Annotated in this window: 51 protein-coding genes, 3 tRNA genes and 1 pseudogene (1 of these 55 running past the window's edge); 26 read left to right on the top strand and 29 right to left on the bottom strand. The window is 54.4% G+C overall.

What is annotated here, in order from left to right; all coding sequences use genetic code 11:
- From ACMV5H_RS18445 to ACMV5H_RS18430, 4 genes are all read right to left on the bottom strand, one after another.
- A protein-coding gene (locus ACMV5H_RS18445) for an aromatic amino acid transaminase (protein ID WP_021805759.1) crosses the window boundary here: on the bottom strand, nt 1-585 show its beginning. Its footprint begins 600 nt before the window's first position; 585 of the gene's 1,185 nt are visible here — the first part of the coding sequence; its start codon is at nt 583-585; its stop codon lies beyond the left edge, outside the window.
- Nucleotides 586-647: 62 nt separating this feature from the next.
- Nucleotides 648-1,019: a RidA family protein gene (locus tag ACMV5H_RS18440; protein WP_021805760.1), complete on the bottom strand. Its 372-nt coding sequence runs from the start codon at nt 1,017-1,019 to the stop codon at nt 648-650.
- Nucleotides 1,003-1,818, bottom strand: a complete 816-nt coding sequence (locus tag ACMV5H_RS18435) for an alpha/beta hydrolase (RefSeq protein ID WP_021805761.1) — start codon at nt 1,816-1,818, stop codon at nt 1,003-1,005. The genes ACMV5H_RS18440 and ACMV5H_RS18435 overlap by 17 nt, the downstream gene beginning before the upstream one ends.
- A gap of 224 nt (nt 1,819-2,042) precedes the next feature.
- Nucleotides 2,043-2,948, bottom strand: coding sequence for a LysR family transcriptional regulator (locus ACMV5H_RS18430; RefSeq protein WP_115158108.1), 906 nt, complete (start codon nt 2,946-2,948; stop codon nt 2,043-2,045).
- Between the two features lie 101 nt (nt 2,949-3,049).
- Between ACMV5H_RS18430 and ACMV5H_RS18425 the strand changes: the two genes are divergently transcribed.
- The 9 genes from ACMV5H_RS18425 to ACMV5H_RS18385 all read left to right on the top strand — a co-directional run bounded on the left by ACMV5H_RS18425 (nt 3,050) and on the right by ACMV5H_RS18385 (nt 10,847).
- Nucleotides 3,050-3,676 (top strand): glutathione S-transferase family protein, encoded by a 627-nt coding sequence (locus tag ACMV5H_RS18425; protein ID WP_059201142.1) that lies wholly within the window; start codon nt 3,050-3,052, stop codon nt 3,674-3,676.
- 1 nt (nt 3,677) lies between these two features.
- Entirely contained in the window at nt 3,678-4,601 is a 924-nt protein-coding gene (locus ACMV5H_RS18420; protein ID WP_115158109.1) for a pyridoxamine 5'-phosphate oxidase family protein, read from the top strand.
- A gap of 172 nt (nt 4,602-4,773) precedes the next feature.
- Entirely contained in the window at nt 4,774-4,998 is a 225-nt protein-coding gene (locus ACMV5H_RS18415; protein ID WP_021180872.1) for a YdcH family protein, read from the top strand.
- A 318-nt stretch (nt 4,999-5,316) separates the two neighbouring features.
- Nucleotides 5,317-6,105 carry a DgsA anti-repressor MtfA gene (gene mtfA, locus ACMV5H_RS18410; RefSeq protein WP_021805763.1) on the top strand — a complete coding sequence of 263 codons (789 nt, stop codon included), beginning with the start codon at nt 5,317-5,319 and terminating at the stop codon, nt 6,103-6,105.
- A 93-nt stretch (nt 6,106-6,198) separates the two neighbouring features.
- Nucleotides 6,199-6,274, top strand: a tRNA-Asn gene (locus tag ACMV5H_RS18405).
- A gap of 131 nt (nt 6,275-6,405) precedes the next feature.
- The gene (locus tag ACMV5H_RS18400; protein WP_414822260.1) at nt 6,406-7,386 is read left to right on the top strand and encodes a GlxA family transcriptional regulator; all 981 of its coding nucleotides are present in this window, start codon (nt 6,406-6,408) and stop codon (nt 7,384-7,386) included.
- A gap of 77 nt (nt 7,387-7,463) precedes the next feature.
- Entirely contained in the window at nt 7,464-8,474 is a 1,011-nt protein-coding gene (gene gap / locus ACMV5H_RS18395; RefSeq protein ID WP_115158110.1) for a type I glyceraldehyde-3-phosphate dehydrogenase, read from the top strand.
- A 219-nt stretch (nt 8,475-8,693) separates the two neighbouring features.
- Entirely contained in the window at nt 8,694-9,263 is a 570-nt protein-coding gene (gene pagP, locus ACMV5H_RS18390) for a lipid IV(A) palmitoyltransferase PagP (protein WP_021805766.1), read from the top strand.
- 126 nt (nt 9,264-9,389) lie between these two features.
- The gene (locus tag ACMV5H_RS18385; protein ID WP_021805767.1) at nt 9,390-10,847 is read left to right on the top strand and encodes an AMP nucleosidase; all 1,458 of its coding nucleotides are present in this window, start codon (nt 9,390-9,392) and stop codon (nt 10,845-10,847) included.
- 30 nt (nt 10,848-10,877) lie between these two features.
- Here the strand turns inward: ACMV5H_RS18385 and nac are convergent, their stop codons facing one another.
- The 3 genes from nac to ACMV5H_RS18370 form a co-directional block, all read right to left on the bottom strand.
- Nucleotides 10,878-11,801: a nitrogen assimilation transcriptional regulator NAC gene (gene nac, locus ACMV5H_RS18380; RefSeq protein ID WP_414822259.1), complete on the bottom strand. Its 924-nt coding sequence runs from the start codon at nt 11,799-11,801 to the stop codon at nt 10,878-10,880.
- A gap of 244 nt (nt 11,802-12,045) precedes the next feature.
- Entirely contained in the window at nt 12,046-16,416 is a 4,371-nt protein-coding gene (locus tag ACMV5H_RS18375) for an FKBP-type peptidyl-prolyl cis-trans isomerase N-terminal domain-containing protein (protein ID WP_414822258.1), read from the bottom strand.
- Complete coding sequence (locus ACMV5H_RS18370) at nt 16,413-16,853, bottom strand: hypothetical protein (protein ID WP_021805770.1); 441 nt, start codon at nt 16,851-16,853, stop codon at nt 16,413-16,415. The genes ACMV5H_RS18375 and ACMV5H_RS18370 overlap by 4 nt, the downstream gene beginning before the upstream one ends.
- 1,032 nt (nt 16,854-17,885) lie before the next feature.
- Here ACMV5H_RS18370 and ACMV5H_RS18365 point away from each other — a divergent pair.
- Nucleotides 17,886-17,961: transfer RNA gene (locus ACMV5H_RS18365), tRNA-Asn, on the top strand.
- Nucleotides 17,962-18,022: 61 nt separating this feature from the next.
- Here ACMV5H_RS18365 and ACMV5H_RS18360 read toward each other — a convergent pair.
- The 6 genes from ACMV5H_RS18360 to ACMV5H_RS18335 are packed head-to-tail and all read right to left on the bottom strand — an operon-like array spanning nt 18,023 to nt 25,270.
- A complete protein-coding gene (locus tag ACMV5H_RS18360) occupies nt 18,023-19,123 on the bottom strand; it encodes an alkylhydroperoxidase domain protein (RefSeq protein ID WP_115158113.1) in 1,101 nt (366 codons plus the stop codon).
- The gene (locus tag ACMV5H_RS18355) at nt 19,120-20,166 is read right to left on the bottom strand and encodes a putative FMN-dependent luciferase-like monooxygenase (RefSeq protein ID WP_059201148.1); all 1,047 of its coding nucleotides are present in this window, start codon (nt 20,164-20,166) and stop codon (nt 19,120-19,122) included. Before ACMV5H_RS18355 ends, ACMV5H_RS18360 begins: the two co-directional genes overlap by 4 nt.
- A complete protein-coding gene (locus tag ACMV5H_RS18350) occupies nt 20,163-21,794 on the bottom strand; it encodes a dipeptide ABC transporter ATP-binding protein (RefSeq protein WP_166732914.1) in 1,632 nt (543 codons plus the stop codon). The genes ACMV5H_RS18355 and ACMV5H_RS18350 overlap by 4 nt, the downstream gene beginning before the upstream one ends.
- Entirely contained in the window at nt 21,791-22,681 is an 891-nt protein-coding gene (locus tag ACMV5H_RS18345; protein ID WP_414822257.1) for an ABC transporter permease, read from the bottom strand. The genes ACMV5H_RS18350 and ACMV5H_RS18345 overlap by 4 nt, the downstream gene beginning before the upstream one ends.
- On the bottom strand, nt 22,678-23,622 hold the full coding sequence (locus ACMV5H_RS18340) for an ABC transporter permease (RefSeq protein ID WP_071680954.1): 945 nt from the start codon (nt 23,620-23,622) through the stop codon (nt 22,678-22,680). The genes ACMV5H_RS18345 and ACMV5H_RS18340 overlap by 4 nt, the downstream gene beginning before the upstream one ends.
- A 22-nt stretch (nt 23,623-23,644) precedes the next feature.
- Nucleotides 23,645-25,270, bottom strand: a complete 1,626-nt coding sequence (locus ACMV5H_RS18335) for a TIGR04028 family ABC transporter substrate-binding protein (RefSeq protein WP_414822256.1) — start codon at nt 25,268-25,270, stop codon at nt 23,645-23,647.
- Nucleotides 25,271-25,444: 174 nt separating this feature from the next.
- Between ACMV5H_RS18335 and ACMV5H_RS18330 the strand changes: the two genes are divergently transcribed.
- Complete coding sequence (locus tag ACMV5H_RS18330; RefSeq protein WP_414822255.1) at nt 25,445-25,693, top strand: hypothetical protein; 249 nt, start codon at nt 25,445-25,447, stop codon at nt 25,691-25,693.
- A gap of 15 nt (nt 25,694-25,708) precedes the next feature.
- On the opposite strand, the gene ACMV5H_RS18325 is transcribed toward ACMV5H_RS18330, so the two are convergent.
- A complete protein-coding gene (locus tag ACMV5H_RS18325; RefSeq protein ID WP_414822254.1) occupies nt 25,709-26,338 on the bottom strand; it encodes an alanyl-tRNA editing protein in 630 nt (209 codons plus the stop codon).
- Nucleotides 26,339-26,422: 84 nt separating this feature from the next.
- Between ACMV5H_RS18325 and ACMV5H_RS18320 the strand changes: the two genes are divergently transcribed.
- Nucleotides 26,423-27,379, top strand: coding sequence for a LysR family transcriptional regulator (locus tag ACMV5H_RS18320; protein ID WP_021805779.1), 957 nt, complete (start codon nt 26,423-26,425; stop codon nt 27,377-27,379).
- Here the strand turns inward: ACMV5H_RS18320 and alkB are convergent.
- On the bottom strand, nt 27,341-27,988 hold the full coding sequence (gene alkB / locus ACMV5H_RS18315) for a DNA oxidative demethylase AlkB (RefSeq protein WP_021180310.1): 648 nt from the start codon (nt 27,986-27,988) through the stop codon (nt 27,341-27,343). The genes ACMV5H_RS18320 and alkB overlap by 39 nt on opposite strands.
- A gap of 138 nt (nt 27,989-28,126) precedes the next feature.
- Here alkB and rarD point away from each other — a divergent pair, with 138 nt between their 5' ends.
- Complete coding sequence (rarD, locus tag ACMV5H_RS18310; RefSeq protein ID WP_115158118.1) at nt 28,127-29,008, top strand: EamA family transporter RarD; 882 nt, start codon at nt 28,127-28,129, stop codon at nt 29,006-29,008.
- Nucleotides 29,009-29,018: 10 nt separating this feature from the next.
- On the opposite strand, the gene ACMV5H_RS18305 is transcribed toward rarD, so the two are convergent.
- The 9 genes from ACMV5H_RS18305 to citC form a co-directional block, all read right to left on the bottom strand.
- Nucleotides 29,019-29,714: a 4'-phosphopantetheinyl transferase family protein gene (locus ACMV5H_RS18305; RefSeq protein ID WP_115158119.1), complete on the bottom strand. Its 696-nt coding sequence runs from the start codon at nt 29,712-29,714 to the stop codon at nt 29,019-29,021.
- 83 nt (nt 29,715-29,797) lie between these two features.
- Nucleotides 29,798-31,030: a bifunctional glucose-1-phosphatase/inositol phosphatase gene (gene agp, locus ACMV5H_RS18300; RefSeq protein WP_115158120.1), complete on the bottom strand. Its 1,233-nt coding sequence runs from the start codon at nt 31,028-31,030 to the stop codon at nt 29,798-29,800.
- Nucleotides 31,031-31,174: 144 nt separating this feature from the next.
- Nucleotides 31,175-32,638: an anion permease gene (locus ACMV5H_RS18295; RefSeq protein WP_021180306.1), complete on the bottom strand. Its 1,464-nt coding sequence runs from the start codon at nt 32,636-32,638 to the stop codon at nt 31,175-31,177.
- A 31-nt stretch (nt 32,639-32,669) separates the two neighbouring features.
- The gene (gene citG, locus ACMV5H_RS18290) at nt 32,670-33,563 is read right to left on the bottom strand and encodes a triphosphoribosyl-dephospho-CoA synthase CitG (protein WP_373994973.1); all 894 of its coding nucleotides are present in this window, start codon (nt 33,561-33,563) and stop codon (nt 32,670-32,672) included.
- The gene (gene citX, locus ACMV5H_RS18285; RefSeq protein WP_094982591.1) at nt 33,544-34,092 is read right to left on the bottom strand and encodes a citrate lyase holo-[acyl-carrier protein] synthase; all 549 of its coding nucleotides are present in this window, start codon (nt 34,090-34,092) and stop codon (nt 33,544-33,546) included. The genes citG and citX overlap by 20 nt, the downstream gene beginning before the upstream one ends.
- A gap of 4 nt (nt 34,093-34,096) precedes the next feature.
- On the bottom strand, nt 34,097-35,602 hold the full coding sequence (gene citF / locus ACMV5H_RS18280; RefSeq protein WP_021180303.1) for a citrate lyase subunit alpha: 1,506 nt from the start codon (nt 35,600-35,602) through the stop codon (nt 34,097-34,099).
- Nucleotides 35,602-36,495, bottom strand: coding sequence for a citrate (pro-3S)-lyase subunit beta (gene citE, locus ACMV5H_RS18275; protein WP_059202058.1), 894 nt, complete (start codon nt 36,493-36,495; stop codon nt 35,602-35,604). Before citE ends, citF begins: the two co-directional genes overlap by 1 nt.
- A 7-nt stretch (nt 36,496-36,502) precedes the next feature.
- On the bottom strand, nt 36,503-36,811 hold the full coding sequence (gene citD, locus ACMV5H_RS18270) for a citrate lyase acyl carrier protein (protein ID WP_021180301.1): 309 nt from the start codon (nt 36,809-36,811) through the stop codon (nt 36,503-36,505).
- Entirely contained in the window at nt 36,808-37,881 is a 1,074-nt protein-coding gene (gene citC / locus ACMV5H_RS18265) for a [citrate (pro-3S)-lyase] ligase (RefSeq protein WP_414822253.1), read from the bottom strand. The genes citD and citC overlap by 4 nt, the downstream gene beginning before the upstream one ends.
- Before the next feature lie 323 nt (nt 37,882-38,204).
- Between citC and dpiA the strand changes: the two genes are divergently transcribed.
- The gene (gene dpiA / locus ACMV5H_RS18260; protein ID WP_094982588.1) at nt 38,205-38,891 is read left to right on the top strand and encodes a two-component response regulator DpiA; all 687 of its coding nucleotides are present in this window, start codon (nt 38,205-38,207) and stop codon (nt 38,889-38,891) included.
- 75 nt (nt 38,892-38,966) lie between these two features.
- On the opposite strand, the gene ACMV5H_RS18255 is transcribed toward dpiA, so the two are convergent.
- The 4 genes from ACMV5H_RS18255 to ACMV5H_RS18240 all read right to left on the bottom strand — a co-directional run bounded on the left by ACMV5H_RS18255 (nt 38,967) and on the right by ACMV5H_RS18240 (nt 43,459).
- Nucleotides 38,967-39,950, bottom strand: coding sequence for an ABC transporter permease (locus tag ACMV5H_RS18255; protein ID WP_414822252.1), 984 nt, complete (start codon nt 39,948-39,950; stop codon nt 38,967-38,969).
- Nucleotides 39,951-39,952: 2 nt separating this feature from the next.
- Complete coding sequence (locus tag ACMV5H_RS18250; RefSeq protein WP_037375581.1) at nt 39,953-40,891, bottom strand: ABC transporter permease; 939 nt, start codon at nt 40,889-40,891, stop codon at nt 39,953-39,955.
- Nucleotides 40,892-40,967: 76 nt separating this feature from the next.
- Nucleotides 40,968-42,449 (bottom strand): sugar ABC transporter ATP-binding protein, encoded by a 1,482-nt coding sequence (locus tag ACMV5H_RS18245; protein ID WP_059201160.1) that lies wholly within the window; start codon nt 42,447-42,449, stop codon nt 40,968-40,970.
- 74 nt (nt 42,450-42,523) lie between these two features.
- Nucleotides 42,524-43,459, bottom strand: coding sequence for an autoinducer 2 ABC transporter substrate-binding protein (locus ACMV5H_RS18240; RefSeq protein ID WP_258557350.1), 936 nt, complete (start codon nt 43,457-43,459; stop codon nt 42,524-42,526).
- Nucleotides 43,460-43,696: 237 nt separating this feature from the next.
- Here ACMV5H_RS18240 and ACMV5H_RS18235 point away from each other — a divergent pair, with 237 nt between their 5' ends.
- The 9 genes and pseudogenes from ACMV5H_RS18235 to ACMV5H_RS18195 all read left to right on the top strand — a co-directional run.
- Nucleotides 43,697-43,948 (top strand): hypothetical protein, encoded by a 252-nt coding sequence (locus ACMV5H_RS18235; protein ID WP_046808356.1) that lies wholly within the window; start codon nt 43,697-43,699, stop codon nt 43,946-43,948.
- On the top strand, nt 43,945-44,574 hold the full coding sequence (locus tag ACMV5H_RS18230; protein ID WP_021805795.1) for a response regulator transcription factor: 630 nt from the start codon (nt 43,945-43,947) through the stop codon (nt 44,572-44,574). Before ACMV5H_RS18235 ends, ACMV5H_RS18230 begins: the two co-directional genes overlap by 4 nt.
- A gap of 12 nt (nt 44,575-44,586) precedes the next feature.
- Nucleotides 44,587-46,119, top strand: coding sequence for an MASE1 domain-containing protein (locus ACMV5H_RS18225; RefSeq protein ID WP_037375421.1), 1,533 nt, complete (start codon nt 44,587-44,589; stop codon nt 46,117-46,119).
- A gap of 88 nt (nt 46,120-46,207) precedes the next feature.
- On the top strand, nt 46,208-47,500 hold the full coding sequence (gene uhpC / locus ACMV5H_RS18220; protein WP_059201163.1) for an MFS transporter family glucose-6-phosphate receptor UhpC: 1,293 nt from the start codon (nt 46,208-46,210) through the stop codon (nt 47,498-47,500).
- Nucleotides 47,501-47,644: 144 nt separating this feature from the next.
- A complete protein-coding gene (locus ACMV5H_RS18215; protein ID WP_021180290.1) occupies nt 47,645-48,676 on the top strand; it encodes an ABC transporter substrate-binding protein in 1,032 nt (343 codons plus the stop codon).
- A 67-nt stretch (nt 48,677-48,743) separates the two neighbouring features.
- Nucleotides 48,744-50,822, top strand: a complete 2,079-nt coding sequence (locus tag ACMV5H_RS18210; protein WP_414822251.1) for an ABC transporter permease — start codon at nt 48,744-48,746, stop codon at nt 50,820-50,822.
- A gap of 25 nt (nt 50,823-50,847) precedes the next feature.
- Complete coding sequence (gene fbpC / locus ACMV5H_RS18205) at nt 50,848-51,906, top strand: ferric ABC transporter ATP-binding protein (protein ID WP_039995816.1); 1,059 nt, start codon at nt 50,848-50,850, stop codon at nt 51,904-51,906.
- Nucleotides 51,907-52,190: 284 nt separating this feature from the next.
- A tRNA-Asn gene (locus tag ACMV5H_RS18200) sits at nt 52,191-52,266 on the top strand.
- Between the two features lie 107 nt (nt 52,267-52,373).
- Nucleotides 52,374-52,649: pseudogene (locus tag ACMV5H_RS18195) on the top strand (IS3 family transposase); the annotation flags it as partial.
- 385 nt (nt 52,650-53,034) lie between these two features.
- Here ACMV5H_RS18195 and ACMV5H_RS18190 read toward each other — a convergent pair.
- Nucleotides 53,035-53,667 (bottom strand): TetR/AcrR family transcriptional regulator, encoded by a 633-nt coding sequence (locus ACMV5H_RS18190; RefSeq protein WP_059201165.1) that lies wholly within the window; start codon nt 53,665-53,667, stop codon nt 53,035-53,037.
- A gap of 295 nt (nt 53,668-53,962) precedes the next feature.
- Between ACMV5H_RS18190 and ACMV5H_RS18185 the strand changes: the two genes are divergently transcribed.
- Genes ACMV5H_RS18185 through ACMV5H_RS18175 form a run of 3 tightly spaced genes read left to right on the top strand, consistent with a single transcriptional unit; the run spans nt 53,963 to nt 57,526 of the window.
- Nucleotides 53,963-55,015, top strand: coding sequence for an oxygenase (locus tag ACMV5H_RS18185; protein WP_179253283.1), 1,053 nt, complete (start codon nt 53,963-53,965; stop codon nt 55,013-55,015).
- Between the two features lie 9 nt (nt 55,016-55,024).
- Nucleotides 55,025-56,149 carry an ATP-grasp domain-containing protein gene (locus tag ACMV5H_RS18180; RefSeq protein WP_115158127.1) on the top strand — a complete coding sequence of 375 codons (1,125 nt, stop codon included), beginning with the start codon at nt 55,025-55,027 and terminating at the stop codon, nt 56,147-56,149.
- A gap of 3 nt (nt 56,150-56,152) precedes the next feature.
- On the top strand, nt 56,153-57,526 hold the full coding sequence (locus ACMV5H_RS18175; protein ID WP_414822250.1) for an MFS transporter: 1,374 nt from the start codon (nt 56,153-56,155) through the stop codon (nt 57,524-57,526).
- Nucleotides 57,527-57,671 lie beyond the last annotated feature (145 nt).

The following is a 57,671-nucleotide window of genomic DNA, read 5'->3' as shown; positions in this document are numbered from 1 at the left end:
CACATCGATCACCCTTTGCCATTGCGCCGGGCTGAGATCGGTGCCGGTGGGGTTATGGCAGCACGGATGCAGCAATACCACTGCCCCCTCCGGCAAAGTGGAAAGCATGTCGAGCATGGCTTCCAAACGCAGTTGGCCAGACGCATCGTCAAAATACGGGTAGGTATTCACCTTCAAGCCAGCCCCTTCGAAGATCGCCCAGTGGTTGGCCCAGGTAGGATCGGAAACCCAGATTTCGCGGCGCGCCAGATAGTGATAAATAAAATCGGCACCCAGTTTCAGTGCGCCAGAGCCACCCACACTTTGTACCGTAGCAATACGGTCCGCCGGCTCACCAAACAGCAGCGTCTGGATCTGGCGGGCAAACAGTGCAGAACCTTCGATTGGTGGGTAAGTATGTGGCCGCTGTTGTTCCAGTAAACGCTGTTCGGCAATATGTACGGCCTGCATCAGGGGAATATTACCCTGATGATCGTAATACAGACCGATACCCAAATTAACCTTTTGCGGATTAGCATCCTGCATATAGGCTTCCATCAGTGACATAATAGGATCGGGCGTTGACGGGGTAATATGTGCGAACATAGATTATCCTTAACTCATTATGTAATGAATCAGCAGGTGAATATTATTTTATGAAGATTTAATTACGCTGTGGCGCTAACGGTGATTTCTATTTTCATTCCTGGCACCACCAATTTATCAACAATCACCGTTGAGCGGTTGGGATACGGATAATTAAAATACTGTTGATAGATTTTATCGAGCAGTTTAACGTCATTAACATCGGTAAGATAAACAATAACCTGTAATACATTATCGCTATGGCTATTGGCGGCCTTCAGCGTGGTGGCTAAATTATCAAACGTCAGCGTAATTTGTTTTTCCGGATCGCCGGTTTCAATAGTGCCATCCTGGCGGACCGGGCCATGGGCGGTGAATAACATCCCGCCGCCTTTGGTCGCCCAGGAAAAAGGTTGCCCGATCTCCGGCAGGCCGGTTTCAATGACTGTGCGCATCAAGATACTCTCCATCGGTAAGCAGGAAACGGTGCAGAGCGCCATCGGCGGCAAAGACCGCATCCAGCACGCTGTAATGATTAGCACCGGGGAGCGCATAACGGCTAACCGGCAGCCCCTGCGCCCGCAATGCGGAATAATAATAAAGCGATTGCCCAATCAGCTCCGGCAGTTCCGCCGCGCCGTAAAACAGCACCATGGGCTTCAAAGATAGCGGTATATTACGCGCCGGGCTCAAGGCCTCTATCTGCTGGGTGGTCAGCTTTAGCTGCTGGTTTACGTAGCTCGCCAGCAGCGGCTGTAACTCAAAAATGCCGCTGATGGGAAACACCGCCTGCACCCGCGGATGGTGTTGCCAATACGCTGCCAAATGTCCACCGGCAGAATGACCTGTGAGATAAACCGGTTTATCGCCACGCGGCTTCAGCCGCCGCTCGATGGCATCCAGCGCGCCCCCAATTTGCTGACAAATATCGGCCAAGTTAGCCGCTGGCGCCAGGGTATATTCCACCAGTACCACATCAAAGCCTAATGACAATGGCGTGCTGGCAATAAAAGCAAAATCCTGCTTATCACAAAACTGCCAATAGCCGCCGTGAATAAATATTATCGTGCCTTTATATTCTTCAGTTGAATAAAACCAGTCAAAAACTTCACGCGGCGCATCCCCATAAGCCATATTCAACTCATGGCGTTGCTGTTGGTAAACTCGCTGACTGCGTGATTGAAATGAGAGCAGGATCTCGTTTTCATCAGCCACCGTCGTTGCGTTATCGTAACTGCCCGCTAAAAGTTTCATATATTAAACTTTGTTTATTATTTAAGATGTGAGTTAACCATTAGCAACATGTTAAAATATTGTCAAGACAGCGAATGCGGCAATGCGTGTTCGGCGAGATAAATTTATTTTTTCCGGCAATAAGTTTCACTGGTTAAACATTTAGAGGTTATTTTAAAGTTTCATCCATGAAACTCGAAAATAAATTGAGGATAAAAGATAAGTGTGCGCAGCATGCGTCACCCCTACGGGCGAGCCGGTTGTATTTGCGCGATTTGGCTGAGGTGCTGATAAGCGTAATCCCAAAAGGTACGCACCTTCAGCGGCATGTATTGCACATTATTCGCCACCAGTTGCACCGGTATTGGCAGGGGCTCGTAGGCGGCCAGCAGCCGCACCAGCGTGCCATTGGCCAGATCGTCCGCCACCTGATAAGACAGCAGCCGGGCAATCCCCTTGCCTGCCCGCACTGCCAACAGTTGAGTTTCCACCTCGTTCAACAACAAGCGTGGCGTCAAACGTACTCGCTCACCGTTTTCGTCAGGCCCAAAGCGCCATTCACCTGACGTCGGACGTAAAGTGCCGACAATAGTGTCATGATCGCTCAACTGCGCCGGTTCCAGCGGCTCCCCTCGTTGCGCCAGATAGGCTGGGCTAGCCACGGTGATGCGTGTCACCTCTCCAAGCTTACGCGCCACCTTGGAGGAATCCTGCAAATGCCCGATGCGCACCGCCACATCCAGCCCTTCATCGATCAGCTCCAGATTGCGGTCATTTAACTGCATGTCGATGTGGATTTGCGGGTAACGTTCGAGAAAAGCCATCACCATCGGTGCCACATGCTTGCGCCCAAACTGTACCGGCGAAGTAATACGCAGCAGTCCGCTCAGTTGAGCCTCTGCGGTATCCATTACCGCACCTTGATAGTCATGCAACAGAGCACGCGCGCGTTCGGCTAAACGCAAACCGGCCTCCGTAGGTGCCAGACGCCGGGTAGTGCGTTCCACCAGCCGCGCCCCCAACCGCTGCTCCAAAGCAGCGATAGCTCGGGTTACCGCCGGAGCGGAACGGCGCAGCTTGCGGGCCGCACCGGCCAAACTCCCCTGCTGGATCACCGCCACAAAAATCGCCAACTCGTCCAAACGATCCATAGATTATTCCGCCAAGTGAAATTATCAATTGCCATCTTCCCGGATACCCATCATCTGGCGCAAGAGTATTCTGGTCAGCAAGGCCATAAAGGAGACTCACCATGCAAACGTTGAAACTATACGGCACTCCGGCCTCTGGCCATTGCCACCGCGTCGAGTTGCTATTGCGGATGCTAGATCTGCCTTATGAGTATTGCGAAGCCCCGGCCACGGTGCGCCGCAGCGAGGCGTTCCTGAGGCTTAATCCCGTTGGACAAATCCCGGTATTGCTGGCCGATGAGCAGGTATTGAGCGACAGCAACGCCATCATGGTGTACCTGGTCAAACGCTATGCGCCGGATAGCCACTGGTTGCCAGAAGATCCGTTGGCAGCAGCCCAAGTTCAAGCCTGGCTTTCCAAAGCGGCCGGAGAGGTGCGCTATGGCCCCGCATCTTGTCGGATGGTGGTGCAATTTTCTGCGCCAGAGAACTACCCGTCTGCACAAGCCATCGGCGCACGCTTTCTACCCCAGTTAGAGCAACATTTGGCAGAACGCGAGTTTTTGGCAACGTCTTTGCCAACGATTGCCGATCTGGCCTGTTACAGCTACGTGGCGGCCGCCCCAGAAGGTGGACTTTCCCTCAAGTCCTTCCCGGCAATCCAGCGTTGGCTAGATCGTATTGCCGCGCTACCCGGGTTCTTCCCCATGCCTGCGTTACCCCTGCCTGACCAGGCTGTAGGCCAATAACATGTCTCCCTCCATGTTTCATCCCGATGAGCAGTTGGCGCAGGATCTGGCCGGTTTTGATGCGGTGAGCGGGAATATCTATACCGCCATGCCCGATCAACATCGCGAGTTCTTCGCTCACCTGCCCTACCTGTTTGTTGCCACACTGGATGAGCGGCAGTGGCCGGTTGCTACGGTGTTCAGTGGGCCTGCCGGCTTTTTGCGCTCGCCAGATGAAACACATTTGCGGATCGTTTCGCCACGCCGGGCGGACGATCCCGCTCAGGCATCGCTCTATCCCGGGCAGCCTGTCGGCGCATTAGGGTTAGATTTCAGTAACCGCAGGCGCAACCGGGTCAACGGCATCATTAACCGCACGGATAAAAACCGCTTGGAGATTGTGGTGCAACAAAGCTTTGGCAACTGTCCGCAGTACATTCAACGGCGAGAGCTGTTCGCCGAGCCGAGCGTTGCCGCCCCCATTGAGCAGTTGAGTTCGTTAGACGATCAGGCCCGACAACTGATCCAACAGGCGGATACCTGCTTTGTGGCCAGCTATGCCCACGGTGATTCAGCGCAAGGTGGCGTAGATATCTCGCATCGCGGCGGTAAACCGGGGTTCATCCATCTGGCTGGAGAAACCCTGTGGATACCGGATTTTCGCGGTAACCGTTATATGAATACGCTAGGAAACCTGCTGGCACAGCCGAGGACGGCGCTGTTGTTTATCGATTTTGCACACGGGGACATTCTACATTTGCAAGGGGAAACCCAGATCTTATGGCAGGCGGAAAACGAGGCCGTCGAAGGAGCCGAGCGCTACTGGCGATTTGATATCACCAGTGCATGGCGTTTTCGCCAGGCACTGGGCTGGCGCGGCAGAAACGTTGAGTTCTCTCCGGCAACGTTACGCACGGGTATTTGGCAAAATCACGCAGAAAGCTAAACGGTCGCGCATGCTCGCCCTATCCCCATTCAGCGACATTGCCACGCTGTCATCAATCTGCACAGCAGGATCTATTTTTGCTAGCTAGCGCCATTTTAAATAAATCCACGCTGGGTTACAGTGAAAGTGGAGAAGCCCTCCAGTGTACAGTTTGACTCAAAGGAGCTTGAGTATGTTTCCAGAATACCGTGAGTTAATATCGCACCTGAAATCAAGCCATCCCCGCTTCCAGTCATTGTTTGATAAGCACAACCAACTCGACCACCAAATCTCCAGGTTAGAAGGGCCTGCAGGCAACGGCTACTCTGACGAGGTGGTTCGCTTGAAAAAAGAGAAGCTACATATCAAGGATGAGTTACACAAAATACTAAAGGCAGAGGAAGCCGCGGCCAAGTAGCGCATGCCGATCCCCGCGCTACTGCGGGGATCACCGCTTGAGCGCCATTAAACCCATTGGTATAAAATTGCTTATTTATCGTTTCCATTCCATTCTTCGGGACGTTGGTCACAGACAAAGTTAAGCGTAAGTGATTGAATAGTAGCGCAGAGCAAGGTTTTAATCCGCATAGCGGGTAGCCTTGAGACGGTTTGCAAGGCCGTCGCGTTCAGCCACTCCGGCAGCTCTGCGTGAAACGCTTGCTATAGTGCCCCCTTTTGCGGCATGTTGACATTATCAGCCCCAGCCGAATGTTCCAGTGACCCTTAGAGCAACGCAATGATTAAATGGCCGTGGAAAGCAAATCAAGCGCAGGCGGAAACGTTTGCCGACTGGCAGGAAGCCCTGTCCATTCCCCTGCTCTCACCTTTGGATGAGCAAGAGCAGCGGCGTTTGGTGGCGGTTGCCAGCCAGATTTTGCAAAATAAACGCATCGTGCCTTTACAAGGGTTGGAAGTGACATCCCTGATGCAGGCGCGTATTGCCCTGCTGTTTGCGTTGCCGGTGATGGAACTGGGGGCAGAATGCCTGGACGGTTTTAACGAAGTCCTGCTCTACCCAACCCCGTTCGTGGTGGAAGATGAATGGCAGGATGATATTGGTCTGGTGCATTCCGGGCCGGTGGTACAAGCGGGCCAAAGCTGGGAACAGGGGCCTATCGTACTCAACTGGCTAGACGTGCAAGACTCCTTCGACCTTTCCGGCTTCAACCTGGTGATCCATGAAGCGGTGCACAAACTGGATATGCGTAATGGCGGCACCGCTACCGGCGTGCCCCCAATCCCGCTGCGCGATATCGCCGCCTGGGAATACGATTTACACGCCGCGATGGAAAACCTGCAGGATGAAATCGATATGGTGGGTGAAGAAGCAGCCAGCATGGATGCCTACGCCGCCAGCGATCCGGCAGAGTGCTTTGCCGTGCTGTCCGAGTACTTCTTCAGTGCCCCTGAACTGCTGGCCAACCGCTTTCCTGAGTTGTACGAGCATTTCTGCCGCTTCTACAAACAAAACCCACTGGCACGTTTGCAGCGTTGGTATGCGGACAGCGAGCCACAACGGGACTGAGTTTGCTCAGATGATGAGCTGTCGCACCCCCAGAATCAATTTTGCGTTGACACGATCTGCACGGCTGGATATGATGCGCCCCGTTCACACAATTCCTCTGTAGTTCAGTCGGTAGAACGGCGGACTGTTAATCCGTATGTCACTGGTTCGAGTCCAGTCAGAGGAGCCATATTTAGAAAAGCCCGCTTAGGCAACTAAGCGGGCTTTTTGCTTTTTCATTGGCCCCAAGAGCCCCCGCTACCGATCAATCTAGTCAGCCCCCTCACTTGACTTATTTTGTCTAATTTGTATTTTAAGGACATGCATACCTTTTTGATTATCGTCCCCGAAGGGGGCATGTTATTCGAGCCTACGGGCATTGCCGATATCCTGATGCAAGCCAACCGCTTGAGGCCGACGGATGCCGCGCATCCACCTTATCAGGTGTCGATTGCCACGACCCAGGCGCACCGCGTGATCCATGGGGGGGCGGGGCTAAATCTGCTGGCCGATCACCGTCTGACTGACCTTGATCCCACCCTGCCGCGTGACACCATTATAATCACCGGCAAAGGTATGAGCGTTGAGGAAAGCGATATCGTCGTCAATTGGCTGCGTCAGGCTGCGCCGTATGCACGGCGGATCGTATCGATTTGCGGCGGTGCGTGGCTATTGGCTCAGGCCGGTCTGCTTGATGGCCGCCGTGCCACCACGCACTGGCGGCTCCTGGAAGCGATGCAAGCTCAATTCCCCAGTGTCCACGTTGAGAAAGGCCCGATTTATCTTCAAGACGGCAATATCTGGACCTCCGCTGGCGTCAGTTCGGGCTTCGACCTCACGCTGGCTTTAGTGGAAGACGATCACAGCTTCACGTTAGCGCGCGATGTCGCCCAAGACTTGGTGATGTTCCTGCGCCGCCCCGGAGGACAGTCTCAGTTCAGCCGTTTTCTGCTCAGCCAAGCCAGCTCGCCTGGCCCAATTCGTGACCTGCAAACGTGGATACTGCAAAATCTGTCCGGCGATTTATCTGTTGAAAGGTTGGCGGAACACGTGGCCATGAGCCCAAGGAATTTTACCCGCGTTTTCACCCGTGAAACCGGGATCAGCCCCGCCAAGTATGTGGAAGAAGTCCGCCTCGACGTAGCACGGCAACACCTGGAACAAAGCTCGGATAAGCTTGAACAAATCGCCACCGCCACGGGTTTTGGCAACAGCCTCAACCTGCGTCGCGTGTTTGAAAGAAATTTACAACTCACACCCTCAGATTATCGAGAGCGTTTTCACGCTCGCACTATGTCCTAAATTGATTGTTATTTGTCATTTACGCCAAATGATCCACGCACTATTTTGGAACCAGATAACTCACCGAGGAGCACATCATGGTCAAAGTAGGCATTAATGGGTTTGGTCGCATTGGCAGAAACGTACTGCGCGCCGCGCTGGGTCGCAATGACTTTCAGGTGGTGGCAATCAATGACCTGACCGACAGCAAAACCCTGGCTCATCTTCTGAAATACGACTCGCTGCAGGGCACCTTGGCCGCCAGTGTTGAAGCCTCTGAAGGGCAGTTATTGGTGGATGGTAAAACCATTCACGTCTTCTCCGAACGCGATCCGGGCGCAATTGCGTGGAGCAGCGTGGGGGTTGATTTGGTTATCGAAGCCACCGGATTCTTCACCGACAAAGCCAAAGCCGAAGTACATATCACCAAGGGCGGCGCAAAGCGGGTGATTTTATCTGCGCCCGGTAAAGACGATGACATCACGGTCGTGATGGGCGTCAATCATGAGAAATACGATCCCGCCTTGCATAAAGTGGTCAGCAACGGCAGTTGTACAACTAACGGTTTAGCACCAGCAGCGCTGGTTCTGCACCAAAGCTTCGGTATTGAACATGGTTTGATGAACACCACCCATGCCTATACCAACAGCCAGGCCCTGCACGATCAACCGGAAAAAGATCTGCGCGGAGCCCGTGCCGCTGCGCTTTCTATCGTGCCTTATTCTAGCGGTGCGGCTAAAGCGCTCGGTAAAGTGATCCCGGAGTTGGACGGACGCCTGACCGGCTATTCACTGCGCGTACCAGTGCCCGTGGTGTCTATTGTTGATCTGACCGTCACGCTCAAACGTGATGTGACGGTAGAAGAAGTGAACGCGGCATTTCGCAAAGCGGCAACCTCAGGCCCCTTACAAGATATCTTGGGCTACAGCGATGAGCCTTTGGTATCGAGCGATTATCAGGGTGACCCACGTTCATCAATTATCGACGGACTGTCTACGCTGGTCATCGGCGGCAATCTGGTGAAGATCCTCGCATGGTACGACAACGAATGGGCTTTCTCTAATCGTCTGGTTGATCTGGCTGTTTTGATGGACCAACGCGGTTTGTAATTTCGCTAAGCGGGCGCTCTGTGCAGCGCCCCTCATCGCCTCCCTTCTCTTCATCCCCTCCACAAACCAGCCAATGAATTTTCGCGATTACCAGAAAAGCGCCAGCCATCGGCTAGACTTTAACTTGTCAGTGCAGTACTGCTAGATCGATACCTATAAAGAGAAAAATTGCGTCGTAAACAGAATAATATGGGTCATTACCCATCACAGGAGCACGCTATGCGGATGTTTCTTGCAGTGGTCTGGACAGGGCTGTTATTGCTAACCACGCCAACTCATGCAGCAGAACCGGAACCCAGCACCGGGCGGGTCTCGGGCTGGTGGAACTCTTTAACCAGCGGTGTCGCACAAACCTGGGAGGACCCGCAATACCACGATCTTTATCTGCCGTTTATCAGTTGGCACGCCCGTTTTATGTACGACGAGACGGATCATTACAATGAGATGCCGTGGGGCGGCGGCTTTGGGATATCGCGCTATAACGAAGAAGGTGACTGGAGTGCCCTGTACGCGATGATGTTTAAAGACTCCCACAATGAGTGGCAGCCGATTGTCGGCTATGGCTGGGAAAAGGGCTGGTATCTGGATCAGAATCAAGATTTTCGCCTTGGGTTTGGTGTGACGGCGGGGATCACCGCACGTGAAGATTTCGGCAACTACATTCCATTGCCGATCGTGCTGCCGCTGTTTTCCGCTGGCTACAAGCAGGCAACCGTTCAGTTCACCTATATCCCCGGTACCTACAACAACGGCAACGTGCTGTTTGCCTGGTTACGCTTTAGTTTTTAGTTCGGAGTCATCATATGAGCGGGCGCACATGATGCGCCCCTACTCCACGCAAGTGCAGCAGCAGATAGATTCATTCGGCCAACGCTTTACGCTATGCTGAGGTATCGCAAGAACCGAGGAAAAACAATGAATACCCCTGAAAAAAAGTCGCTGACTGCCCTGCAAGCCCTCGACCAACTCGAAGTACTGTATGACGCATCGGTCAACGCGTTGCGCGCGGCCATCAAACAATTTATCGCGGATGGCACCCTGCCAGAATCGCAGGCCCGTGCCTCGGGGCTGTTTTCCTACCCGGAGCTGCGAGTACGCTGGGATGGTGAACATCCCGACCATCCAAGAACTCGGGCCTATGGCCGTTTTACCCGGCCTGGCAGCTACACCACCACCATCACCCGGCCGCAGCTGTTCCGCCCTTATCTTGCCGAACAGTTGGCAATGCTGACCAGTGAGTATGCCGCCGTGATCGAAGTGGTTCCTTCTCAACAGGAGATCCCCTTCCCTTATGTGATCGACGGCTCCGATCTGGCCTTGGACAGAACCATGAGTGCCGGGCTTACCAAGCATTTCCCCACTACCGAGCTGGCGCAGATTGGCGATGAAAATGCAGACGGCCTGTCCCCTTTTGCCAACCATTTTCCACTCTCCCATTTTGACGCGCTGCGGACCGATTTCTCACTGGCCCGTCTGCGGCACTACACCGGCACGCCGGTGGAACATTTTCAGCACTTTGTGTTGTTTACCAACTACACGCGCTATGTCGATGAGTTTATCCGCTGGGCGTGTAGCCAGATCGCCGATCCGGCCAGCCCCTATATCGCGCTTTCTTGCGCCGGTGGCCACTTTGTTACGCCAGAAACGCCAAATCCAGAGCAGACGGTGTCCGATCTAGCCTGGAAGAACCACCAAATGCCCGCCTATCACCTGATCGCCAACGATGGCCAGGGGATCACGCTGGTCAATATTGGTGTCGGCCCTTCCAATGCCAAAACCATCTGCGATCACCTGGCCGTGCTGCGTCCCCATGCATGGCTGATGATTGGCCACTGCGGCGGCCTGCGGGAAAGCCAGTCAATTGGCGACTACGTGTTGGCCCACGCCTACCTGCGTGACGATCATGTATTAGACTCGGTGCTGCCACCGGATATCCCAATTCCAAGCATCGCGGAAGTTCAGCGTGCGCTGTATGACGCCACCAAAACGGTAAGCGGTATGCCTGGGGAAGCGGTAAAACAGCGGTTACGTACCGGGACAGTGGTCACCACCGACGATCGTAACTGGGAGCTGCGCTATTCGGCTTCCGCACTGCGCTTTAACCTCAGCCGCGCCGTCGCCGTCGATATGGAAAGCGCCACCATCGCGGCGCAGGGTTATCGCTTCCGGGTGCCTTATGGCACACTGCTGTGCGTGTCTGATAAACCGCTGCATGGCGAGATTAAACTACCGGGCCAAGCCAACCGTTTCTACGAGGGTGCGATTTCGGAGCACTTGCAGATCGGGATTTGTGCCATCGACCTGTTGCGGGCTGAAGGTGAACATCTGCATTCACGCAAACTGCGCACCTTCAACGAGCCGCCGTTCCGCTAACCCAAAGGCTGGGCGCCGCACGCGGCGCCCCTACAGCGCCAAAGCCAGCATTCGCGTCGGCTGATGATGGCTGGCGGTAATTTCCAGCAGGATCTCCTTCACCGCTCCCGCCACCGCAGTGAGCGGCTTTTGGCCGCAAACCACTAACGCCAGCGGTACCGAAAGCGCCGGAGCATTGAGGCGGATCATCCAGGCCTTGGCCGGGCCGATCGTCGCCCTGGCAATCGATTCTGGCAGGATCGTCGCCCCCATTCCGCTAGCGATAGCGGCGCAAAGCATGCTGTGTGATTCGATCTCACCAATCACATTCGGCGTGAGTTGGCGCAGCGCCAGAGCCTCATCGACCAGGTCACGCACCAAATCCCCCTCACGTGGCAAGAACAGATTAAACCTGCTCACCGCCGATAAATCGATGCTGTTGCCCGGATGAGGGATACTTCTTGCCGCGACCAGATACAAATCCTCTTTCGCCAACGCCGTAACGTTCAGGTTCGGTGGCATGTTCTGCCCGTACATCACCGCCATATCCAGAGCCTGCGTCGCCACCTGCTGGCTCAACGCGTTGCCGATATTCTCATTCAGGCTCAGCAAAATCCCAGGATGCCGATCGCGTACCGCTTGCAACAGCGGCAGCGCCAACTGCGAGGCCGCACTGCCTTGCACCAGGCCGACCGCCACCTGTCCAACCAGCGTTTCCCCACTGCCGATCACAGCTTGCTGGGCCTGCTCGCACTGCTGAAGGATGGTTTGCGCATGCGCATAAAGAATATTGCCGGCCTCCGTGGGCATCACTCCGCGCTTGGTACGGATCAGCAATTGCTGTTTCAGTTCCCCTTCCAGAGTGGCAACTTGCTGGCTCAGCGCAGGCTGCGCAATATGCAACACTTCTGCCGCCTGAGTCAGGCTGCCGATATCGACGATCTTTACGAAATACTTCAGGCGTCTGAAATTCATCGTGGCTCCTAGCTGCGGTTAACTGCATTCAATATCAACGACTGCAACTACAGCAAAAAACGGGCCAGGCAGAACAAGCAGTGCATTATCAGCCTAAGTGATTAAAAAATAATGAAAGGTAACGATATGGCGGGATTGGGTGAAAAGGTAAAGCCGGGTTCTGCACCACACTGGGGCATTGCCAGTCCCCAGCGTGGTTCAGCTAAAAAAAACCCGCCAATCGTCTGGCGGGTTAGTTATAGGGTTACGGAGCTTTTTGCTCGGAGGCCGGTATCACATCCAGGATGCGTACGTTATAGACCATGGTCGCGCCCGGTGGGATATCCGGTGCCATGCCTTTCTCGCCATAGGCCAGTTCAGGTGGCACCACCAGCGTCATGTTACCGTGGTTCTTCAACTTACCTAGCGCTTCGCGGAACAGCGGTGGATACGCGCTCAGCGGCTGCGAAATTGAAGTGCCAGCCAGATCCATATCCTTGATCACTTTACCGTCGGTCAAGCTCTCTTTAACCACCACGGCAACGGTATCACCCTCACCAATCACGCTATCGCCAACATAATCGATGCGGTAATAGAAGCCTTGCTTAGACTGTACGACGCGTGGCTGCTTCTTGAACTTATCGATGTAGCTGCTGCCTTGTTTTTCGTTCTGCTGTTTGATCTTTTTATGCTGATTGCTCAGCTCCAACTCGCTTTCATACAAGGCTTTGGCAATCTGTTCTTTGGCCAGTTTGGTCTGGCCATTGATGACATCAGTGACACCTGCCAGCGCCAGTTGGCGGTTCACGTCTACACCCTGGGTCTTTTTGCTGTTGAGCAAATCCAGGATGTCATTACCCAACGCGGTACCGATCGCATAATCGCGTTTTTCCACCTGCGTTTTCGGCTCCGTGACCACGGACGTGCCAGCCGTTTGCTTTTTCTCGGCTGCAGTCAGCTTTTGCTGTAGCTGGGCAAGTTCCTGCACCTTCTGCTCATTGTCTTTGGTTTGTGCCGCCAACTGCTCTTGCAGCTTGGCACTCTCCTGCTGACTCGCCTGCTGCAACTCGGCGATCTGCTTCGCTTTCTGCTCGCTGTCTTTGGTCTGAGCCGCTAACTGCTCCCGCAACTTGGCGCTCTCCTGCTGACTCGCCTGCTGCAACTGGGCGATCTGCTGCGCTTTCTGCTCGCTGTCTTTAGTCTGAGCCGCTAATTGCTCTTGCAGCTTGGCACTCTCTTGCTGACCCGCCTGCTGCAACTTGGCGATTTGCTGCGCTTTCTGCTCGATGTCTTTAGCCTGAGATGCTAATTGCTCTTGCAGCTTGACACTCTCCTGCTGACTCGCCTTCTGCAACTGAGCGATCTGCTGCGCTTTCTGCTCGCTGTCTTTAGTCTGAGCGGCCAACTGTTCCTGCAGCTTGACACTCTCCTGCTGACTCGCCTTCTGCAACTGGGCGATCTGCTGCGCTTTCTGCTCGCTGTCTTTAGTCTGAGCGGCCAACTGTTCCTGCAGCTTCGCACTCTCCTGCTGACTCGCCTTCTGCAACTGGGCGATCTGCTGCGCTTTCTGCTCGCTGTCTTTAGTTTGTGCGGCCAACTGCTCTTGCAGCTTGGTGTTCGACTGCTGACTGGCCTGCTGCAACTGGGCAATCTGCTGCGCTTTCTGCTCACTGTCCTTGGTCTGAGCGGCTAACTGCTCCTGCAACTTCGCCAATTCCTGCTGGCTTTGCTGGAGTTGTTTAACCTGCTGAGCCTTCTGATCGTTGTCTTTGCCATACACCGTCAACTGTTCTTGCAGCTGCTTTATCTGCTGCGCCTTCTGTTCACTGTCTTTGGTCTGCACGGTCAGTTGATCTTGCAGTTTCGCCATCGTCAGCAGCTCTTGCTGCAATTTCTTCATTTGCTGAGCTTGTTGCACGAAATCTTTGTTATTAAGCGCCAATTGCTCCTGCAACTGCTTGGCCTGTAGCGCTTTTTGTTCGCTATCCTTGGCCTGGGCAGCCAGTTGAGTCTGCAACTTGGCCAACTCTTGCTGGCCTTGCTGGAGTTGCTTCACCTGCTGGGCTTTCTGCTCATTATCCTTACTGGAAGCCGCCAACTGTTCCTGCAGCTGTTTGACCTGCTGCACTTTCTGCTCGCTGTCCTTGGCTTGAGTAGCTAACTGAGCCTGCAGCTTGGCCAGCTCTTGCTGGTTTTGCTGCAGCTGTTTCAGCTGTTGCGCTTTCTCATCATTGGCTTTGGTTTGTGCAGCTAGTTGCTCTTGCAGCTTGCTACTGGTCTGTTGCAACTGTTTCACCTGCTCGGCTTTTTGCTCGCTGTCTTTGGTCTGGATGGCTAGCTGTGCCTGCAACTCTGCGACGGTTTGCTTATTTTGTTGCAGCTGCATCACTTGCTGCGCTTTCTGCTCATTATCTTTAGTTTGCGCGGTCAACTGCTCCTGCAACTTGGCGCTCGCCTGTTGCAACTGCTTCACCTGCTCAGCTTTCTGCTCGCTGTCTTTGGTCTGAGCGGCCAGCTGTTCTTGCAGTTTTGCCAACGACTGTTGGTTTTGCTGCAGTTGTTTCAACTGCTGGTTTTTTTCATCAAGGCCTTGGGTTTGCGCGGTCAGTTGCTCCTGCAACTTGGCACTAGCCTGTTGCAGCTGCTTCACCTGTTCGGCTTTCTGCTCGCTGTCTTTGGTCTGTGCGGCCAGTTGATCTTGCAGCTTAGCCATCGCTTGCTGGGTCTTCTGCTCATTCTCTTTGCTGCGCGCCGCCAACTGATCTTGCAACTGTGTTACCTGCAGGGCCTTTTGCTCACGCTCTTTGGTCTGGGCAGCCAACTGTTCCTGCAGCTTCGCCAACGCCTGCTGGTTTTGCTGTAGCTGTGTAGCCAGTTGGGCTTTTTCAGCGTTGACTTTGGCTTGTGCCGTCAACTGCTCCTGCAGCTTGGCGCTCGCCTGTTGCAGCTGCTTCACCTGTTCGTCTTTCTGCTCGCTGTCTTTGGTCTGTGCGGCCAGTTGATCTTGCAGCTTCGCCATCGCTTGCTGGGTCTTCTGCTCATTCTCTTTGCTGCGCGCCGCCAGTTGATCTTGCAGTTGTGTTACCTGCAGCGCCTTTTGCTCACGCTCTTTGGTCTGGGCAGCCAACTGTTCCTGCAGCTTCACCAACGCCTGCTGGTTTTGCTGCAGTTGTGCAGCCAACTGCGCTTTTTCATCGGTAGTTTTGGTTTGAGCCGCGATCTGTTGCTCTTGCAGCTTGGCGCTGGCCTGCTGCAACTGCTTAATTTGTTCGGCTTTCTGCTCACTGTCTTTGGTTTGAGCAGCCAACTGTTCTTGCAGCTTCGCCATCGCCTGTTGGGTCTTCTGCTCATTCTCTTTGCTGCGTGTCGTCAGCTGTTCTTGCAGCTGTTTGACCAGTTGGGCTTTGTATTCACTGTCTTTGGTCTGGGTGGCTAACTGCTCTTGGAGCTTCGCCAACGCCTGCTGGTTTTGCTGCAGCTGCTTGGTCTGCTGGGCTTTTTCATCGTTAGTTTTAGCATACGCCGTTAGCTGCTCTTGCAGCTTGACGCTCGCCTGTTGCAGCTGCTTCACCTGTTCGGCTTTCTGCTCGCTGTCTTTGGTCTGTGCGGCCAGTTGATCTTGCAGCTTCGCCATTGCTTGCTGGGTCTTCTGCTCATTCTCTTTGCTGCGCGCCGCCAGTTGTTCTCGCAGCTGTGTTACCTGCAAGGCTTTTTGTTCACTGTCTTTGGCCTGGGCAGCCAACTGTGCTTGCAGTTTCGCCACCTCCTGCTGATTTTGTTGCAGTTGCTTGGCCTGCTGGGCTTTTTCATCGTTAGTTTTAGCATACGCCGTTAGCTGCTCTTGCAACTTGGCACCAGCCTGTTGCAGCTGTTTCACCTGCTCGGCTTTCTGCTGGCTGTCTTTGGTTTGCGCAGCCAGTTGCTCCTGCAGCTTCGCCATTGCCTGCTGGGACTTCTGTTCATTCTCTTTGCTACGCGCTGACAGCTGATCCTGCAATTGGGCTATGGCCTGCTGGTTTTGCTGTAACGTTTGCTGCAGTTGTTTGATCTGTTGCGCTTTTTGTTCGTTATCTTTGGTTTGCGCTGCCAACTGTTGCTGCAATTGCGCACTGTTACGTTGTTCCTGCTGTTGCAGCTTCATTTGCTGCATCTGCCGCTCGCTTTCCTTGGCCTGTGCAGCAAGCTGCTGCTGCAGCCGCGCATTTTCCCGCTGGCTTTGCTCAATGGCCTGTTGCAGACGCGCCAACTCTGCAGAAGAGCCCGCTGACTGAGATTGCGTTATACGCACCTGCTCGAGAGCCGCTTCCTGGCTGGTGACTTTGGCTTTCAGCTGATTGATGGTTGCCTGCAGCGTCTTCATTTCGCGAATACGCTCACTACCCCTCTCATCCGCCGACTTTGCAAGTGCGTTAGGTTTGCTGCTGGCAGGTTTACTACTTTTGGGTCTTGCAGGTTCTGCTGTATCCAGTTGTGAAGGCGTCAGAAACAGGAGCGCCGGAGCCTCATCCACCTGGCGTGTGATCGCGTCCAGTGAATTCAACGCATGGGCATCGGGAGTAACCGCCTCCTCAGCCCTTACTACTCCTAGCGGCAACGCCAACGTCAACAAGGCACCGCAATATATCCTGCGTTTCATTTCACGCTTTCCCCTCTCTGGATCAAGCCTTGCAGGACGTCACGTTCGATCTCGGCACATAGCTGATTGGTCTTGTATTTGTACAACGCATCAAGGGTATCTTTGGTTGTCGCATTGACATCGCCGCGTACCGCGCCATAAACCGAGGCATTGTTCACCAGACGGTTAAAGTTGGCCTGCTTGGCCGCGTAAGCCTTCGGATTGACCTGCTTGAGTGACGCCAACTCGCTTTGGCAAAGGCCAATTTTGCTGGTTTTGGTTTCTGCGGCAGCCGGTTCTGGCGGTGGGGACACGCTGATCTGTTGAGGGGGAGCTTGTACGGTGGTCGCTGGTGGGGTTTCTTGCCAACGGGTCTGTGCGGTTTTCTGGCATCCTGCCAGCAACAAACCACTGCACAGTATTACGCCTAAACAGAGGTTCTTTTGGGTGCTTATCATCGAAAATTCCTTTCAAAAAATTCCGTTACCGACAGGTCAACTCAGACCAGATCGGCTATATCCTGGATAAATAATACGAGCATTTTTCAGCAATGATATAGGGGTGGCTCTTCAGTAGCAAACATTCACTGGAACTATACTATGGCCGCTCATTGCCCCTACTCTTGCAACGTTCGCCATGGTCTATTAACTTAACGAATACTTAACCGGGTTTCATCGGTGACCTGCATAGCGCAATAAGGCGCCTGCAACTTGCCAGCGATTTAACCTGCCCACGACGCTTATGAAGTGCAAAATAATACTGGTATTTTTTATATCCAGCAACTCTGCAAGCGGGCCTGAACGCCGAGTTGCGTGGCAAAAACGGCGCTTGTCGCCAAGTAAGGACAAAGACACACTCCCGCATACAGCAGCATTCATTCTGATCTCTTGGTAAAAAAAGCGCCAAAAAATAAAACAAAATAGATTAAAAACAATGATATGCATGAAAATCTGACAGTTTCCGCCGCTATCATCGCAACCCCCGTTTTTCCTAATGAAAATGGCTATCCGCCACGATTAAAAATAGATATTTATATTATTAAAAACGCATTTTTTGGCGATTTACTCCACACGTGCCCGGATGTTTTTCCATAGCGACAGCGCAATCTAAAGATTTATCCGAGGCACTCTGATTGTTGTATTAAAAATACAGGACTTGATGATAATCCTTAAACTTATTTTTCCATCGATCAGTAGGAATAATCCATGAAAATCACAGGAAATATCTTAGCTAACAAGCTCAACCCCTCACTCTATAATTAGGAATTTTCTTGGGTTTTAGCCTTTAAAATATCAGCACCCCGAAAAATTCGGGATTAACTTACAAAGTGTGCCCGCCCTGCAATGATAGCGGCCTGTCTGTCAGTGATAAAGTTTAACCTGCTGGAAAACAAGCCAATTTGCTCATAACCTCGACAAACGGAACATTTGTGCATTTTCATGCTTTACAAGCCCCATCGGCACCGCTATTATTCGCCCCGTTCACACGATTCCTCTGTAGTTCAGTCGGTAGAACGGCGGACTGTTAATCCGTATGTCACTGGTTCGAGTCCAGTCAGAGGAGCCATATTTAGAAAAGCCCGCTTAGGCAACTAAGCGGGCTTTTTGCTGTTTAACCACTGGGTGACTCAATCGTCATAAGGTTCGCCGAGTGTCAGCATCAACCGGTTGGCCCAAGCAAAGAAGGCCGTCGCCTGCACCAGGTCCAACAACTCCAGTTCGCCCAACCCTTGTTCGCGTAACGCAACCAGTTGAGCCGCATTGGCCTGCGGTGGCGTGGCCGAAAGCGCTGCGGCAAAGTCTATTTGCGTACGCCAATCCTCACCCTGCCCCTCGCTCAAGATCCCTCCCGGCGCGACATCCAGCAGGCGCTGCACCTCTTCAGCCCTTTTGGATAACTGCGCCGCTTTACGCGCATGCACCGAGGCACAGTAAATACAGCCATTCACCTTGCTGGCCACCGCCGCAGCCAACTCCCTATCCTGGCGGGCCAGGCCACCCACGGTGTAGAAAATGGCCCTATCGGTGATGGTTCGCTGTTCCAGCACCGCATGATCGCGCGCCAACAAACGGAAATAGTCAGAATCCGCGTGACCGAACTTGGTCAACAAGGCTTTTCCCGGTTCGTCAAACGCCTCCAAGGGTTTAGCCGCAATCCAGGGCTCCCATCCCAACTCCTGGCTGGTGAACGCAGGCGGTGCATGGCGGCCACTGGCTGTATGACTCGCGGTGCGCCAGGCGGAAGCTCGAACGGGAGCACGGCCACTGGTCGCTACCGGCAATCCTGCCAGCAAGCGGTAGCCGTACAACAGACGGCTCTGGAAACTGACAAAGGCGATCAGCTGTGAAAGCGTGACGATGTCATCCAATGACCACCCCGCCTGTTGCAGAGCCTGTAAGTGTTTGGCTTCTGCCCCGGCAGGTTTGAAGGCCAGGCGTTCTGCGTGATCCAATGCGGCCTGCAAACGTGGGCCGTCTGCGGGCGGAGTCTGCTGCAGTTGAGCATAATGCCCCGCCAATTGCCGATCGCCGTGCCATTCACTGATACGTTGAGCCAACAGCAGGCGTTCCGCAATCCCAAAACCGCCCACATCCTGTGGCGCGAACAGCCTCTGATAGCTGGCCTCAATCCCGTCGGTTGCCGCCTGGCGTGTTGCTCTGGCCTGTGCCAAAGGAGAGTCTGGGGAGATTTCAGCCAGTCTGGTCAGATGATCCTGGGTATCGGTCATACGTTTTCCTCTGCGTGATGTGAATAAGCCAACGTGGCAGGATTGCGCCGCTGCCAGCCCAGTGCCGGTGCAACGTCGCGAGCTATCAGCTCAATGGAGCGCAAAATATAGGCGTGTGGCGGATCGATAGAGTGCACCTGAAACGCCAGATCGGTGACACGGGCCAGCGCGCTATCGCGTTGCAACGAGGCGATCACCTGCTCTGGCGTACCGAGATGCACGTCAAAAGCGCGGATCAGACCGTCGAGCGACTCATCCTGTACCTGATGCCCACTGGCGCGTAAGCGCTCCAATCCACGGCTAAGCCCCTGTGCAGCAAAATCCCGCGCACGGTTCTGATCTTCAGTCACAAAAGCGGTGCGCGATCCCATGATGCGGGGCTCTACACCAGGCGGCAGCGCGGCGAGATAGGCATCAATAATCGGATTTTGCAGCTCATCGAGTGGCGTATCCGGTGCATCTGACGGCCTGGGTTGAGTGCGAGACAACATCAGCCCATCTCCAGCCTTACCAGCCCGGATCCCACCGTCAACCGAGAAGGTGGCTTGCCAGACGCGTTTTTTCAGTTGGGGAGCAGCCGGATAAAGACGGTTGGCGGAGTTGCCGAGCGCCTCACCACTCCAGGCGTCCAGCAGAATGCGTAAATTATCGTTAAACGCCGCATTACGCCGCTCGGCATCAATACCAAAAGCGCTAAACGAAGACGGGGTTCCCCCTGCCGCCAGCCCCACTTCCAGCCGGCCACCAGAGAGCAGATCCAACACCGCCGTATCTTCCGCCACGCGAACGGCTGACTCCATCGGCAAGGTGATCACTCCAGTCCCCAAACGAATATGCCGGGTATGCGCCGCAGCCTGAGCCAAAAAAACCAGGGGTGAAGGCAAGCCGCCCTCATCCTGATGAAAATGGTGCTGCGCTACCCAGGCGGTATCGAACCCGGCGCGTTCGGCATGGACAATCTGCTCGGTGGCCAGCCGGTAACGTTCCTGAGCACTGCCGTTATCCAGCAGGCGGGTAAAAAAGCCGAGACGTTTAGCGCTCATGAGGCATCCTTCAAAGTTTGGTACATCGCACGGCCAGGAATGGCCGCAATCAATTGGCGGGTATAGTCACTGCCGGGCCGGGCAAATACCTCGGCGGTAGTGCCTGCATCTACCTGTTGCCCACGGCACAGCACCGAGACGCTGTGCGAGATTTGCCGCACCGTAGCCAGATCGTGCGAGATAAACAGGTAGGTCAGCCCCAACTCTTGCTGTAGCTGCTCTAATAAGCGCAGGATTTGCGCCTGCACGGTGACGTCCAACGCCGAGGTAGCTTCATCCAATACCAGCACCCGAGGTTGCAATATCAGAGCACGAGCGATGGCAACCCGTTGGCGTTGGCCCCCTGAAAGCTCACGCGGTTTGCGCGTCAGAAGTTCAGCAGGCAGAGCGACTCGTTCGAACAATTCCCGCACCCGCCGGTAACGCTCTGCTTTGGCGACAGGCTCAAAGTTGAGCAACGGCTCTTCAATCGCCTGATACAGGGTTTGCGCCGGATCGAGCGAAGCAAAGGGGTTTTGATAGACCAGTTGAATACGTCGCCGAAACTGGCGCAGCGCCTCGCCCTTCAGCCGGGTAAAATCGACGCCGTCGATGATGATTTGCCCCGCATCCGGCCGCTGAAAACCCAGCAGGCAGCGGGCCAAAGTGGTTTTACCGGAGCCAGACTCGCCGACCAACGCATGAGTAGTGCCGCGCTGCACGCTGAACGACACCCGATCCAACGCCCGGAACGCCTGCCCGCCTCTGCCAGCAAAACGGAAATCCTTCACCAGCTCGTTGACGACGATCGCCGGTTCCGCCTTACGGACGATAATTGGCGGAGCAACGGAAGCCAGCGAAGGCACATCGGCAAACAAGCGGCGGGTATACTCATGCGCCGGTGCCTGCAACACCGCCGCCGTTTGCCCCTGCTCTTGCACTCTGCCCTGACGAAACACCAGTAGCCTATCGGCCCGTTCCGCCGCCACGCCCAAATCATGGGTGACAAACAGCACCGCCGTGCCAAACTCCTGACGCAGTTCGTCGATCAGATCGAGGATGCGTTTTTGCACCGTGACGTCCAGCGCGCTGGTCGGTTCATCGGCAATAATCAACGCGGGCCGTAACGCAATGGCGATGGCAATCAGCACCCGCTGTTTCATGCCGCCGGAAAGCTCATGCGGATATTGGCGCGCGCGCAATTCAGGATGAGTCAGCCCCACACGGGTGAGTAACTCCACTACCCGAAGCTGTACCAGCTTGCGTGGCAGACGCTGGTGAATATTGATGATCTCGGCAACCTGCTCACCGATGGTTTTAACCGGGTTCAGCGAACTGGCGGGATCTTGCGGGATCAGACTTATCTGCGCGCCACGCACTGCATCCAACTGGCGCGGTGTCCAGTGCGTAATATCGGTGCCATTAAGCCGGATCGCCCCCTGCTCCAGGCGGCCATTTTCCGCCAGCAGGCCGATTATCGACTGGGCCGTGGTGGTTTTACCCGATCCCGATTCCCCCACCAGGGCAACGACCTCCCCCGGCTGAATGGTAAAAGAAACGTTGTGCACCACCCGCTGGTTACTATAGGCGATAGAAACGTTATCCAGTTCCAGCAGTGGCGCGGGTGAAACGGTTGTCTGTGGGGTCATCGGCGCGCGCTCCCTAATGCATGGCTGATTCGGTTGGCCGCCAGCACCACGGCAACCACCATCAGGCCGGGGAAGGTCGTCAGCCACCAGGCCGTTGAGATGTAGTTACGCCCTTCGGCGATCAGCAAGCCCCACTCCGGCGTGGGCGGTGGCGTGCCGTACCCCAGGAAGCTCAGGGTGGCGATCGCCAGAATGGCATTGCCAAACTGTAGGGCAGAGAATGCAATCACCGAGGTCAGTGAATTAGGCAGAATATGGCGCCATAGCACCGCCCAAAAGTGTCCGCCGCTACCGTAAGCCGCCTCAACGTAGTCGCTGTGCCGCACCCGCAGCACCTCCGCACGAGCCAGACGCGCAAAGTTGGCCACCGACGAGATCCCCACCGCCAGCGCCGCATTCACCGTGCCAAAACCCAGCAGGATAATTACGCTCAAAGAAAGCAGCAGCCCAGGGATCGACAGCAAAACATCAACCAAGCGCATCACAACATCATCGGCGATGCCGCCCAAAGCCCCGGCGACTACGCCCAGCAACGTCCCCACAACCAGCCCCAACGCCACGGCAACCAACGCTGCGGATAAAGTGTTCGATGCGCCATACACGATCCGGGTGTAGAGATCGCGGCCCAGTGGGTCTGTGCCCAGCCAATGTTCACCACCCGGTGCCAGACGCTGTGCTCCGGCAATTCCTTCCGTGCCGCTGTACGCAGTAAAGATCTCAGGGGCGATCGCCCAAAGCACAGCGATCGCCAGCACGGCCCAGGCCAGCCCCAGGCTGAGCGGATAACGCCGCTGAGCGCGCCTGGCGGTGGGTAAACTACCTTCGGTTTCCCCGCCGGACAGATCGCGTTCCGGCATCACGGATTTTTCCAACGGAATACTGCTCATCGGGTCGCTCCTGCATAGGATTTCAATCTGGGATCGAGCAGCGGGAACAGCAGATCGACCAGCAGATTGAGGAAGACAAAGGCGGCGGCAGAGATCATCACTACCGCCTGTAACACCGCCACGTCCTGATTCACGACCGCCTGCTGCGTCAGTTGCCCCAGGCCACTGCGGCCAAATACGGTTTCTGTGATCAACGCCCCGGCGATCAGTTCGCCAAACAGAATGCCCGCAATGGTCAGCACTGGCAGCATCGCGTTACGCGCCACATGCCGCCACAGCACTCCGCTACGACTAGCCCCTTTGGCTCGCGCCACCGCCACAAACGGCTGGGTTTGCACGCTATCGATGCTGCGGATCAGGATCTGCGCCAACGGGGCAGAGATTGGGATTGCCAGGGTGGCGATCGGCAACAGCAGCCCAATCCACTCCCCTGGATTGATGATCGGCACCAGTTTCAGCCGGAATGAAAAGATCTGGATCAACACGATGCCAAGCCAGAAGGTGGGAACCGATACAAACAGCGCAGGCAGCGATTGCAGCGCCGATTTCAGCCAGCCAAAACCGATCAGATTGGAGACAAAGGCAATGACCAGCGCCAACAGCAAGGCCAGGGTGAAGCCCAGCACCGCTAATTGCAGGGTGGCGGGCAGATTGGCAGCCAGCAAAGCACTGACCGGCACGCCGTTCTGGATCGAATAGCCCAAATCACCGCGCAGGAAATTCCCCAACGTATGCAGATATTGCTGCCACAGGGGCACATCGGCACCGTAGGCGGCGCGCATGTCGGCGATCTGATCCGGGCTAAGCCCCATATCCGGGTTCTGGAATTTAATCAGGATCGCGTCACCGGGCAGTACCTGTAGCAAGATAAACGACAGGGTAAATGCCGCCCACAGCACCAGCAACGCCTGCCCGGTTCGGCCACTCAGGTATTTCAGCATCTTTATCTCCTCGAATATGGCGTTAGCGTTTCTCTAACCACGCGCCATAGAAGCTTGGCCGACCCACGGCTTCAAAGTTGACGCCTTTCAGATAGGGAGCACCGGCAAAGACCTGCGGCTCTTCAAAGAACGGGATCACATAGGCCTGATCCAGCAGATACTTTTGAGCCTCACCGGCGATCTGTAAGCGCTTGGTCGGATCCACCTCAGAGGCGATCCCCAGCAGCAGTTGGTTCAGCGAATTGTCGATAAATTTACTGTTCTGGCTGGTGCCACCCTGCTGCAACAGGCCATCACGATTGGTGGGATAAAACTGGCTTTTAATCACATCGGGATCGGCACGGCCCACTTCGACCACCGAAGCCGGGGTCTTTTGCGGATCGAGGTTATCTGCCACCCGGCTGCCAGCATCGCCTGCCAGGATATTCAGCCGAGCCCCCACCTTGCCCCATTGCTGCGAGACCAGTTGCAGTACCGCCTTGTTTTGCGGCTGCGGAAGCGACTCGTACACCGTTAACAACAGCTTTTTACCGTCTTTCTGGCGCAGACCATCGCTGCCCTTTTGCCAACCGGCGTCATCTAGCAGGCGGTTGGCCTTCGCCAAATCGAAGGTCAATTTATCGGAGAGATCGACAAAACCAGCTGCCGAGGAGGCGATCACCGATTTGGCTTGTGGATAGTTGGCGGAGAACAGCGTATCGACGATCTGTTTGCTGTCGGTGGCATGCAGCAGCGCTTGCCGCACGCGGATATCGGCCACCAGCGGATTGTCTGGCCTGAAGGCAATGCTGTCGTTTACGCCACGGGTTGGCGCGGCATAGATCGTAAAACCCTGGTCTTGGGTTTGCTTCTCATCGTAAGCCTGGATCTGGCGAATAAAGTCCGCCTGCCCGGCCTGCAACGCACCAATTCGCACGCTGTCTTCCGGGGTGACGATCACCTTGATGGCATCCAGATTGGCCCGCCCTTGCTGAGGCAGCTTGGCGGGCCCCCAACTATAGTCTTGACGTACGCTGAGATCGACCTCCCGCCCTAAGGTTTCACCGCTCACCACAAACGGGCCAGAGCCGATAATATGGCGCGCATCACCCAGTTCATCGTATTGGCGGTTCAGCGTGCTGAGCGACACCAGCCCGGAACCGATGGTCGCCGTACCTTGCAGGAAGCCTGGGGACGAGCGCTTGAAATAGAATTTGACCGTCAGCGGATCGATGACCTCACTGTGGTCATAGTTATTGATCACCTCGGAAACCGGCAAGCGCAGCGCTTTATTGCCCAAGCCGTAGGTATCAAAGTTCTTGGCTACCGCGTTGGCATCCAGCGGTGTCCCGTCGGAGAAGGTCACTCCGGGGCGCAGTTTGAAGGTATATTCCGTTTTATCGGGGTTGCTGGACCAGGACTCGGCGATCCAGGGTTCGATCTCCAGTGTCTTTGGGTTCTGGTAGGTCAGCTTGTCGGTGATCTGGTTAAGGATACCGCCGTTGGGGTAAAACCCACCTGAAGGGGGATACAGATTGGTATGGGCCTGCTGCTCCAGATAGATCAGCGTGCCGCCCTGCACCGCCGCGATGGCCGGGCTCGCCGCAGCCGCAGCGCCTAATACCACCGCCAGTCCGCTGGTTAACGTCTTGAAAGGAAAATTAAACATGGGTGCCGTGCCTTCTTTATGTCGGTTTGTTATGGGGTAGATAACAAACCAAAACGGCACGGAGTTGAACGAACTAATTTAGCTAACTAATGATAGAAAACGCACAAGGCAGGTGGCTTGGCAATAAACCGATTTTGTTATAATGTATCATTTTCGTCTTGCAGGAGATAAAGCATGAAGGCACAGCTCTCTTTGTTATTCCTTAGCATGCTGGCTGGCAAGGCTACCGCCTTCCAACCTCGCCAACCCGAATTACCGCCAGCAAAGGCTCCCAGCATTGAAAAGCAGCTGGTAAATCAGTTTTACGGTTTTCATTTCATGGCAATGCAGGCCGTGAATACCAGCACCTGTGCAGCCGTGCCGGTCATGGGCTGCCAGTGCACCTTCTGTACGCAGTTACGCAATGCAGGGTCAGGAAAATAAAGAGGGTGCCCTTGGTTATGCTACCTGATACTGCACAATCAACTGCCCTTTCTTCATCTTGACGGCGGTAATTTGCACCTTGCCCAACTCCGCCAGCGAACGCACATGGGTGCCACCGCAGCCATAAGCAGGCAGATCGCCAAACCCAACCTGACGGACGCCTTGCTGTTCCTGCTGCCTGCGTGGCAAGTCGGCGGCGATCAAGTCCGTCAGCCGTTGTTGCAAATATTCTGGTTGCAGTTCCGTTGCCTGTGCACCCGGTGCAAAGGTAATACGCCCTTCCCCCGGCCAGTGGTGCGCTTTCACCGGCTGCCAGCCCCGGTTTTCCCCAAGCCAGCCAATCAGATGCCCGGCAGAATGCCAGCGGGTATGCAAGTGGCGTTGCTCCCCGTCGATTTCCAGCGTCACCGGACCACAAGGCAGGGGTTCGGCCAGATAATGGAGCAGTTGATCGCCCTGCGCAGCAACACGTAATACCGCTACACCGCCGATCGTGCCGCTATCGCTCGGCTGACCGCCGCCCTGCGGGTGAAACAACGTGGCATCCAATTGCACCGCATAGCTGCCATCCTCTTGCGCCGTGCAGGACAATACCTGAGCCTGGAGCTGCAAATCATCGTGAAAATAATAAAGTCGTTCGGTCATGGGCTCTCTCCTGGTTAACGCCGTTATTATATTCGTGCCATAATCGGCTGATAATCCGTCTTCTTTACAATGGACCTTTGCGCCGTGAGCACAAATCTTTCCACCACACTGCTGGTTGAAATGGCCGTTTTTGTTCAGGTGGTGGAAAGCGGCAGCTTCTCCGCCGCCGCCCGCCAGTTAGGCAGCTCGCCTTCTGCCACCAGCCGCAGCGTTGCCAGGTTGGAACAAGCGCTGAACGTACGGCTGTTGCACCGCACCACCCGCAAACTGCGCCTGAGTGAGCAAGGCGAGGCCGTGTTTCAGCGCTGCCGCAGCATGCTGGATGCCGCCAACTCAGTGTTGACCATCAGCGACCAGAACAGCTCGGAGCCGGAAGGCACAATCAGCATCAGCGTACCGAAGGCCGTCGGGCACTTTGTCCTGCATCCTCACATGCCAGAGTTCTTACGGCGCTATCCGCAGGTGGATGTCCATCTGCGGCTGGAGGACCGTTATATGGATCTGATCGACGATCGGGTCGATCTGGCGCTGCGCATCACCGACCGACCGTCACCGGGCCTGATCGGCCGCCCGTTGATGACCATCGAACATTTGCTATGCGCCACTCCGCATTACCTGGCCCAACAGGGCACGCCGCGTCACCCACGCGACCTGACGGAGCATAGCTGTATTTATCTGGGGGAGACGCCCAGCGACGCACGTTGGCGTTTTCGCCGCAATGGCAAGACGGTTTCGGTCAATGTCCGGGGGCGCTATGCCGCCAACCACACCGGAGTTCGGTTGGATGCGGTGAAACAGCATATCGGTATCGGCAGCCTGCCCTACTTTACCGCCCACCAGGCGCTAGCCAGCGGTGAGATTGTGCAGGTGTTGCCAGAGTGGGATTTCCTCAGCAGCTATCATGGCGATCTGTGGCTGCTGTATGCGCCAACTCAGCATCTGCCCCCCAAGCTGCGAGTGTTTATCGATTATCTGGTGGCCAGTTTAGGCCAGGAACCCGCGTTAAAGCGCCTTGCGCAGGGTGATATTGATACGGTGTGACCCCACCAGGGAATGATAGCCCTCTTTCACCGGCATGATGCCGTGGAAACATAATCGCGACGGGCCACCCCAGACTACCACATCACCGTGAGCCAGCGGGATGCGCCGCGTTCTGTCGCTGCGTTGCAGGCCACCAAACTGAAAAACGGCCGGTAACCCCAGCGATACCGAAACGATCGGTGCCGTAAAATCATGCTCGTCTTTATCTTGATGCAGTGAAAGCTTACTGCCCGGATCGTAGCGGTTCATCAGGCAGGAGTCCGGGACGTAATGACCGAACCCGGCCTGCAAGGCCGCTTCATCGGCCAAAGCCAGCAAAATTGCCGGGATTTCTGGCCAACTTTTGCCAGTACCGGGATCACGTTGCGAATAGCGGTAGCCATTGCTATCGCTGTTCCAGCCGTTGCCACACCAGCTCATGGCCACCGACATGGTGAAGCCGCCCGGCGTAGTCATATGCCGCCAAGGCACCTGTGCCACCACGCCGTTGACCGCTGCCAGCAGTTCCGGCCCGTGATCGCGAACAAAACCGTGCAATACCACCGCCCCCGGCGCGATTTCCTCACGCCAGGGCGGCGGCAGCGCATCTTCAAACAGATCGATTGTCATCGTCATTAACTGGATAAATACACAGGTGTAATTCTAACCGCTTGGCCGTTGTTGTCCAGTCCAGCGTAATCCATTGTTGTTAGAGCTAAATAGCCTTAGAGTAGCCGCAGAAAATTCCATTAATAATCAGGAACGCTGGTGATCAAGGGCATCATACTTTCCGTCGTCGCTTCCCTGCTGTTCGGCGTGATGTATTACTACACCTCAATGCTAACCCCACTCGACGGCGAGGAAATCTATGGCTGGCGCACCCTGCTGACGCTGCCGTTTCTGACGCTGTTTATGCTGTTTTCCGGCGACTGGGCGCGGGTGAAAGAGATGCTGCACTGGCTACGGCAGCGTCCGCAACGCGTGCTGTTGTTGCTGCTCACCACTTCCCTGCTGGGCGTGCAGCTGTGGCTATTCCTGTGGGCACCGCTGCACGGGATGGCGCTGGATGTCTCACTCGGCTATTTCCTGCTGCCGCTGACCATGGTGTTGGCAGGGCGAGTGTTTTTCCGCGATCGCCTGTCTGTGCTGCAAAAAATGGCGGCCCTATGCGCATTGGTCGGCGTGGGTAATGAGCTGATCCTGGTGGGCGGGGTTTCCTGGTCAACGCTGGTCGTCGCGCTAGGTTATCCGGTTTACTTTATTCTGCGTCGCCGCTTGGGCACCGATCATCTGGGCGGGTTGTGGTGTGAACTGACGCTGATGCTGCCAGTTGCCGCGCTGTTTGCCCTTGGTGGCTCAGAACCGCTGGCGGCACTGACGGCCAAACCGCTGCTGTATTTGCAGATCCCGCTGTTGGGCATTATCAGCGCTCTGGCGCTGGTGTGCTATATCCTTGCCAGCCGCCTGCTCCCCTTCAGCCTGTTTGGCCTGCTGAGCTATGTAGAACCGGTGTTGCTGGTGATCGTCGCGCTGCTATTGGGGGAAACCATTAACGCCAACCAATGGCTGACCTATATCCCGATCTGGCTGGCGGTCATGTTGCTGGTGCTGGAAGGTGCGCGCCATCTGCTACGACGCCGTAGGTGTTAATACGCTGATTTTAAAAACAAATAAACGTTGTTACGGCGTCACCTTGCAGCCAGAAACGTCCTTTAAACCGACGGCCTGCTTGGCATCGTGGCGTCAACGTTGTTAGCAACTCCAGCTCAAAGGTCTGCGCCTGCATATCCAACCCGACGATCCGCGCATCCATAAAATCAAAGTAGCAGCGTACCTGCGGGTAAAGCGCCTTGAACAGGCTTTCCTTGGCGGAAAATACCAGCGTCAACAGCAGATTAAAGGGCTGTAGCCGTTGGCGTAACCACTGGCATTCGTTCTCATTGACGATGCCGCTCCACAACTCTTCTGCTCGTACAGATGGCATCTGCGTTTCCACATCAATGCCCACGCCACCTGCCCCATCCTCATGCTGAGCGGCACACAGCGCCGTATCATTATTGTGGCTGATCGCCCCGGCAATTCCGGCGGGCCAGAGCGGTTCACGTTTCTCCCCGCGCAATAAAGTGAAATCCTGATGGCCCAACTCTGCCAGCACCCAGCGCGCCAGATAGCGCCCGGCAAGATATTCCGCCTTACGCTTGGCGACTGCGGGTGCGACATGTTCAGGGAAATCGATACCGGCGGCAGCAAACAGATCGTCGTGATAATCCGCGACAGAGAAGTGACACTGCGCGATCAGGCCAGCAAAACCGTCAACCGGTAATAATTCAGCATTGAGAATAAAAGAAGAGAGCACGTTTCATCCATGACAAGGGGTCCGTTGAGACAGTATATACCGCGCGGCAGGCCGGGGCGAAACGGTTCGCCCCGGCAGCACGGTTATTGCAAGACGTCCTTCATGGTTTTTTCAAAGTCGCTCCAGGCGCAGAAGCCGTCTTTATCTACCGGACAGCCTTCCAGCGCCAGGGTGACGCGCTGCGGCGGGGTGCTCAGCGTCAGCGGTTCGGCGTTACGCAACTGTTCGGTGGATTGGTAGACATACTCAATCTTCAACAGATCGCGATCGCCCTTGCCATCATGCCAGCGTTGAAACACCAGCTTGCCGCCAATCGGGGTTTTCTCATACTGCTTCGGCAACGCATACGGCTTGAACTTCATCGCAGACAGCAAGGAAGCGATGTTGGAATCATGCCCCACCAGCACGGTCAGCTTCGGTGAATCCGCCTTGCGCTCGCTAATCAGCGCCGAGTTGATGTAGGTCAGCAGCGGTTTGGCAACGTTCTGGGCGACGACCGACGAGGTGAACAGCGAATCCTGATAGCCATCTTTCAGCTTGGCCAACTGCTGCCACTGGTGCGGTGTCACAATCTTGCCCCAGGCCACCTCTTTCATCGGGAAGCCTTCGTAATACTGCAGCATAAAGGCATCCACCAGCGAGTTACCCACTTTCAGCGGGCCAGAAACGCCTGGCTCTTTCCCCGGTACCGCGCTCATTTTGTTCGGCTCAGTGGCCAGGTTGCACTGCTTGTCGATCTTGCAGGCGGGGGAGTCTTTGTAGTCGATGATCTGCTCGAGCTGTTTGTAGGAGGCGTCCAGCTTCAGCGATGCCAGCTCGGCATTCATGGCGCTCAACGCCTGCTGGTTAAAGGTTTCGCTGCTGTTGGTGATAATCGGGTTGAAGGTAGGATCCATCTCCCCCATTTTCTCCTGATGATGCACGCTGATGTCGCAGCCAGGGAATGCGCCGTTGGTAAAGAACTGCGCGGTAGCTACCGTGCGTTGCAGGCTGTTGGCATACACGTAAACGCTGTCAGCGGCTGGGCAACCTTCCTGCGGCAAAATGCCCGCCTGCTTGAGCCACGCGTTGAAATAGTGGCCCATATACACTTCCAGCACGCCGCCCTTGGTGGTCAGCAAGCCACCTGGCGTATCCCACTGTGGCCAGGCTTTCGGCGTGGACTGGGCCAGCACGCTACCGTTGTTCGCCAGCGGAGCGCGCAGGTTATGGCGGCTCATCACCAGCACCTGCTCAAGTTGATAACCGTCGTTCTCGGCAAAGGCGGTGCCGCTGAACAGCAAAGGCAGGCAAAGTAATAACGTTTTTTTTCTCATCCGCAGAGGCTCCCTAAATATGATTATTTTGAATAGGTTAACGTTGGATTTGTATAATGACGGCGTTCGACATGAAAGTGTGTGACGGGCGTCACGGGGGAAGGGATTGCAACAGCGGCCATCCGTGGATGGCCGCCGATTAACTTAATACCACAGGCTAAGAATTGGCCAGCCGATCAACAGCAGTGCCGCGATATACACCACGCCGAGGATACCGCCAAGACGCCAGTAGTCTTTCGACTTCACATAGCCACAGCCGTAGATGATTACCCCTGGGCCAGTGGCATACGGGGTCAATACCCCCATGATACCGATAGACAGCACCAGCAGGATGGAAAGGTGTTCCATCGGCACGCCCGGCAAGCCTTTACCTACCGCCAGGATCATCGGCAACATGGTCGCGGTGTGGGCCGACAGGCTGGCAAACAGGTAGTGCGCGTAGTAGAACACCAGCACCAGCAGAATCACCGTCATTTTCGGTGAGAAACCGTCCAGATGGGTGCTCATGGTGGTGGCAAACCAGTCAATAAAGCCGGAACGGCTCAGGCCGCTGGCCATCACCACCAAGGTTGCCAGGTTAACCAGGGTATTCCAGGCGCTGGAGTATTTGGTGATGTCTTTCCAACTGACCACGTGCAGGGCAAGCATCAGCGATACCGCCAGCAAGCACACCGTGGTCGCATCCAAAATTTTACCGCCGAACACCCACAGACACAGGCTGAGTAACACCAGACCGATCAAGGTATATTCTTTGCGGGTCAGTTTACCCATTTCCCCCAGTGCCGTACTGGCCCAGCCAGCCACTTCGTTGCTGTGGGTTACACCTGGCTTATACAGGTAGTAGGAAATCAACGGAGCAACGATCAACAGCAACAGCCCAACCGGCAGGAAGGCCAGGAACCATTGCATCCAGGTGATATTGATCCCGGCAATCTTGTTGACGAACTCGATGCCCAACACGTTAGGTGCCGCGCCGGTCACAAACATGGAGGAACTGATGCTGGTCCCCACCACCATCATCCACATCAGGTAACCACCAATGCGGCGTGAGGAAGGATCGTTAGGGAAGGAATCAAACAGCGGCGGCAGGTTCTTCACCACCGGGAATACGGTGCCACCGGTACGCGCGGTATTGGACGGGGTAAACGGCGCCAACATGATATCGATGATCACCACCGCGTAGCCTAGCGTCAGGGTGCGTTTGCCCATGAACTTCACCAGGAACAGCGCGATGCGGCGCCCTAACCCGGTGGCCTCGTAGCCCAGCGCGAAGATAAAGGCCCCAAACACCAGCCAGACGGTGGTACTGGAGAATCCGGCCAGCCCCCATTTGAGCGCCTCTTTACCGGCTTTAAAGCTGGGATTGGCCAGCTCTTCGGCACCAAACAGCACCCAGTTGGAACTGAGCACGCTGACGGTCACGGCAATAAAGCTGATCGCCGTGGCCGGGATCGGCTCCAGGATCATACCGACAATCATCGCCACAAAGATGGCAAAGTAACGCCAGGCTTGCGGTGGCATACCCTCCGGCGTGGGTATCATTAACAGGACGGCAAGCACCACCAACGGGGCGATCGCTTTCCAGATTTTCTCTTTGGTTTCGGACATGGACACTTCTCCTGAAGGCTTCGTTATTTTTTTAAGCCCCCGCCTGCGGCAACTGCGCCAACAGCCAGGTGACTATCAATAAATCGGCACTACCGCCGGGGCTAAGATTGCGGGCGATGCACGCAACGTCGAACTGCCGCAAACGGGCAATTCCTTGCGCATCGCCAGCCCCTCCCTGTGCCAATAACTGGCTGGCATAGTGTTGTAACCAGCGCAGCCCTTTAATGCCGCCCCGCGAGGCGACGTTGGTATCATCGTTATGCGCCATCAGCCACAGCAGGCTGTCCAGCAGCGCGACCTGTTCTCCACAACCACTGGCGATCCTCTGGTGATACAGCGGTAACGCACCGCCGATCACCAGCTGAAAGCCGGATTCAGCCTCACCACGGGCACCGCTCAGGCCAAACTCGGCAAATAACCGTTGCCCTGCCGTCTGGCCCGCGTTGTTACGTTGCAGCTCCCGGCTAACCAACCCACGGCACATCTCGGCCACTTCGCCACACAGGCTTTGGGCGTCAATCTGCCGTTGTTGTTGCTGTAAGCGGCCAAAGGCGCAGCACAACAGCCCCAGCGAGAACACGCTGCCTTTATGGGTGTTGATGCCGCCGGTGGCGTGGAACATCTGTTCTTCACAGGCCATGCCCAATGGGCGCAGGCGTGCAAGCTGCTGCTCCGCGGGCAAAGCGGCGTCGGCCATACCCTGGCGGATAAAATAGGGCAGCCACCGGCCAATCGCCCTTGAGCTACGGTAGAAATGGCCAATATCCATGTCGCGATGCGCGCCGTTGTTGTGGCGATCGACCAACCCCGGTTTCGGCGTCAGGTTGACCTCCACCAACAGCGCCCGATAGGCGTCGCGAGCAAAGCGCTGGCTGTGCGAAAGATCTGTAACCGTCGGCTGCCAGTCAGGCTGGGAGTGCATCATTGAGCATCCTTTCCATTGCAGTGAGCAGTTGTTCGGTGCTGTGGCTCTGCTGGCGGGCGCAAATCTTGGCTGGCTGATTGCACAGCAGACAGCTGCGTTCAGGCAGACCAAGTTCACGCCGCGACAGGATCTTCCCTTGCGGGGTCAGTACATCGATATCCCACAGGCGGCCAATCGGCTGCTGGATTTCCAGTTGGATGGTGGCCTCTTTCACCGCGCGGGCATCGGCTTGCAGCGCCAGATAACCCTCGCAGCCAGTGGGCAGTGCCAGGGTCTTCTGCTGCAAACAAAGCCAGCCTTGCTGGCGATACATCTGCTGCAAGGCCTGCCTGCCCAGGTTGAACACGCGCCGCGTCATGGGGCTGTCTTTCACCGCCCCCGGCACCACGAGTGTGAGCACCACCAGCGTGGCGGTAGGATGGCGCGCCAGCCACGCCTGTTGCCGTGCCTGCCGGCATTCACGGCTGGAAAGCAGTTCGGGCAAACTTACGGCGCGGCTGGCGGCCAATTCGGGGGAGATGTAAGCCATGGCGTTACTCCGCGACCTGATGTACGACGTCAATCACCGAACCGTCGCGATAGCGCACCACGGCCACCACGTTGTCGGTAAAGGCGATCGGTTTCGGTTCGCCGGTCAGTACCAGCGCACGCTCACGCAGCCATTCGATGGTGACCACCTGCAGGCCAGCATCACGTAATCTCTGCGCCAGTTCTGGGCGAGCCGGGTTTACGGCAATACCGTGGTCGGTCACCAGAATGTCGATGCTGGAGCCCGGCGTAACGCAGGTCGTCACCTGTTCAACCAGCGTAGGAATGCGGCCACGCACCAACGGTGCGACAATAATCGCCAACCGCGCCGCCGCTGCGGTATCACAGTGGCCACCGGAAGCGCCACGGATCACCCCGTCGGAGCCGGTCAGCACGTTAACGTTAAAGCCGGTGTCAATTTCCAGCGCGCTCAGCACCACCACGTCCAGGCGATCAACCGACGCCCCCTTGGAGCTGAAGTTGGCGTACTGATTGGCGCTGATCTCAATATGGTTTGGGTTGCGAGCCAATGACATGGCCGCCGCACGGTCAAAGCTCTGCACGTCCAGCAGTTTGCCGATCAGGCCTTTCTCATGCAGATCCACCATGGTGGAGGTGATGCCGCCCAGTGCAAAACCGGCGCGGACGCCACGGGCACGCATCTTGTCTTCCAGGAAGCGGGTTACGGCCAACGAAGCGCCACCGGTGCCGGTCTGGAGGGAAAAGCCTTCGGTAAAGTAGCCGGAATCGACGATCACTTCGGCAGCACGGCGGGCAATCAACAGCTCACGCGGGTTGGAGGTCATTCGCGTGGCATCGGCCCCAATCTTGTCCGCATCCCCTACTCGCTCCAACTGCACGATCAGATCGACCTGATCCTGTGCCAGGCTGGCGGGATGATGCGGATAAGGCACGATCGCTTCGGTCAGCAGCACCACGCTACGGGCCGCTGCGGCATCCACCTTGGCATAGCCGAGCGAACCGCAGCAGGCATCGCCGGTATAACCGTTGGCATTGCCGAACTCATCGCAGGTTGGCACCCCGAGGAAGGCAACGTCGATCTGCAATTCACCCGACTCGACCAGGTTGACCCGGCCACCGTGCGAGTGAACCTGCACCGGCTCTTTCAGCAGGCCGCGCGAAATGGCGTCTGCCAACGGCCCACGCAGGCCGGAGGTATAAATACGGCTCACCACTCCGTTGCGGATATGGCCGACCAGCGGCGCATGGCAATCGGTCAATGAACTGGAGGCCAGCGTCAGGTTGCGGAAGCCCATCTTCGCCAGCACATCCATCACCTGGTTGAGGGCCAGATCGCCGCCACGGAATGCGTGGTGGAAAGAGATGGTCATGCCGTCCTGCAGGCCGCTGCGGCGGATCGCCACTTCCAGCGACTCACAGCGTTTGATATCGCGCGGTTTCCGCGCCTGCAGGTTGGCCTTGGAGGCTTCCTGATAAAGCCGCATCTCGGCGTGATTGTTCAAAGTCATCAGGCGTTGTTGGCGTTTCATCATGCTTCCTCGCTGTGGTTCGGTTCTTCACGCACGCCGGAAAGCGCTGCGCGTTGCAGTACCAGACGGGCCCGTTCAATCACCGGGCTATCGACCATCTTGCCGTTCAGCGAAACCACGCCGCGCCCCTCTTTTTCTGCCGCCTCTGCCGCATCGACCACTCGCTGGGCATGAGCCACTTCTTTGGCGGTTGGTGCATACAGGTTGTGCAGCAGTTCGATCTGGCGTGGGTTAATCAGGGATTTACCGTCAAAACCCAGCTGTTTAATCAGCGCCGCTTCCTGTAGGAAACCCGCTTCATTGTTGGCATCGGAATAGACGGTATCGAACGCCTGGATCCCGGCCGAGCGGGCAGCCTGCAACAGTGAGCAACGGGCGAACAGCAGTTCAATGCCTTCCGGCGAGCGCTCGGTACGCAGATTACGCACATAGTCTTCGGCACCCAGCGCAATCCCGATCAACCTTGGGGAAGCCTGCGCAATCGCCACCGCGTTGGTGATGCCCTGTGCGGACTCGATCGCCGCCAGCAGGCCAGTGCTGCCGACCGGGCGACCACAGGCACGTTCAATGGCGGCGATTTCACGCTCCATATCCACCACGTCCTGCGCGGTGTCGGTTTTTGGCAGACGGACGATATCCGCCCCGCCGCGCACCACCGCTTGCAGATCCGCCAGGCCATAGGCCGAATCCAAGGCGTTAACGCGCACAATGGTTTCAACTTCCTGATACAGCGGGTGTTGCAGCGCGTGATACACCAGGCGACGGGCCGCGTCTTTCTCACGCAGGATCACCGAGTCTTCGAGATCGAACATCAACGCATCGGCCTGATAGATAAAAGCGTTGCTGACCATGGCGGCATTTGCCCCCGGTACGAAAAGCATGCTGCGGCGCATACGGTGTTTATTCAGCGTTTTCACGGCGTTCCTCCCAAGGCAGTGCGGCGGTTTCGCTGGCACGCATCAGCGCGGTTTCCAGCCGTGCACGCAGCACACAGTCCAGTGCGCCTTTATCGTCGACAATCACCTGCACCGGCGGCACGTCATACTGCTGCAAAACCTGCAACAGGGTGTGGCGGATGGCATCGCCGAACTGTTTTTCCACGCTGCTGGCAATCAGCAGATCGTGTTCCGGGCCTTCTGCTGGCGCGATACGGACCATGACATCGCTGGATTCCAGCGTGCCGGCCATTGCTTCTCGGATTATTTTCATTGTTCACCTGATTGTGCGGACTCAAATTCTTGCGGTACTGGCTTGGCCCGGCGCTGTACCTGCAGATCCTGCAGGTAGTACAGCGTGTCTTTCGGCACCAAAGGCGCTGCGGCGTGGAAGTCTCCCGCGGCCAGCAGCTTGCGCACCCAGGAGGCAGAGATCGCCGTGCCCTGGTACTGCAAGCGCTCAATTTCCACCAGATCGATCGGTGGGCTAGGCAGCGCCGGAGTTTCCAGCCAATAACGCATGTCGCGGTTGTATTTCGCCGTTACGGCGCAGAACGGTTCGTTGCCGACAAATCGATGCGTGATGCCCAACGCGGGGGCCAGATACTGACGGAAGATTTTCAGATCGATTTCGGTGTAACAGTCGTCGGCAACCCCCTGCTCTTTAATGAAGTAGCAAGGGAAAGTGGCACGGGAGATCACGTATTGCGACCCCTCATGCACCGTCAAATTGGTGATCCCCTCGGTGCCCTTCAGTACCAGATCGCGGCGATCTTCATACGGGAAGCGCGAGGTGTTTTCCTTCACCAGGAACAGATGCAGCCAGTCACATTGGGCGGCGGCTTCCCGCACCAGATATTGATGGCCACGAGTAAAGGGGTTGGCATTCATCACGATGCTGCCAATGGTGTCGCCCGGCTGGCGCTCGCTGGCCAGTTGCGCGGCGTAACGCTTCAGGCGGCACGGGCTGTTTTCCATCAGCACCACGATGCCCGGTACACTGGCAATCGGGTAGAAACCGCACTGGCGAAACAGCGCCTCATTCTGCACTTTGGTGTAGATAAACAGCTGGGTGTGATGGCGCTCATAGGCCAGATTCACCAGTTCGGTCGCCAATGATAACGCCAGGCCTTCACCGCGCATTTGCGGGCTGATGGCCACGCATTTAATAATATTTTCGGCGATACCTCCGCAGGCAACCAATTGCTCGCCCTGGGTCACGGTGATAAAAACCTCGACCGTGGTATCAATATTCAGATCGTTACTACGCAAAAAAGCATTAATTGCCGCTATATTTTTGTGATCCGATCTTTTCACCCGAGTAAATACGGTATCGCCCAGCATGTCAGTCTCTCTAAAATAACTTATCAATAACATTTGAAATACAAAATCCCATTACAGTTAACATTAAGGTGTAATAAAAACCTTAAAAACCATCTAGTTGAAATGGTCCATAACACGAACGGGGTATTTAATGGCGCCATGTTAAACACAAATAACGCCCTGATTATTGACCTATTTCACAATCTACCCTCAGTAAATAAGTTGTTTAATGGTTTTTATTTACTTAATTATTTTTATAGTTTTTATTAGCGACATAGTGTTTAATTAAATAACCATCTCGCTGAGATTTAATTAGCAACGTAATTAAGCAACGGGGAATTAACATGGAGTGGCTAAATATTCTGATTGTTGAGGATGAAACGCCGTTGGCAGAAATGCATGCGGAATTCATCAAGCAGAATGGCGGATGCCGGCAGATTTGGCTGGCGGGTACCCTGGCACAGGCACGCACGATGACCGAGCGTTTCAAACCCGATCTGATCCTGCTGGATAATTTCCTGCCAGACGGCCAAGGCATAGAACTACTGCGCGAACTGACGCTACAAGGCTACGGCGGTGGCATTGTGTTTATCACCGCCGCCAGCGATATGGACACCGTGGCCGAAGCGCTGCGCTATGGCGTATTCGATTACCTGATCAAACCCCTGGCCTATGACCGCCTGGCGCAAACCCTGCAACGCTTTAGCCAACGGCGCGAAGCGCTGAAAGACAAGGCGCGGGTCAACCAACGCCGCATTGATGAAATGTTCAACACCTACGCCCGCGGTGGCGATCAGGCCGCGTTGCCCACCGGCATTGATGAGCTGACGCTGATAAAGATCCGCGATTTGTTCGAAGATCCGCAGGTGCGTCATACGGCGGAAAGCGTAGCACAACAGATTGGGCTGAGCCGCACCACCGCCCGGCGTTATCTGGAGTTTTTCAGCGCCAACGATCAATTAGTGGCGGAGATTATTTACGGCAAGGTGGGCAGACCCCAGCGGATCTATCGTTCAGCAAGCAATGGTTAAACAGGAGCGCCCAACATACAGTGATGTAGTGGGCTGCTCCTGGGGCTGTCGGACCTGTTTGGTGAACTTGCACTATCACTGCAACGGCTTGTTCTGCCTTAAGAAACGCAATGCCGGGACCTTCGCACCTTTGACAAAGATAAACGCCAGCAGTAGCGACCCCCACAGTGCCATGGTGATATAGCTACTGACGCCCATGATATTTAGCCCGCTCTCCAGCATTTGCAGCAGGAACAGCGCTAACACAATGCCGAAGACCCTACCAAATCCGCCGTCAGGATTTACCCCACCCAATACCGTCGCCAGGATAGTGATAAGTAACAGTGACTCGCCGTAGGAGGCTTTGGCCGAGTTGAGTTTCGACATCATCAGCAACGCCGCGACGGCGCACAGTAACGAGGAAATCACATAAACCCAAATCAGCGTGCGGCGGGTGTTAATCCCAGAGTAAAAGGTGGCTTTCTCGTTGGAGCCGGACAGGTATATCTGACGGCCCAGCGGGGTCTTGGCCAACATAAGCCAAAGCAGCAACGCCACCACGGCAAACAGGTAAAGCGGGACTGGAACCCCAAGAAAATAGCTGCGGTCCAATGCCAGTACATAGCTCGGAAAGTTAGAAATCGCCGAGCCTTTGGAGATCAGCACATTGATCCCTTTGAGCAAGGTCATGATGCCCAGTGTCGCCAGAATTGGGGATACCCGAACCACCGAGATAAGCACCCCATTGATGATCCCCACCACCAAGGCAACCGCCCCCCCCGCCAACAGCATCACTATCAATGAACTGAACGTTGGCTCAAGATGGGTACACACCCAGGCCATCACCAGCGCACTGGCGTTCGCAGTGGCAATAATGGATAAGTTGATGCCACCGGTCAGCATGGTGATCGCCATTGCCAGCGTCAATATCCCCACGACGGGGATCTGTGAGGCGATGGATTGGAAATTGGCCGCAGACCAGAATACCTGTGGGATCAGCACACTGAACACGCCCGCCACCAGCACCAGCAGTGCCACCAACCAGCGCTCGGTATGATCACGTTGAGTTGTTTTCGACATGGTTATATCCCTACCTTATGACGTTGGCCCCAGGCTGTCACACTGATACTGATGACTATCACCAGACCGATCACCACGCTATGCCAGTACGACGAAATACCCAGTAAATTCAGACCATTTTGCAATATTGCCAGCAAGATCACCCCGAGCAGAGTGCCGGTTAGGGTCCCCCGTCCACCGACAATACTGGTACCGCCCAGCACCACCGCCGCCAGCACGGTGAGTTCATAACCGAGCAACGAATCCGGTGCCACCGTCAAGACGGTATAGGACTGCACCACACCGGCGATACCGGATAAAAACCCCATATAGCCATAAACAAACAGTTGCAGCTTTACAATGCTGAACCCCATGCGGGATGCCGCTTCCTGATTACCGCCCAACGCATAAATTTGCCGGCCAATGCTGGTGCGTGTCATCACCAAAGCAGTGACAATAATCGTCGCCAGCAAGGTCAAAATGGGCAGCGAAAGGCCATAGTCATAGCCGTCAGCGGCGGTGAAGGAGAACAGCATTGGCCCATGTTCGAACCATTCCGGATAGGTATACAGCCAGACACCCCGGCTGAGATACAGCAGCAACCCGTAGAAGATATTCAGCGTGGAAATGGTAATAATGATGGACGGTACCCGCAGGCGATTAACCAAGAGCGCGTTGATCAACCCCAGCAACAAGCCGATGCCTCCTGCCAACGCGAAAGCCACCGGGAAATTACCGCCAAACTTCGCAATGAATGTCACCATGACATATTGCGAGATAATGGTCATCGCCGGAAATGAAATGTCAATACCGCCAGAAATCAAGACGATAAAAAACCCGCACGCCAAAATGGTCAGCATGGCGTAGTTATTTATCAAGTCATAAATATTGGCGAGCGTCAGAAATTCTGGGCTGGTGAAAGCAAGATAAGTCGAAATGATCAATAGGGTAAAAGCCAACATAACTTCGTGGCGTTTCAGATGCTTTTTATTAAATAAACCTGTTTTGCCTACATCAGGCTTATTGAGTGCATGGGGATTAGCCATTGACTACCTCCGCAATGGCAGCTTCGCTGCAGTTACTCGGCAAGAACTCCTGCACAAGCCGGCCGGACCGCATAACGATAATACGGTGGCTATTAAAGTAAGCTTCATCAATCTCATCACATACCATTAATACCGCTATCCCCCGCGCCGCCAATGCATTGATAATATTATAAATACCTGCTTTGTTGGCGATGTCGACCCCAACGGTCGGCGAGTCGAGGATCAGTATTTGTGGGTCGGTTGCCAGCCATTTGGCGATGGCAATACGCTGCGCATTTCCGCCGGATAACGTGTTGACCGGCAAGTCGCTGTTACCAATTTTGATCGACAGGTGTTTCACCATGTCTTCGACCAGCGTGTCGACTCGCTCGGCCCGCATCAGGTGCAAGGCATTTTTAAGCCGGTGTAATACCGTGGCACTGATATTGTCGCGGATTGATTGCTCCATAATCAGCCCGGTGCTCATCCGGTCTTCCGAGACATAGCCCACACCGGCGGCAATGGCATCGCGGTTACTGGCGAACCGCATTGGCTTATCATTGATACGAATGCTGCCCGACTCGGGTTTGGTTAAACCAAATAGACTGAGGCACAGTTCTGTGCGGCCAGACCCGAGCAAACCAACCAGCGCGACAATTTCGCCAGGATGCAAAGCCAGTGAGATATCCTGATATTCATTGCCACGGGAAAGCGCTTCCACTGCCATCACGACCGGGCGTGCTTCGCTGTAAGGCGGTAGCACCTGAAAATCAAATTTCATATCCGTCATCAGCCAGGCAAGCCGCTGGTTGTCCACTTCAGCCGCAGGGTAGGTTCCAACCCACTGGCCATCTTTCAGCACGGTAATACGGTCTGAAATCTCCAGCACTTCGCTCAACCGGTGACTCACAAATACCACACAGATATTGCGTGATTTCAGCTCATGCACCACCCGTAGCAAGCCGTTGACTTCCTGCCGGGTCAGCGACGCGGTTGGCTCATCCATCACAATGAGGCGGGCATCTTGTGCCAGTGCACGACAGATAGCGACTAATTGTTTCTGGGCGATGGATAAATTCTCAACCAATTCGTCCAGATTAAGGTGGGCATCAATGCTGTTAATGACGCGTTCGGCGGTCTCACGCATCTGACGTTTATTCACCCACAGCTGATGGTGATAATGGTTCATGGCGATATTCTCAGCCACGGTCAGATTCGGGAATAAGGATAAATCCTGATAAATGACCTGGATCCCCAGGCGGACAGACTCAATAGGTGTCAGGGTTGAATAGGTTTTGCCATCAATAATAATGGCGGCATCTCTATCGGGTTGGTAAACACCGGAGATAATCTTGATCAGTGTTGATTTGCCACAACCGTTCTGCCCAGCGAGGCAATGTACCTCACCCGGTAACAGGGTCATAGCCACCTTATTCAGCGCCTTGACGCCATAAAAGGTTTTACTGATATTTTCCAGGGTAATAAATGGCTGCATACATCCTCTTACGCCAGGCGAGCAATTGTTGCAGAGCCGGACAAGGCATCCGGCTCTGCGGTCATGCGGGGGAATTAATACAGGGAATCCACGTTATCTTTGGTAACTCGCAGTACATTGTGGAACTGAATCAGGTGTTTATCCTGATCAACTTCCGCTTTACCCACCCCAGGGATCTCCATGCCTGTTTCGATCTTCTCACCTTTAAGCACTTTGTCAGCAACGGCGGTCAGTGCATATCCAGCAGAACCTGGGTCATAAGTGACACCCATGGCGATATCACCACTTTTAATCAGCGAGGCTGCCTGAGAGGGGATCATCATGCCGAATACGTGGACATTGTTTTTCGCCCGCTTCTCTTTCACTGCACGGCCTGCACCAATTGGGCCTTGTGAACCGAAGGCCACAATCCCTTTCAGGTCGCTATGCGCTTTCATCAGATCCAGTGTGGTGCGGCGTGAGTCATCAATGCTCTCGGCGACGGGCATACGGCTAGTCACTTCAAACATTTCCGGATAATGCGCTTTCTGGTACTTAACAAACAAATCTGCCCACAGGTTATGCTGTGGCACGGTCAGGCTGCCGACATAAATGACATACCCACCCTTGCCGCCCATCGCTTTTGCCATTTCTTCCACGTTGTCGGCGGCAAATTTGGCGTTATCAATGATTTCAATATCCCAGTTAGCGCTAGGCTGCCCTGGTGATTCGTTGGTTAATACCACGACACCGGCGTCACGCGCTTTCTTGAAGACGGGCTCCAATACATCGGCATCGTTCGGCACGATACTGATGGCACTGACTTTCTTGGCGATTAAATCTTCAATAATTTTAACCTGTTGTGGAGCATCGGTACTGGATGGGCCGACTTGATAGGCTTTGATACCGAGGTCTTTACCGGCACGTTCCACACCTTCACCCATGCGGTTAAACCAGGGCATTCCCGCGATTTTCGAAATATTGACGACTTCCACTTCTTGCGCCAATGCACCGCCCGAGCCCACCAGCATGCTGAACAGGCTAGCCGCCAATAACGTTTTCACACTCATTTTTTTCATCTAACACTCCCGGATCTAATGTAGGTTGAGGCATAACCGCCAAATAGCGAGGTAACTCATTGGTATTATTTATATTTTATTGTTAGTGACGATTTCCCGGGATGCCGATTTTACATCTGCACAACATTCCCGTAGGGGGACTCTACAGCCTCGATAGCGATTTCCCCCATATCTTTGAATGCTATTTATATGGACAAACTTGCAACCTTCCCGGTTTGCGACGGGGGTCATGCTCCTGAGGGGATAAACGAGGCGAAATGCGTAAAAATAACCGTCAGGAAGGCAATAACTGCGCTGGTGACAGGGATACTCTGGGTCGATGCGGCAGGCCATTTTAATGCCAATCTGTTAACTCCCTTCCATTTTGCAGCGCAACAGTTGCCAGCCAGTGTTTTCCTGCGCATGATGCGGAAAATCTCACACTTTGTTACAGGCTTATGATTAACGTTGCGCTGATAGACGACCACGTGGTGGTTCGTTCCGGGTTTGCCCAGTTACTGTCGTTGGAAGAGGATATCCGTATCGTCGGCCAGTTCGACTCGGCGGCACAGGCATGGCCGCACTTGCTGCGCGATCCGATCGACGTAGCGGTGCTGGATATCGCCATGCCGGATGAAAGCGGCCTCAGCCTGCTCCAGCGTTTACGCCAACAGCGCCCCACCTTTCGCGCCATCATCCTCAGCATCTATGACACCAATGCCTTCGTGCAAAGCGCTATCGATGCCGGGGCCGGTGGTTATCTCACCAAACGCTGCGGCCCCCATGAACTGGTGCAGGCGGTGCGCGCCGTCAGCAGCGGTGGGCTTTACCTGTGCGCGGATGCCTTGCGAGCGCTGCGCCATACTCCGCAGCCACCGAAAGAATTGCAGGTACTCACCCCGCGCGAGAAAGAGATCTTCGATCTGCTGGTCAACGGCCTGAGTGTCAAAACCATCGCCCAACAGTTGACCTTAAGCCATAAGACCGTGCAGGTGCACCGCGCCAACATCCTCGGCAAACTGCATTGCGACACCACCGTGGAACTGGTGCATTTCGCGCTGCAACATCAACTGCTTGCCGGGAGTTAGCCGGTGCCGCCAATGGTGCGCCGCCTGGCGCTTTCGCTGTTTCTGGCGCTGTTTTTTGCCCTCAGTTGGCTAGCCCTGTGGACCATTAGCCTGCACCTGAGCCATGACGGCCAGCAGGCCGTGCTGCTGTTTCCCCAAGGGCTGCGGCTAGCGCTGCTGATCCTGTTACCCCGGCGTTACTGGCTCACGCTATTACTGGCGGAAGCCGCTACGCTGCTATGGCTGCATGACCAGCAATTGCTGAACGACCGTTCGGTGCTGTTACTACCGTTGTTAAGCCTGTTGCCTGCCTGGGGTACTCAGCGGTTGTGGTATCGCTATCACCTGTATTGGCAACGGCTATCGCTATTGCTGGCGGCCATCGCGGCCAATGCGCTGCTGTGCGGGTTACTGGCGGGGGTCTGGCTGCCATCCAGTATCAGTCAAACCTTGCTGACCAGCTTTACCGGCGGCGTACTGCTGGTGCCTTTCGTCTATCTGATTTATACCTACCTGCGCCAGCAACTGGTGACGTCGATGCCCGTTCCGCGCCCCTCGACACCACAGCTACGCACCTCTCTTCTGCTGTGGTGTTCACTGTTTCTCACCATGGGGATTTGCGTGCAACTGGCGATCGCCCCGCAGATGGAGCGGCTGCTGCTGATCTTTATCTTTTTGCCCAACGTGTTTATGGCTTATCGCTTTGGCTGGCAAGGGGGCGTCCTGGCGGCGCTGTTTGGTAGCGTGATGATCACCCTCACCCGTCAGGCCGGTGGCGCGTTTCAGGGTCTGCAAGAGTTGGAGCTATTCCTTTCTACCCAGGCGCTGTTGGGGATTGGGCTGGGGATTGCCATCAGCCGTCAGCAGCAATTGGCGCAAAAGCTACAGCGCTATCGCCAACAGTTGGAGCAGGAATTAGCGGCCAAAAGACACCTGATGGAGCGGCTGATAGGTACCGAAGAAGAGGTGCGCAAGGCCATCGCTCGCGAGTTGCATGACGAGATCGGCCAGAATATTACCGCCATTCAGATCCAGGCAATGTTGGTGAACCGCAGCGCCACCGCCCCGGCCACCCGCCTGGCCGCGGAGCAGATCGATTCGCTATCGCAACGCATCCACCACACCACCCGCACCCTGCTACGGCAATTGCGCCCACCGGTGTTGGAAGAGATGGAGCTGGACAAAGCTCTGCATCACCTGGCCGATGAGTTTTCCTTTGCCGAACAGGGGATCAGCTTCCAGCTGGATTACCGCCTGCCAGCCACGCCAGATGATGAAACCCTGGTATTTACCCTCTACCGCGTGGCACAGGAGCTGCTCAATAACATCAGCAAACACGCCTGCGCCAGCCATGTGCATTTAAGCCTGACGCAAACCCACCAGACGATCACTCTGGAAGTCCGTGATGACGGCCAGGGTATGCCGTTGCAACCCACCAGCGGCTTTGGCCTGCGCGGTATCGAAGAGCGAGTGCGCGCATTGGGGGGCGATTGGAGGCTCCATCGGCGTAATGGCACGCGCATAATTGTTAACCTGCCCACAAAACTGAACAAAAACTCCGTCTGACTAGGACTAAGTCTTAGGTGCCTAAAACCTTGTCTCATCCAATCCTGTTTTCAACACCCTACACTGCTCTCACTGTCCGGAGGAACTCATGACATCGGCCACGTTAACCGCGGAACAAATCAGCGCTCGTTACCGCTACTGGCGACCACGCCTGATGTTTTCGATGATCGTCGGCTACGGCGCCTTTTATCTGACACGCAAGAGCGTCAGCTATGCCATGCCGGTGATGCAGCTCGAACTGGGGTTGGACAAAGGGGATATCGGCCTGCTGGGTACGCTGTTTTACCTGGCCTACGGCGGCTCGAAGTTTGTCTCCGGCATTGTCAGCGATCGCAGCCAGGCGCGCTGGTTTATGGGTGTCGGGCTATTTATCACCGGCGTGCTGAACATCGTGTTCGCCTTTTGCCATTCGCTGACGGCGTTGCTGGTGGTCTGGACGTTAAACGGTTTCTTTCAGGGCTGGGGCTGGCCGCCTTGCGCCAAGATGCTCACCAGTTGGTATTCGCGCAACGAGCGAGGCTTCTGGTGGGGCACCTGGAATACTTCGATCAGCCTGGGCGGTGCGGCCGTGCCGTTGCTGTCCGGATTTATGGCTTCACACTACGGTTGGCAGGCTGCGCTGTTGCTGCCGGGAGCCATCGGGATGCTGATTGGGCTGTGGTTGTGTTGGCAACTGTGCGGTAAACCGCAGCAGCAAGGATTACCCAGCGTAGGCCACTGGCGGCGCGATCCGCTGGAGCTGTGGCAAGAGCAGCAAAGCCCGGCGATGCCGATGCGGCGGATGTTGTTTGACACCATATTGCGCAATCCGACCATCTGGTTGCTCGGCGTGTCCTACATCCTGGTGTACCTGATACGCATTGCGCTGAACGATTGGGGCAACATCTGGCTGGCGGAGAGCCACGGCGTCAACCTGATGAAGGCCAACGCCACGTTGTCACTGTTTGAACTGGGTGGGCTGTTTGGCGCACTGTTTGCCGGATGGGGATCGGATCTGCTGTTTCGCGGCCTGCGAGCACCGATGATCCTGCTGTTCTCCATCGGACTCTTTGTGACGACGACCGCCCTATGGCTGGCCCCGCTGCACCATTACGGGCTGCTTTCGGCCTGCTTTTTCGGCCTCGGCTTTTTTGTGTTTGGGCCGCAGATGCTGATCGGGCTGGCCGCCACGGAGCACTGCCACAAGGACGCGGCCGGGACCGTGACCGGGTTTCTTGGCCTGTTCGCCTACCTGGGTGCCGCGCTGGCCGGTTGGCCGCTGGCGCAGGTATTGCAGCATTACGGCTGGTATGGCTTTTTTGCCCTGCTGGCGCTGGCAGCCACCTGCGTCGGCCTGCTGTTGATGCCGCTGCTGATGGCCGGGCAGATACGGCAACAATAGACGTAATTTTTATACGGTTAATGGATTGATCCTCGCACCCAATAGCAACACCGGATCAGCTCCCTCTCCCTGTGGGAGAGGGTTGGGGTGAGGGGAAAATGGTTTGCTTTACCCTACAAAGACAACAACAAAAAGGACAACACCATGAAATTGACACCTCTCAACACCCTGCTGGCCACCACGCTGGCGCTGACAGCCCTGGCCGGAACCGTGCAGGCCAAAGGCCGTCTGGTGATCTATTGCAGCGCCACCAACGCCATGTGCGAGGAAGAAGCCAAAGCATTCGGGGAAAAATACGACGTCAAGACCAGCTTTATCCGCAACGGCTCTGGCAGCACCCTGGCCAAGGTAGACGCGGAGAAGAAAAACCCGCAGGCCGACGTCTGGTACGGGGGCACGCTGGATCCCCAATCGCAGGCCGGTGAAATGGACCTGCTGGAGGCTTACGCCTCGCCGAACCTGGAGCAAATCATGCCGCAGTTCCGCGACCCGGCCAAACGTAAAGGCAACTACTCCTCTGCGGTGTATATCGGCATTCTCGGTTTCGGCGTCAACACCGATCGCCTGAAAGAGAAAAACCTGCCTGAACCCAAGTGCTGGAAGGACCTGACCAACCCGATCTACAAAGGGGAAATCCAGATCGCCGATCCACAGAGTTCCGGTACGGCCTACACCGCGCTGGCCACCTTTGCGCAGTTGTGGGGCGAAGAGGCCGCCTTTGATTACCTGAAACAGCTGAACGGCAATATCTCGCAGTACACCAAGTCCGGCATCGCCCCGGCCCGCAACGCCGCGCGCGGTGAAACCACGATCGGCATTGGCTTCCTGCACGACTATTCGCTGGAAAAAGAAAAAGGCGCACCTCTGACGCTGGTTTCCCCATGCGAAGGTTCGGGCTATGAAATCGGCGGTATCAGCATCCTGAAAAACGCCCGCAATATGGAAAACGCCAAGCTGTTCGTGGACTGGGCGCTGTCAAAAGAGGCCCAGGAGCTTTCCTGGAAAAAGGGGCAGTCTTACCAGATCCTGACCAACACCACGGCAGAGACCTCCCCTAACTCGCTGAAGCTGGATCAACTGAAACTGATCGATTACGACATGGATACCTACGGCGCTTCCGACATGCGTAAAAAGCTGATCACCAAATGGGTTAACGACGTGAAGATGGGCCACTGATCCCATCCTGCATCTATCGGGCGTAGGCTCTACGCCCGCTTCATTTTCGTTTATTCCGGGGAATATCATGTCTGAAACCATCACCTTGCGCACGGCGCAGGGGCGGGATCCCATTTTCTACTGGTTGCTGCTGGCGCTGGCAGGTTTCGCCCTACTGCCTTCCTACAGCCTGGACTACGGGCTGCTGGAGGCGACCAGCGAAGAGCTGCTGGCGGCCTACGGATGGTCACATGCAGGCTTGGCCATGCTGTGGTTTGCCGCCCCGTTGCTGCTGGTTGTACGCCCGCAGATTGCCACTGGCCGCAAGCAACGCAACCGCCATCTGTTTGATGCTGGCTATGCTCTGGCCTGCGGGCTATTGGTATTTATCAGCGCCGCCGCGACCGGTACCGGGATGGGATTCGCTACCTTGCCGCTGCTGGTGGCAATCGGCGCAGTGATCACTCTTGCTCTCTCAAGGCTGGAATGGCTGGGTGGCGATCGCTTTGTACTCGGTTCGCTGGTGGCAGTGATCGCCCTGATCGTGCTGTTTATCATTTATCCCAGCATCGCCATCTTTATCCCGATGTTCACCGATGAGGCCGGTGCCTTCGCCCCGTTGGCGTTTATGCAAACGCTCGGGCAGGCGCATATCCTGCAGGTGATCTGGAACTCCTTCCTGCTCTCCGTCGCCGTCGGGATTGGCTGTACCTTCTTTGGCATGGTGCTGGCGATTTATACCACGCGTATCGCCCGCCGTTCGGCGGTGATTGGCCGTATCTTCTCGATCCTGCCAATCGTCACACCGCCGTTTGTGGTTGGTTTAGGCGTCACCCTGATGATGGGCCGCTCCGGCTACATCACCGAGCTGATGGTGACCTGGTTCGGCCTGACCAACACCAACTGGCTCTACGGCTTTACCGGGATCTGGTTGGCTCAGGTGCTGGCCTTTACGCCCATGTCATTCATGATCCTCGATGGGGCTATCAAGACCATCCATCCGTCGCTGGAAGAGGCGTCCTACACGTTGCGCGCCAACCGCTTCCAGACTTTTACCCAGGTGTTTATGCCGCTGCTGAAACCGGCATTGGCCAACTCGTTCCTGATCGTCATTGTTCAATCGTTGGCGGACTTCAGTAACCCCTTGGTTCTCGGCGGCAACTTCGACGTATTGGCCACGCAGATCTACTTCTACATTACCGGTGCGCAGCTTGATTATCAGGCAGCCAGTACGCTAGGCGTGGTGCTGCTGATGTTCTCGCTGCTGGTGTTCTGCGTGCAATACATGTGGATCGGCAAACGTTCCTACGTGACCATTTCCGGCAAATCCAACCACGGCGACGTTCAGCCGCTGCCGGTGACGCTGGTGTGGGGCGTCTCGCTGATGCTGTATGTCTGGATCACCTTCAACATCTTGCTGTACGGCAGCATTTTCTACGGCAGCTTCACCGTTAACTGGGGCGTGGACTACACGCTGACGCTGGACAACTTCAGCAAACTGTTCGGCCAAGGCTTCAGCGACGGCGCGTGGCCTTCCCTGCTCGATACCTTGCTGTATGCCGGGATTGCCGCACCGATCACTGCCATCTTCGGCCTGCTGATTGCCTACATCGTGGTACGCCAGCAATTCCAGGGTAAAAAAGTGATCGAGTTCAGCACCATGCTGTGCTTCGCGGTGCCAGGCACCGTGGCCGGTGTTTCCTACATTCTGGCGTTCAACAGCGCGCCGGTTTATCTGACCGGAACGGCAGCCATCGTGATCATTTCGATGGTGATGCGCAACGTGCCGGTGGGGATCCGCGCGGGTATCGCCGGTTTGGGGCAGTTGGACAAGTCGCTGGATGAGGCCTCTCTCAGCCTGCGTGCCGGTTCGCTACGCACCATAGTGTATATCCTGCTGCCCTTGCTGCGCCCGGCGATCCTTTCGGCGTTGGTCTACAGCTTTGTCCGTGCCATGACCACCGTGAGCGCCATTGTTTTCCTGGTGACGCCAGATACGCGCGTCGCAACGTCCTACATCCTTAACCGGGTCGAGGACGGCGAGTATGGCGTAGCCATTGCCTACGGATCGATCCTGATCGTAGTGATGCTGGCGATTATTTTCCTGTTTGATGCCCTGGTTGGCGAAGCGCGGGTCGCGCGTTCCAAAGCCCGGAATGCGGCCTGATACCCGGCGGAGAAGGATGAACAACATGTCTGACATTCAAGATAAGAAACACTTTGTTGAACTGAAGAACGTCGCCAAGCGGTTTGGCAACAATACCGTGATTGAAAACCTGAGCCTGGCGATCCCACGTGGGGATATGGTGACGCTGCTTGGCCCTTCCGGCTGCGGTAAAACCACAGTCCTGCGCCTGGTCGCCGGGCTGGAGAAACCCAGTGGCGGGCAGATCTTTATCGACGGCGAGGACGTGACCGATCGCTCCATTCAGCAGCGGGATATCTGTATGGTGTTCCAGTCCTACGCGCTGTTCCCTCATATGTCGCTGGGGGATAACATCGGCTATGGCCTGAAAATGCTCGGAAGGCCCAAGGCAGAGATCCGCGATCGGGTACGTGAAGCCCTGATGCTGGTCGATCTGGAGGGTTTTGAAGAGCGCTATGTCGATCAGATCTCCGGCGGCCAGCAGCAACGCGTCGCCCTGGCACGTGCGCTGATCCTCAAACCCAAGGTGCTGCTGTTCGATGAACCGCTGAGTAACCTGGATGCCAACCTGCGCCGCAGCATGCGTGAAAAAATCCGCGAATTGCAGCAGCAGTTCAACATCACCTCACTCTATGTCACCCACGATCAGAGCGAAGCCTTTGCGGTTTCCGACACCGTGCTGGTGATGAACAAAGGGGAAATCATGCAGATTGGCGCACCGCAAACGCTGTACCGCTACCCGGCCTCGCGCTTTATGGCCGGATTTATGGGGGATGCCAACATCTTCCCGGCCAAGGTGACCAGCAGCGGCGTAGAGATCTTTGGCTACGCGGTGCCACGCCCACAAGGCTTTGCTGCTGGTTTGCAGCAATGTACCGTGGGCGTGCGCCCAGAAGCGATTACCCTCAGCCAACATGGGGAACCAAGTCAGCGTTGCACCATCAGCAAGGTGGCCTATATGGGGCCGCAGTATGAAGTGCTGGTGAATTGGCACGATCAGTCGCTGCTGCTGCAGGTAAACGCTACGCAGTTGCAGCCCGAACCGGGCGACAGCTATTTCCTGCAAATCCATCCGTTCGGCATGTTTGTCCTCGCCGACGAGTAAGCCTTAATTTACTCCCCGCTCGTGGTTCCGGGCGGGGATTTTTCGATGTCCATTCCCTACTCCCGTCTCGATATCACCGCATTTACGGCACTGATGTGATCTCGCTCTGTTTCTCGCCGCCGTCGGGCATTATCACTATCGGTTGAACTTAACGCGGGCATCTATGGGGTAAATCTGCCAAAAGCTCAACGGGTTGCGCATTCTGTAAGCAAACAAACGCAGAATGCGTAATCCCCTTTGACTTCCCCCCTGCACCCCGTTATGATTCCGCCCGTTCACACGATTCCTCTGTAGTTCAGTCGGTAGAACGGCGGACTGTTAATCCGTATGTCACTGGTTCGAGTCCAGTCAGAGGAGCCATATTCAGAGAAGCCCGCTTAAGGAAACTTAAGCGGGCTTTTTGCTTTTCAGTGACCCGTCCTGAATAGCGTTGACACGTTTTCGACTTAAATCCGGAGAACGTGATAATGGCCGAGTTTAAACGTAAACAACGTGACTATTCTTTGTCTTTTAAAATTGCTGTTGTTGAGCAGGTTGATAAAGGCGAAATGACCTACAAACAGGCTCAACTGCGCTATGGTATTCGGGGACGTTCGACCGTTCTGACCTGGTTGCGCAAGCATGGCCATCTTAACTGGGCCCCAGGTCTTCCCCATCTCTCCAGCCGGGAGTTGCCCATGAGCCAACCGCCTGCCCCTTTAACTCCTGAACAAAGGATCAGGGAACTTGAAGAACAGCTTGAGCTGGTCACCCAGATCGCACTGTGATTAAAAAATACGCTATCATCTTGTCTAGACTGTAAAAATACACAAAATAAAACCGTTCTGATGGGCCCGACCGGGTAATAGCTTTGTTCTGTTTATGGAATTCGAGCTTACTATTCCCGGCCCCTATCCCCCAGTCGTATTTATCGACCGAGAAAAACCATTTGTCATTGCATTCAAGTAAAACTCAGATGATTGTAGCCGGCTTCAATAACGGTCAACTCTTCTGCACTAAAAGTCTGCCGTTTTCGCTCACCCCGGTAATACCAACAGCAATGCACCAGCCCCTTATCAGACGTAGTTCCACTGACGACCATGATTGCAGGTCGTTTACGTAAGCGTACAAGCATCCCAGGCATAAACATTAACCGCCCCCTGCTAAAGCAGAGCTATTAGTCTGCCCCATCTTTAATACACTCATCATAATGAATTCGTTTGCCTGTTTGAGGGCAGAAAAGTCAGGTTTGACCTTGCCATAAACACGCATTCCTTCAAGCATTATGAAGAGGCTTTCAGCCATAATCTCGGCCTTGACATCCAGCCTGAATATGCCTTTTTCTTGGCCCTGCTTGATTATGATCAACAGGTTTTTCTTAATTCCGCTGAACATATAGCTGACTTTTTCGTAGATATCCTTGTCGTCTGGGAGCAACTCACTCGCCGTAGCAATGGTAAAGCAACCCCGGGTACCATCTTCGCCGGTAGACAGTAAAGCACAGTAATTCAGCGTTTCTCTCAGTGCTTTTTCAGGATCCTGTTCACCAGCGCGTTTTTCCATTCTCCGCAAACCATCATCCATATACTGCGTTAACGCAGCCAGAAAAATGGACCTTTTATCCGGGTATAGCTTGTAGATGCTCGCGCTGGCCAAGCCCGATACCTGCATTAAGTCAGCCATTGATGTGGCGTGAAAACCCTTCATCCAAAACACGCTAAGCGCAGCATCAAGAAAATCCTGCGGGTGAAATTCTCGAGGTCTACCAAGATTTTTTTTCATATTTTCCACTATTTTTTCATATCGCGATATAAGTCCACCATGAATTGTAGATTAATCAACCCACAAGTCAAGAGGTTAATAATTAATAAACGAAAGTAATCATATAATTAAAATAACCGCATGTTTTTACTTGAATTTTACAATCATGATTGGAAAGATGTTTAATTTCACAAATCACTCTTATTCAATTTAACAACCAATCTATTCTTTTTTATTCCTTTTTGATACTTCCACAGCATAAAAACCGCATGTAATTCTAGCTGTGATTAATAAATGTTTTCATATGGAGATCGCTATGAATAAGGAAAAAACACTGAAGTTAATCGAACTTAGTCACGAAGAAAAATCAGTAATTTTCGATAAAATAGCAGGGCTAACCTATTCGCCAGAAGGAAGTTCAGAATATATTAAAGCTATAAGAAAACTGATGTGGAGTATTCTTCCTGAACACTTAACTGATGCCCTAGAAGACCTCAAAAAGCCATTTCCAGAATATGCAGGTATTAAAGTTACAAATCTTCCTGTTGATAGCATTATTACTGGTAGCCCTCACAACAATGAAACAGGTAGACTATTCAAAAGTGGTTCTGTAACAGAGAATATTTTAGTTGGCATGGGCGCTATTTTAGGAGAACCCTACTCCATTGCTCATGAAGGATATGAATTGGTCAATAACCTGACCCCACATAAAGAAAAAGCGTCTGATTATACCGGATTAGGCTCCGCAGTCGAACTTGACTTTCATATTGAAAATGCAGCACAAGTTTATCAGGAGGAAGGTGATACTTCCCCTTTCGTACTCATACTTCTAGGGGTGAGGGAAGATACACAAGCAAAACCATTAACTCGAATCTCTGATGCTCGCAAAGCGCTTAAGCAGCTTTCTGCAGATGATATTGCTGTATTACGAGAAAGATCTTTCATTATCAAAGTCCCTCATCGCTGGAGATCGGCCACGGTTACTCCCAGAGATAATACAGAGTTAGTCCCTGTCGTTTCTGGACCGATAAATGCGCCTAGGATAACCGTGGCATTTTACCCAGATATGGTTATACCCGTTAATAGCAGGGCTCAAGAAGCATTAGAGAAATTACATATCACTATCCGGAGTGTGGCTGAAGGCATTCATATTACTCCTGGTACAATGGTGATAATCAACAACAATTTCATGCTGCATTCTCGCGATCAATTCACAGCCAATTATGATGAAAATGGCCGAGCCTATCGCTGGGTACAGCGTATTTTCGTCACTAAAAATTTATGGCCTTTCCGCAATTTTAGTTGCCAAGGCGAAAGGATTTACAACGCTAAATTTCTCACCGCAGATCAAAAATGTACTGATGAATAAGAGGCTGAAATGCAACTCGTCATTATAGGTGCTAGAAATACTGGCACCAGCTTATATCTTGTGTCGCTGGCGATTCGCTATGGTTATAGCGTCACCGTGTTAACGGCTGAACATGATAATCTCAATGGCGCCTTTGAAAACGCCGTGCAGGTTATCTCATTGAATATTTCCACTGAGAACGTTATAAATTGGATTAAAAAAAACCTGGTAGTATTTACCTCGGCATTACTGATAACAACTGCACACGACTTATATGCAACAGTTGCAGCTCAAGTTGCCGATTGGTTTGGTGTTCCCGGCCCTGATAAAAAAGCAGTAGCTTACTGTGTATCTAAAATTAACCAGAGCGAGACACTTAGCCGCCTAGGTTTTCAGCAAGCCTCTCCAACTCGAGTTTCTCTATCAGAACAGCTACCTGCATCCCTGATCGCGACCTTAAGTTATCCTGTGGTCATTAAACCGGTTGAAGGCTCGGCCAGCCAAGGGATCAGTCTATGCCGGACAACGAAAGAAGCTTTAGTCCACCTTGAACACCTCAGTGCTAAATACAGGGCTCAGCCAGAAATTATCCCTGGTGGCGCAGTACTGATTGAACACTTCGTTGCAGGGCAGGAGTATTGTGTTGAACTATTTGATGGAGTTTTTATTGGCACTATGAAAAAAAACAAGCGTGCAGGCTCACGCTTTATTGAACGGGGTTACAGCTCTGATATTGATTTGACAGAGTCTCAGATTGACAGACTCATCCTCATGACAGAGAAAATTACAGCCTCACTGAATCTGATGTGGGGCCCTATACATATAGATTGTATTATTTATGAAGAGCAGATATATATCATTGAAATTAACCCGCGCATTGCCGGAAGCTTTATTACCGCTATCATTCGAGATGCATGGATGTTTGATATCGCGGATGCACTATTAAAACGCTTGAGTGGGAAGCACGTTGAAATTTTTAGACGACGTGAGCCAAAAAAATTTGCTCAAGTAATGTTTTTTCTTGGTTGTGATCCTGAATCATGGCAAGTCCCTGTAGCAAGTCAACTGACGGACTCTAAAATCAAAGTGATATATGCACCGCAGTTCATTCCGGAAAGGGAGCGCCGAGCCTATGTTTATCTTGTGGTGGAGTGAGCAATGAAAGCACATCGACCTTCACTTCTTCAAGCTGCTCTTGTTACTTCACTTGGCTATATCGTGGTTCAGCTTGATGTCACTATCGTCAACGTTGCCCTACCGACCTTTGCCAGAATATTCCAAGCTGACATGTCTGGGCTACAGTGGATCCCAGATGCGTATGTCATCGTTTTTGCAGCCCTTCTGCTTGCCGCAGGCGGATTGAGCGATCGATTTGGCAGTCGGAGAATCAACCTCGTTGGAATGGTCATTTTCCTGTTTGCATCGCTAATTTGTGCTTCCGCTACCTCAATTGATATTATGATTGTTGGCCGTATCGGACAAGGGGTAGGTGCAGCCCTTATTCTTCCTTCATCACTCGCATTGCTCTCTGCAGTCAGCGAAGGCGATGCAGTACTCCGTACAAAAGCCATTGGATGGTGGAGTGCTATTGGTGGCATTATTAGTGCCGCAGGGCCTTTTATTGGAGGGCTTATACTAAAATATTCATCTTGGCACGCACTTTTTCTGATAAATATCCCGTTATGTCTTGCTGGTATAATTTTTACTCTTTATATTATCAAGGAACCCCCATGTCATCATCGCCAAAAAGTTGATACAAAAGGGATAGTTATTTTTATCATAGCTAGTTTTTCACTAGTGTTTTTACTTATCAATTTTGGAAAAAAATCCGTACATTCCCTTTCTGACCTTTCATTTATAATATTATTTTTCATTTCAGCGACACTGTTAATTCGGCACCTAAGAAATAATGAATATGCTTTTATACCGCCAACTTTACTGCGAACCCCCATTTTCTCAATGGGATTGCTTCTAGGCGCCACCATGAACTTTTCATTTTATGGTTCTATCTTTATATTAACCATTTATTTTCAGGTTTATCGCGAATTTTCACCCGTTATGACAGGGTTAGCTCTGCTGACTTTCACTATTATTGCTGTGGCCAATACTGCCAGCGGTTACTTGTCTGAACGCTTTGGCCCCCGCCTAACCATCATGACCGGACTAGTTACTGCCTCTGTGACCTATACTATTCTGGCTTTTTTTACGTATACCGATGCGAGTTATCTTGCTTTTGTATGTTTCCTATTTCTTATGCCGATAGGTGGCGGAATTGCCTTGCCCACGCTTATTTCGGCTTTCATTCATGCAGCACCTGCCGATAAGACGGCAACCGCCTCAGCAGCGATTAACTCCATGCGTCAAATCGGTGGTGCTATTGGCGTAGCGTTGCTTGGGCTTCTTGTCTCCGGCGTACATTTCCCAGTAAATGTCGGAGCTGCCACCGGCTTTCTTATTGCAGCCTTTACCATGCTGATAACAGTACTCCTTACCTATACAATGTTTTATGAGTCTGAAATCAAGAGGGTTTAAGATGAATATCAGTAATATTCTGTTAGCGCCGATGTAAAAATGACCCACATGCCAATGTAAAATGGACCCACCATGGGTAAAACTGGCAGTTTTAAGCGAGCTGCCGATGCTAACATTGGAGTTAAGAGTGGAGATTGCTGTTCTT

This window comes from Serratia sp. N21D137, assembly GCF_047530005.1.
GTDB classification, from domain to species: domain Bacteria; phylum Pseudomonadota; class Gammaproteobacteria; order Enterobacterales; family Enterobacteriaceae; genus Chania; species Chania fonticola_B.
Note: the sequence above shows the minus strand (reverse complement) of the source record. Positions and strands in the feature narration are given on the sequence as shown.

Bases quoted from the DNA above. Each gene is read 5' to 3' on its own strand.
- ACMV5H_RS18440 (WP_021805760.1), bottom strand. From the start codon at position 1,019: ATGCGCACAGTCATTGAAACCGGCCTGCCGGAGATCGGGCAACCTTTT.
- ACMV5H_RS18435 (WP_021805761.1), bottom strand. From the start codon at position 1,818: ATGAAACTTTTAGCGGGCAGTTACGATAACGCAACGACGGTGGCTGAT.
- ACMV5H_RS18430 (WP_115158108.1), bottom strand. From the start codon at position 2,948: ATGGATCGTTTGGACGAGTTGGCGATTTTTGTGGCGGTGATCCAGCAG.
- ACMV5H_RS18425 (WP_059201142.1), top strand. From the start codon at position 3,050: ATGCAAACGTTGAAACTATACGGCACTCCGGCCTCTGGCCATTGCCAC.
- ACMV5H_RS18420 (WP_115158109.1), top strand. From the start codon at position 3,678: ATGTCTCCCTCCATGTTTCATCCCGATGAGCAGTTGGCGCAGGATCTG.
- ACMV5H_RS18415 (WP_021180872.1), top strand. From the start codon at position 4,774: ATGTTTCCAGAATACCGTGAGTTAATATCGCACCTGAAATCAAGCCAT.
- mtfA (WP_021805763.1), top strand. From the start codon at position 5,317: ATGATTAAATGGCCGTGGAAAGCAAATCAAGCGCAGGCGGAAACGTTT.
- ACMV5H_RS18400 (WP_414822260.1), top strand. From the start codon at position 6,406: ATGCATACCTTTTTGATTATCGTCCCCGAAGGGGGCATGTTATTCGAG.
- gap (WP_115158110.1), top strand. From the start codon at position 7,464: ATGGTCAAAGTAGGCATTAATGGGTTTGGTCGCATTGGCAGAAACGTA.
- pagP (WP_021805766.1), top strand. From the start codon at position 8,694: ATGCGGATGTTTCTTGCAGTGGTCTGGACAGGGCTGTTATTGCTAACC.
- ACMV5H_RS18385 (WP_021805767.1), top strand. From the start codon at position 9,390: ATGAATACCCCTGAAAAAAAGTCGCTGACTGCCCTGCAAGCCCTCGAC.
- nac (WP_414822259.1), bottom strand. From the start codon at position 11,801: ATGAATTTCAGACGCCTGAAGTATTTCGTAAAGATCGTCGATATCGGC.
- ACMV5H_RS18375 (WP_414822258.1), bottom strand. From the start codon at position 16,416: ATGAAACGCAGGATATATTGCGGTGCCTTGTTGACGTTGGCGTTGCCG.
- ACMV5H_RS18370 (WP_021805770.1), bottom strand. From the start codon at position 16,853: ATGATAAGCACCCAAAAGAACCTCTGTTTAGGCGTAATACTGTGCAGT.
- ACMV5H_RS18360 (WP_115158113.1), bottom strand. From the start codon at position 19,123: ATGACCGATACCCAGGATCATCTGACCAGACTGGCTGAAATCTCCCCA.
- ACMV5H_RS18355 (WP_059201148.1), bottom strand. From the start codon at position 20,166: ATGAGCGCTAAACGTCTCGGCTTTTTTACCCGCCTGCTGGATAACGGC.
- ACMV5H_RS18350 (WP_166732914.1), bottom strand. From the start codon at position 21,794: ATGACCCCACAGACAACCGTTTCACCCGCGCCACTGCTGGAACTGGAT.
- ACMV5H_RS18345 (WP_414822257.1), bottom strand. From the start codon at position 22,681: ATGAGCAGTATTCCGTTGGAAAAATCCGTGATGCCGGAACGCGATCTG.
- ACMV5H_RS18340 (WP_071680954.1), bottom strand. From the start codon at position 23,622: ATGCTGAAATACCTGAGTGGCCGAACCGGGCAGGCGTTGCTGGTGCTG.
- ACMV5H_RS18335 (WP_414822256.1), bottom strand. From the start codon at position 25,270: ATGTTTAATTTTCCTTTCAAGACGTTAACCAGCGGACTGGCGGTGGTA.
- ACMV5H_RS18330 (WP_414822255.1), top strand. From the start codon at position 25,445: ATGAAGGCACAGCTCTCTTTGTTATTCCTTAGCATGCTGGCTGGCAAG.
- ACMV5H_RS18325 (WP_414822254.1), bottom strand. From the start codon at position 26,338: ATGACCGAACGACTTTATTATTTTCACGATGATTTGCAGCTCCAGGCT.
- alkB (WP_021180310.1), bottom strand. From the start codon at position 27,988: ATGACAATCGATCTGTTTGAAGATGCGCTGCCGCCGCCCTGGCGTGAG.
- agp (WP_115158120.1), bottom strand. From the start codon at position 31,030: ATGAGAAAAAAAACGTTATTACTTTGCCTGCCTTTGCTGTTCAGCGGC.
- ACMV5H_RS18295 (WP_021180306.1), bottom strand. From the start codon at position 32,638: ATGTCCGAAACCAAAGAGAAAATCTGGAAAGCGATCGCCCCGTTGGTG.
- citG (WP_373994973.1), bottom strand. From the start codon at position 33,563: ATGATGCACTCCCAGCCTGACTGGCAGCCGACGGTTACAGATCTTTCG.
- citX (WP_094982591.1), bottom strand. From the start codon at position 34,092: ATGGCTTACATCTCCCCCGAATTGGCCGCCAGCCGCGCCGTAAGTTTG.
- citF (WP_021180303.1), bottom strand. From the start codon at position 35,602: ATGAAACGCCAACAACGCCTGATGACTTTGAACAATCACGCCGAGATG.
- citE (WP_059202058.1), bottom strand. From the start codon at position 36,495: ATGCGCCGCAGCATGCTTTTCGTACCGGGGGCAAATGCCGCCATGGTC.
- citD (WP_021180301.1), bottom strand. From the start codon at position 36,811: ATGAAAATAATCCGAGAAGCAATGGCCGGCACGCTGGAATCCAGCGAT.
- citC (WP_414822253.1), bottom strand. From the start codon at position 37,881: ATGCTGGGCGATACCGTATTTACTCGGGTGAAAAGATCGGATCACAAA.
- dpiA (WP_094982588.1), top strand. From the start codon at position 38,205: ATGGAGTGGCTAAATATTCTGATTGTTGAGGATGAAACGCCGTTGGCA.
- ACMV5H_RS18255 (WP_414822252.1), bottom strand. From the start codon at position 39,950: ATGTCGAAAACAACTCAACGTGATCATACCGAGCGCTGGTTGGTGGCA.
- ACMV5H_RS18250 (WP_037375581.1), bottom strand. From the start codon at position 40,891: ATGTTGGCTTTTACCCTATTGATCATTTCGACTTATCTTGCTTTCACC.
- ACMV5H_RS18245 (WP_059201160.1), bottom strand. From the start codon at position 42,449: ATGCAGCCATTTATTACCCTGGAAAATATCAGTAAAACCTTTTATGGC.
- ACMV5H_RS18240 (WP_258557350.1), bottom strand. From the start codon at position 43,459: ATGCTGGTGGGCTCGGGCGGTGCATTGGCGCAAGAAGTGGAAGTCGTC.
- ACMV5H_RS18235 (WP_046808356.1), top strand. From the start codon at position 43,697: ATGGACAAACTTGCAACCTTCCCGGTTTGCGACGGGGGTCATGCTCCT.
- ACMV5H_RS18230 (WP_021805795.1), top strand. From the start codon at position 43,945: ATGATTAACGTTGCGCTGATAGACGACCACGTGGTGGTTCGTTCCGGG.
- ACMV5H_RS18225 (WP_037375421.1), top strand. From the start codon at position 44,587: ATGGTGCGCCGCCTGGCGCTTTCGCTGTTTCTGGCGCTGTTTTTTGCC.
- uhpC (WP_059201163.1), top strand. From the start codon at position 46,208: ATGACATCGGCCACGTTAACCGCGGAACAAATCAGCGCTCGTTACCGC.
- ACMV5H_RS18215 (WP_021180290.1), top strand. From the start codon at position 47,645: ATGAAATTGACACCTCTCAACACCCTGCTGGCCACCACGCTGGCGCTG.
- ACMV5H_RS18210 (WP_414822251.1), top strand. From the start codon at position 48,744: ATGTCTGAAACCATCACCTTGCGCACGGCGCAGGGGCGGGATCCCATT.
- fbpC (WP_039995816.1), top strand. From the start codon at position 50,848: ATGTCTGACATTCAAGATAAGAAACACTTTGTTGAACTGAAGAACGTC.
- ACMV5H_RS18190 (WP_059201165.1), bottom strand. From the start codon at position 53,667: ATGAAAAAAAATCTTGGTAGACCTCGAGAATTTCACCCGCAGGATTTT.
- ACMV5H_RS18185 (WP_179253283.1), top strand. From the start codon at position 53,963: ATGAATAAGGAAAAAACACTGAAGTTAATCGAACTTAGTCACGAAGAA.
- ACMV5H_RS18180 (WP_115158127.1), top strand. From the start codon at position 55,025: ATGCAACTCGTCATTATAGGTGCTAGAAATACTGGCACCAGCTTATAT.
- ACMV5H_RS18175 (WP_414822250.1), top strand. From the start codon at position 56,153: ATGAAAGCACATCGACCTTCACTTCTTCAAGCTGCTCTTGTTACTTCA.